Raw genomic sequence first — 57,033 nt, 5'->3', positions numbered from 1 at the left:
TTCCGTTGTCCGGCGGTCGATTTGCCGTGCCGGGCAACCGGTGGGACCTCCTCGACGACCATCCCGGGCTGGCGTCCCGCGTCGCGGTGGTCATCCCGTTCTACGAGCAGCACGACCAGCTCGCCCTGACGCTGGCGGCTCTCGAACAGCAGACCTACCCGCACCACCTGCTCGAGGTCGTCGTCGCCGACGACGGTTCGGCCGAGGCCCCACGTCCGGACTCGACGCTGAACGTCACGGTGGTCAGCCAGGGTCGCGACGGCTTCCGGGCCGCGGCGGCGCGAAACCTCGGAGCGCGGGCGAGCACCGCCCCGATCCTGTGCTTCCTCGACGCCGACACCCACCCCGACCCCGACTACGTGCGCCGAATCGTCCGGCTGCCGTCGGTGCTGCCCGACGCACTGGTGGTCGGCCGTCGCAGGCACGCCGCACTCGACGGGTGGACGCCCGAGCGGTGGCGCACGTGGCAGGCGGGCGGTCCCGGTCCCGACCTGTTCGAGGAACCCCGGTGGCTGCGTGACGAGTACGGCCGGTCGCGGCGGCTGCTGGACGTCGACCACCGGTCCTACCGCTACGTCATCAGCTCGGTGATGTGTTGCAGCCGTGCGGTTTTCGACGACGTCGGCGGCTTCGACGAGTCCTTCACGCGCTACGGCGGGGAGGACTGGGAGCTGGCGCACCGCGCGGTGTGCGGCGGCGCCGTGCTACATCACGAGCCCCTGGCCGTGGCATGGCATTCGGGCCCCGACTGGGCGGGCCGCGACGTCGCGGAGCGGACCGCGGCCAAGAACCACGAAGCCCTCGCGGTGGCCAGGTTGGTCACCGACCCCGACGCCCGCCGCCACGGGCTGCGGTATGCGATTCCCGAGGTGGCCGTCGAGGTCGACACGGCCAACCACACCGCCGGCTCGCTGGTGGCGACCCTGGCCTGCTTCCTGCACCTGGACGTGGGGATGTGGCTCCACGGCCCGTCGGCCGAGCGTCTGCGCGGCGAGATACGCGACGACGACCCCCGCATCCGCGTCGGCACTACGCCGGCCGACGTCGGTTCGCGGTGCCGCGTCGTCGTCTCGACGAGCGGCCGCGCGGTGCTCCCGCAGACCGCGGTGAGCCGCCTCGTCGAGGCGTGCGGTGAGCCGGGCGTCGGCGAGGTGGTCGTCGAGGACGACGGCGTCGCCGTCGTGGGCCGCTCGTCGTGGGCGCTGAACCGGGCCCGGCGCTGGACCGCCGGGCCCCAGCCCGCCGCCGAGCCCGGCGCGGTGCGCGGTCTCTACGAGACCAGGCGGTTCACCGCCGCCGAACTGGGGCTACGGGAGGGCTCGCCGGACACGTCGCTGGCCTGGTGAGGTGCCTCCGGGTCAGTCGGTGGCGCGGCTCAGCAGCTTGGAACCCAGCCCCGCGAGCACCTGCGTCGACCGTTGCTGTTCGCCCTGCTGGGAGCCGAGGACGATGATCGCGCCCGTGAGGACCGGCAGCAGCCACTGCAGATACTTGAGCTGCCGCTGAGCCGCGGCGACGTCGTCCGGGGTCGAGGCCGTCGGCTCGGTGGCTCCCTCGACGGAATGCCCGTCGCCCTGAGCGGTCTTCGCGCCGAGGGCACCGCTGTAGAAGGTGGCGCCCACGGCGGCGCCGGTGAGGATCAGCTTGGTGACGGTGTTCGCGGTGACGCCTTCCTGATGCTTGGCACGGCCCCGGTTCGCCCTGAGGATCCCCGCGCCGCCGATCAGGTGCGCTCCCATGGCGGCGAAGCTCACGGGCGCCCACTTTGCCCATCCGACGGCGGCGATCTTCGCCCGCTCCTGCGGGTCCCGGACGGCTGCCGCGGCGCCGTTGACACCCACCGCGCCCATGAGTGATCCGCCGAACCAGGCGGCGGCTCCGAGGTCGTGGAGTGATCGGACGACGGTATTGCGTGATGACATGTGGTGTTTCCTTCAATAGGGACAGTGCTTTTCGTCGAGTGCTCGGTCGTCGGGGCCTTGAAACCCGTCAGACGCTGACGGTTTCGAGATCGAGCCCACGGGTATCTGCGCATCAGAGAGCGGACGACGCGGGAGGGGAACGAGATGACGGAGCCCGACGAGGGTCGGCGCGAGGAACACCTCGACGCGTCGGAGGACGACGGGTCGGCCGAGTTGCAGCCGGAGGACGGCGGCACGGCGCCGTCCCCGGCCGGTGAGGGCGGCGGTGCGGGAGTGTCAACTCTCATGTAAGGTGAGAGTAGAGTCTGCGGCGCCCCTGACCCCGCACATGAACGGATCGCCTCGTGAAGTCTCAGTCGACCCCGCCCGCCCCGACCGTCGGGGAGGCGGGTGACCGGAACATCTCGGTCATGGCGGCGTTGCGTTCGCCGCGTCGACTCAAGACCGAGGTGCTTGCCGGATTGGTGGTGGCGCTGGCACTGATCCCCGAGGCGATCTCGTTCTCGATCATCGCCGGCGTCGACCCCCGGGTCGGACTCTTCGCGTCCTTCACGATGGCCGTGACCATCGCCGTCACCGGTGGAAGGCCGGCCATGATCTCCGCGGCGACCGGATCGGTCGCCTTGGTCATCGCGCCTCTGGTCCGCGAGCACGGGCTCGACTACCTCATCGTCGCGGTCCTGTTGGGTGGGGTCCTGCAGGTGGTGCTCGCCGCGCTCGGGGTCGCCCGACTCATGCGGTTCGTCCCGCGCAGCGTGATGGTCGGCTTCGTCAACGCCCTGGCCATCCTGATCTTCTTGTCGCAGCTGCCCTATCTCATCGGGGTGCCGGCACTGGTCTACCCCTTCGTCGCCGTCGGCCTGCTGATCATGGTGGTGCTGCCGAGGTGGACCACCGTGATCCCCGCGCCGTTGATCGCGATCGTGGTGCTCACCACGGCGGTGCTGGTGTTCTCGGTGCACATCCCCAACGTGGGCGACGAGGGTGAACTGCCGACGAGCCTGCCGTCGCTCGTGGTCCCGCACGTGCCGTGGACGTGGGAGACGCTGGCGGTCGTCGCGCCCTACGCATTGGCGGTGGCCCTGGTCGGGCTGCTGGAGTCGCTGCTGACGGCCAAGCTCGTCGACGACATCACCGACACCCACAGCAACAAGACCCGGGAGAGCTGGGGCCAAGGCGTCGCCAACGTCGTCACCGGCCTGTTCGGCGGCATGGGCGGCTGCGCGATGATCGGCCAGACCATGATCAACGTCAAGGTGTCCGGGGCCCGCACCCGAATCTCGACCTTCCTCGCAGGACTGTTCCTGCTCGGTCTGGTCGTCGGACTGGGCGACGTCGTCGGCCTGATCCCGATGGCGGCGCTGGTCGCGGTGATGATCATGGTGTCGGTCGGCACGCTGGATTGGCACAGCATCACCCCGTCGACCCTGCGCAGAATGCCGCGCAGCGAGACGTTGGTGATGGTCGCCACCGTGGCCGTGACCGTCGCCACCAGCAACCTCGCCTACGGCGTCATCGTCGGCGCGCTGACGGCGACGGTGCTCTTCGCGCGCCGGGTCGCGCACCTCGTCACCGTCGAAAAGGTCAGCGGCGCAGACGAACCCGACGACACGGTGGTCTACCGCGTGACCGGGGAGTTGTTCTTCGCCTCCAGCAACGACCTGGTCTACCAGTTCGACTACGCCGACGATCCCGCCAACGTCGTCGTCGACCTGTCCGAGTCGCACATCTGGGACGCCTCCACCGTCGCCGCTCTCGACGCGGTGACCACGAAGTACCGTGCGAAGGGCAAGCACGTCGAGATCATCGGTCTCGACGACGACTCCGCCGACCGGCACGACCGACTCTCCGGGAACCTGGGCGCCGGACACTAGGCGACGAGGTGCAGATGCAGATCGGGCAGGTGGCCGCCAAGACGGAGTTGTCGATCGCCACGGTGCGGCACTACGACGAGGTCGGGCTGGTCACGCCGTCGGCGCGGTCGGTGGGCGGCTTCCGGCTGTACACCGACGCCGACGTCGAACGACTCCTGGTGATCCGTCGGATGAAGCCGCTGGGCTTCAGCCTGGCGCAGATGCGGGACCTGCTCGAGGCGGTCGACGTGCTCGCCGAGGGCGACGCCTCCGACGAGCGGCGGCGTGGGGCGGCCGAGAAGTTGCGGGAGTGCCACGCCGCCGCCGAGGAGAGCGCGGTCAAGCTGCGCAAGCACCTCGCCTACGCCGACGAGCTACGCGGGCTGCTCGCCGGCCTGGTCGACGAGTCCGGGTAGCGGTCTCGGCCAACGATTCGGTCGAATGCGGCCGAAACACCTGGCGCCCCCGGCAGGGATCGAACCTGCGACCAACCGCTTAGAAGGCGGTTGCTCTATCCACTGAGCTACGGAGGCAGCGCACACACTTTAGCGGAATTGCCGCGATTCACTCGCCGCACGACTCCCTACGCTCGGAGGCATGGGCGACGTACCGGTCCGCCCGCGCCGGAGCCGTCAAGGTTCAGTTTCGCTCGACGTGGGCGGATCGACACGGTACCCATACGACGCCGATGGACAAGGATGTCGTCGACTTCGTGTCCATCTACTGTCCCGAAACGGACCGGTGCTACTACGTCCGCCCCGGCGCCCACGGCACGTCGGTCACCCTCCGGATCACCCCGAGCAGGAACGGACAGCAGGCGGGGGTGCTGTTCGCCGATTCGTACCGCGAACTCCCGATTCAGCCGTTGGTCGGCAGCTGAGCACGGCGCTGGCAACCGCCTCGCAACACCGGTATTGCGACCCGCGGTACCGGGTGGCGGACTAGCGTGGACCCCGCACTCGGGGAGACGGCGGCAGGAGATCGAACAGACGATGAGCGACGTGCCGGACAACGCCGCGAGCGGGCTTCCCGAGGAGCTGAGCGCGGTCGACCAGTTGTTGCACCGCGGTGAGGCGAACCCTCGCACGCGGTCGGGTCTGATGGGCGTCGAGCTGCTCGACACGACGCCCGACTGGGAGCGCTTCCGGGAGCGCTTCGAGAACGCCTCCCGAAAGGTGTTGCGCCTGCGTCAAAAGGTCGTCATGCCAACCCTGCCCACGGCGGCGGCGCGGTGGGTGGTCGACCCCGACTTCAACTTGGACTTCCACGTGCGACGGGTCCGCGTTCCCGCGCCGGGGACGCTGCGCGAGGTGATGGATCTGGCCGAGGTCGCCCTGCAGTCGCCGATGGACATCTCGCGACCGCTCTGGACGGCGACCCTGGTGGAAGGTCTCGCCGACGGCACGGCGGCGACGATGCTGCACCTGAGCCACGCGGTCACCGACGGCGTCGGCGCCATCGAGATGTTCGCCAACATCTACGACGTCGAGCGCGACCCGCCACCGGCCAAGGTTGCGCCGCTGCCGATCCCCGAGGACCTCTCGCCCAACGACCTCATGCGGGAGGGCATCGCCAGACTTCCCGGCTCGATCGCCGGCGGCATCGTCGGCGCCATCGGGGGAGCCGCGTCGCTGTTCGGCCGGGTGGTCCGCGATCCGGTGTCCACGGTCGGCGGCGTCGTCAACTACGCCCGATCCAGCGCGCGCGTGATGGGTCCGGTGGCGGATCCGTCGCCCCTGCTGCGGCGCCGCAGCATGTCCTCGCGCACCGAGGCGATCGACATCAAGTTCAGCGACTTGCACAAGGCGTCGAAGGCGGCGGGCGGCTCGATCAACGACGCGTACCTGGCCGGCCTGTGCGGCGCGCTGCGGCTCTACCACGAAGCCAAGGGCATCCCCATCCGGTCGCTGCCCATGGCGGTGCCGGTCAACTTGCGCTCCGACGACGACCCCGCGGGCGGAAACCGGTTCGCCGGAGTCAATCTCGCGGCCCCGGTCGGTGTCGTCGACCCGGCGAAGCGCATCGCGAAGGTACGCGCCCAGATGATGCGCAAGCGCGAGGAACGGGCCATCGACATGGTCGGGGCCATGGCACCGCTGATCAGCCTGCTGCCCGACGCCATCCTCGAATCCGTGGCCGGCTCGGTGGTCAACTCCGACGTGCAAGCCAGCAACGTGCCCATCTACCCGGGCGACACCTTCATCGCGGGCGCGAAGATATTGCGGCACTACGGCATTGGTCCATTGCCCGGGGTGGCCATGATGGTGGTGCTGGTGTCCCGTGCGGGCTACTGCACCATCACCACCCGCTACGACCGCGCCGCCGTCGCCGACGAGGCGTTGTGGGCCAGATGTCTGCTGGCCGGCTTCGACGAGGTGTTGGCGCTCGGCGGTGAGGGTCGGTCGACGCCCGCGTCCTTCACCCCCGACCCACCCGCGTCCGTGTCCACCACGTCCGCCACGTCCGTCTCCACCTCGGCCAATGGGAGTGCCCCGCAATGACTTCGCAAAACGGACAGCCCGAACGCCAGGGCGACAACGTGATCCTTCGGCTGCCCGGCTCGGTCGCCGAGATCGAGGCCAGCCCGGAGGGACCCGAGGTCGGTGCCTTCTTCGACCTCGACGGCACGCTGGTCGCGGGCTTCACCGGGGTGATGATGACCCAGGATCGACTGCGGCGCGGCCAGATGAGCGTCGGCGAGTTCATCGGGATGGTGCAGGCCGGGCTCAACCACCAACTGGGCCGCTCGGAGTTCGAGGACCTGATCGGCAAGGGCGCGCGGACGTTGCACGGCAACTCCATCAGCGACCTCGACGAGCTCGGCGAGCGACTGTTCGTCCAACACGTGCAGGGGCGCATCTATCCGGAGATGCGCGCGCTGGTGCGCGCTCACCAGGCCCGCGGCCACACCGTCGTCCTCAGCTCGTCGGCGCTGACCGTGCAGGTCGAACCGGTCGCCCGGTTCCTTGGCATCGACAACGTCCTGAGCAACCAATTCGAGACCGACGACGACGGCCTGATCACCGGTGAGGTGCGCACGCCCATCATCTGGGGTCCGGGCAAGGCCCGTGCGGTGCAGGCGTTCTCGGCCAAGAACGGCGTCGACCTCACCAAGAGCTACTTCTACGCCGACGGCGACGAAGACGTCGCACTGATGTACCTGGTCGGCAACCCGCGACCGACCAATCCCGCGGGAAAGTTGCAGGCGGTGGCCGTCAAGCGGGGCTGGCCGATCCTCAAGTTCACCAGCCGCAGCGGCAGCAGCCCCGTCGCGCAGTTGCGGACCGTGGCCGGGATCGCCTCACTGCTGCCCGCGGCCGCCGGCGGCCTCGGGCTCGGTCTGCTCACGCGCAACCGCCGCACCGGGGTCAACTTCTTCACCGCGGCGTGGACCCGGCTGCTGATGACCTCGATCGGCATCGACCTCAACGTGCTCGGCGAGGAAAACCTGACGGCCAAGCGGCCCGCGGTGTTCCTGTTCAACCACCGCAACCAGGCCGACCCGTTCATCGCGGGCCGGCTGATCAGCGACAACTTCACCTCCGTCGGCAAGAAGGAGCTCGAGAAGGATCCCCTGATGGGCACGGTCGGCCGGGTGCTGGACGCCGCCTTCATCGACCGCGACGATCCGAAGGCCGCCGTGGAGAGCCTGGCGAAGATCGAAGAGCTTGCGCGCAAGGGCATTTCGGTGCTCATCGCACCCGAGGGCACGCGGTTGGACACCACCGAGGTGGGGGAATTCAAGAAGGGGCCGTTCCGAATCGCGATGGCGGCCGGCGTGCCGCTGGTACCGATCGTCATCCGCAACGCGGAGGTCATCGCCGAGCGCAACTCGAGCACGTTCAACGCCGGCAAGGTCGACGTCGCGGTGTTCCCGCCGATCTCCGTCGACGACTGGACCACCGAGAACCTCTCGGAGCGCATCGCCGAGGTCCGGCAACTCTACCTCGACACGCTCAAGGACTGGCCCGTGGACGTCTTGCCCAGCGCGCCGCTCTACGAACGCACCGCCGCTCCGCCCAAGAAGGCGCCTGCGAAGAAGGCACCCGCGAAGGAGGCTGCAGCCAAGAAGGTGCCAGCCAAGAAGGCGCCCGCGAAGAAGGCTGCTGCCAAGGCGGTTCCGGCGAAGAAGGGGCGACCGTGAAGGTAAGCGCTGACGCCCTGCACAGCTTCACCCCGACCGACGACGCGCTGGTGCTCGCGGCGGTGGACACCCCCGCCGAGGTCGAGATGCTCGACGCGTGGCTGGCCGAGCAGCGCAGGGCGCACCCCGAAGCCCGCATCGAGGTGCTGCAACTCCCGGCCGACGGCGACCCGCCACCGGCCACCCTCGCCCGCCTCGTCGAACTGCTCGACGTCGACGAGGACCGGTCGGTGTTCCCCGTGCGCGTGTTCTGGATTCCCGGTGGTCTGCCCACCCGGTCCAAGGTGGTCGCGTTGATCAGCGGTCGGGACACCTACCGTCCACCGAAGTTGTTGCAGCGCAGCATCCTTCACAAGGATCCGGCGCGGGCCCGGGTGGTGGCAGGCGAACCCGCCAAGGTGTCGGAGCTACGCCAGCACTGGAGTGACACCACCGTCGCCGAGAACCCGCGCGACTTCGCGCACTTCGTGATGCGGCGCGCGGAGTTGGCGATCGACCGCGTCGAATTGCGGCTCCTCGGTCCCGAGTACAAGTCACCCCGGCTGATCAAGCCGGAGATGTTGGCGTCGTCGCGCTTTCGCGAAGGGCTGGCGAAGATCCCCGGCGCGACGCTGGAGTCGGCGGGCGACATGCTCGACGAACTCTCGACGGGCTGGAGCAGGTTCTCCGTCGACCTCATCCCCACCCTTGGCAGGGCGATCTTCAGCCGGGGTTTCGACCCGAACATCGACTACGACCGCGCCGAGATCGAGTCGATGCGGGTGGCGCTGGAGACCCATCCTGCGGTGCTGCTGTTCTCCCACCGCTCCTACCTCGACGGCGCGATCGTGCCGGTGGCGATGCAGGAGAATCGGTTGCCGCCGGTCTTCACGTTCGCCGGCATCAACCTCTCCTTTGGCCTGATGGGCCCCTTGATGCGCCGCTCGGGGGTCATCTTCATCCGGCGCAAGCTCGACGACCCCACCTACAAGTACGTGCTCAAGGAGTTCGTCGGTTACATCGTCGAGAAGCGGTTCAACCTCAACTGGTCGATCGAGGGCACCCGGTCGAGAACCGGAAAGATGTTGCCGCCCAAGCTCGGTCTGCTCGCCTACGTCGCCGACGCCTACCTCGCCGGCCGCAGCGACGACATCCTGCTCCAGCCCGTGTCGATCAGCTTCGACCAACTTCACGAGACCGCCGAGTACGCCGCCTACGCCCGCGGCGGGGAGAAGACACCCGAAAGCCTGTCCTGGCTGTACAACTTCATCAAGGCGCAGGGCGATCGCAACTACGGCAAGATCTACGTCCGCTTCCCCGAGGCCGTGTCCATGCGCGAGTACCTCGGTGAGCCGCACGGCACGATGACGGAGGACGACGCCGCCAAGAGGCTCGCGATGCAGAAGATGGCGTTCGAGGTGGCCTGGCGGATCCTGCGCGTCACCCCCATCAACGCAACCGGTCTGGTGTCGGCGGTGTTGCTCGCCACCAACGGCGTCGCCCTCACGCTCGGCCAGCTGCACCACACACTGCGCGACTCGTTGGACTACCTCCAGCGCAGCAAGACGCCGATGACCAACAGCGCGTTGCGCTTGCGCACCAACGAGGGCATTCGGGCGGCGGTCGACGCGCTGTCCGGTGGGCATCCGGTGACCCGGATCGACGGGGGCCGGGAGCCGGTCTGGCGCATCGCCCCCGAGGACGAGCACGAGGCCGCCTTCTACCGCAACACGCTCAGCCACGCGTTCCTCGAGACGGCCATCGTCGAACTGGCCCTTGCCTTCTCGGGCCGCGCCGACGGCGATCGCCTCGAGGCGTTCTGGTCCCAGGCGATGCGGCTGAGGGATCTGCTGAAGTTCGAGTTCTACTTCGCCGACTCCGCGGCCTTCCGCGATCACATCGCCGAGGAGATGTCCTGGCACGAGGACTGGGAGCAGCACGTCGCCGTCGGAGGTGAGGAGACCGACGCGATCCTGCGGGCCAAACGGCCCCTGGTCGCCGGCGCGATACTTCGACCCTTCATCGAGGCCTACGAAATCGTCGCCGACGTCCTTCGCGGCACGCCGCCGGAGATCGGCGAGAAGGACCTCACCACCCTCGCCCTCGGCGTCGGCAGTCAGTACATCGCGCAGCACAGGGTCCGCAGCAACGAGTCGGTCTCGGCGTTGCTCTTCGCCACCGCACGACAGGTGATCGCCGACCAGAACCTGCTCAAGCCGGCTGCCGACCTCGAGGAGCGGCGTGCGGCGTTCCTGCGTGAGCTGCGCGACATCCTCGGCGACATGAGCAAGGTCGAGGAGTTCTCCCGCGAGCAGTTCTTCGTCCGCGAGCTGGTCATGCGCAAGGAGAGTGGCTGACGGCCGCGGTTGGAGCGAAGTCGGCATTGCGCCATACGCTGTTGGCATGACCACCACGGAGGCGCGGGCCCAGACTCGTACCAGCGCGGTGTGGCCGATCCTGCTTGGCGTCGGGCTGCTGGCCGGTGCGACCGCCGCCTGCATTGCCGCGTTGTCGCTGGCGGATGCGTTGACCGCGACCGGTCTGCCCAACCCCGGCCCCGTGACCAATTACGGGCTGCCGTTCGTGAGGGCCGCGGGTGAGATCGCCGCCGTCGTCGCGGTGGGGTCGTTCCTGGTCGCCGCGTTCCTGGTGCCGCCGCAGCGCAACGGCGTGCTCGACGCGGCGGGGTACCGAGCATTGCGCACGGGGACCGTGGCGGCGGGTGTGTGGACCGTGTGCGCGGCGCTGCTGGTGCCGCTGACCGTCTCCGACGTCACTGGCCAACCGCTGACCAGCCGCCTCGACCCCACGGCCATCTGGTCGGTGGCCAGCCTGATCGACGTCGCGGGGGCGTGGCGGTGGACCGCGTTGCTCGCCGCGATCGTGACAGTCCTCAGCATTCCGGTGCTGCGCTGGTCGTGGACGCCGCTGCTGTGCGCGGGCGCGCTGGCGACGCTGCTGCCGCTGGCACTGACGGGACACTCGTCGGCGGGCGGGTCCCACGACCTGGGCACCAACAGCCTGTTCATCCACCTGATGGCCGGAGCGCTGTGGGCCGGCGGTCTGATCGCCCTGCTCGTCCACGCCCTGCGCGGCGGCGAGCACGCCGACCTCGCCGCCCGACGGTTCTCCGTCATCGCCCTGTGGTGCTTCGTCGCGATGGCCGTCTCCGGGGTGGTCAACGCGTTGGTGCGCGTCCGCCTCGAGGATCTCTTCACCACCACCTACGGCTGGCTGCTGGTCGGCAAGGCCACGGCGTTGGTCGTGCTCGGCATACTCGGCTGGCAGCAGCGCCGTCGGGGCGTGGCGTCGCTGAACGCCGACCCGGACGCGCGGGGTGCCCTGATCAAGCTGTCGCTGGTCGAGGCCGGGGTGTTCGGCCTGACGTTCGGCATCGCCGTCGCGCTGGGCCGCACGCCGCCACCGCCGCCGGCCATCTTCAACCCGTCGGTGACGGCGGTGGAGATCGGTTACGACCTGTCGGGACCGCCGACCGTCGCGCGGATCCTGTTCGAGTGGCGCTTCGACTTGATCCTCGGCACCGCGGCCCTCGCCTTCGCCGGGTTGTACCTGGCCGGGGTCTGGCGGCTGCGCAAGCGCGGCGACGCCTGGCCGACGGGACGGATCGTCGCCTGGCTGTGCGGCTGCGCGCTGTTGCTGTTCGCCTCGTCGTCGGGGATCGGCCGCTACATGCCCGCGATGTTCAGCATGCACATGGCCGCCCACATGCTGCTGTCGATGCTGGTGCCGGTGCTGTTGGTCCTGGGCGCACCGGTCACCCTGGCGTTGCGCGCGTTGCCCGCGGCAGGCTCCGACGGTCCACCCGGCCCACGGGAGTGGCTGCTGGCGGCGTTGCACAGCCGGGTGTCACGGGTGTTGACCAACCCCATCGTCGCCACCGTGATCTTCGTGTCGGGCTTCTATGGTCTCTACTTCGGCGGGATCTTCGACGTGGCGGTCACCAGCCACGCTGCGCACGTCGCCATGAACGTGCACTTCCTGGTGACCGGCTACCTGTTCTACTGGGTGGTGATCGGCGTCGACCCGACGCCACGGCCGATACCGCCCATCGCCAAGCTGGCCGTGGTGTTCGCGTCGCTGCCGCTGCACGCGTTCTTCGGCGTCGTGTTGATGGGCACCAAGGCCGTGCTGGCCGGCGACTTCTACAAGTCGCTGCAGCTGCCGTGGCACACCGATCTGCTGGCCGATCAACGCCTGGGCGGCGGAATCGCTTGGTCCGCAGGCGAAGTCCCGTTGGTGCTGGTGCTGATCGCCTTGTTCGTCCAGTGGCGTCGCAGCGATCAGAGGACCGCCGTGCGGCTGGACCGCGCCGCCGATCGCGACGACGACGCCGACCTCGCCGCGTACAACAACATGCTGGCGAAGCTGGCCAAGCTCGAGGAGCGCTAGCGCGTCGTTTGGCGACGGCAGGGTGTCGGACCCCGCTTCTAGAATGGTGGTATGGCTTCGGCGACAACGTCTTTGAGCTCCCAGGAGCGCATGGAGTTGTTGTTCGGGGAGATGGAGGAGTTGGCCGGGCAGCGCAATGCGATCGACAGTCGGTTGGTGGAGATCGCCGCCGAGATCGAGGGAGCGCATGGAGTTGTTGTTCGGGGAGATGGAGGAGTTGGCCGGGCAGCGCAATGCGATCGACAGTCGGTTGGTGGAGATCGCCGCCGAGATCGAGGGCGACAGGATTTGGGGTGCGACCGGGGTGCGGTCGGTGCCGGCGTTGGTGGCCTGGAAACTGGGGATCTCGCCGCACACCGCCGAGACGATGGTGACCGTGGCGCGGCGGCTCGAGGAGTTCCCCCGGTGTGCGGCGATGATGCGCGACGGTCAACTCTCCCTGGATCAGATCGGGGTGATCGCGGAGCCGGAGCGGTCGTTCCGCAGGACGGTCGGGGAGAGGTCCACCACCTACCGGATCACGCTGCCGAAGGTGGAGGCGGCGAAGTTCGAGGCGGGGTTGGCCTCGCATCGCGACGCGTTGATCGCCCAGTGGTGACGCGACCACGGCGACACCGATACCGCCGACTCCGACACCGATGTCGATGACTACGTCGGCGACGTGCACGGCGGTGCCCGGGACGGCGAGACTGCCGAGGAAGCCTCGGTTCGGGTGCCGCCGTTCCCCACCACCGTCGACGCGTTCACCAGCCTGGTCGAGGCCGGGTGGGACGCCGACGTGGCGCGGCGTCCGCATGGTCAGCACACCACCGTGGTGGTGCACCTGGACGTCGAGAAGCGTTTGGCCGGGCTGCATCTGGGTCCGGTGCTCTCCGACGACGAGCGCCGCCTGTTGCTCTGTGACGCCACCTGCGAGCTGTGGGTGGAACGCCACGGCCAGGTCATCGGGTCCGGGCGGGCCACCCGGCAGATCAGCCGCCGCCTGCGCCGGGCGTTGGAGCACCGCGACCGCTGCTGTGTGGTCCCCGGCTGCGGGGCGACCCGCGGCCTGCACGCCCACCACATTCGGCACTGGGAGGACGGCGGGCCGACCGACCTCGACAACCTGGTGCTGCTCTGCCCCTTCCACCACCGCCTGCACCACAGCGGCGGGATCACCATCACCGGCCCCGCCCACCAGCTCGTCGTCACCGACGCCGACGGTGAACCACTGAACCCAGGATCACTGGCCCGCACACCGATCCAACCCCCACCCGCGGTGAAACCGTGCCGCGGCCCGCTCGGGGAACGCGCCCAATGGTGGTGGTACACACCGTTCGAACCCCAACCACCACCCACGACAAGCTAGGTTCTTGAGCCATCGTTTCCGGTCAGTGATCCGGACGCGACCGACGAACGCGTCGTCCTGCTCGATACGGCACCGCCGTTGACGTCGCCGCGACCCCACGGCGTGAAGGTCACGATCTTCGGAACCGTCCGATCGCGGAGCGTCGCCCACACCTGAACGGCGTGGGACATTCCCGACATCCTTGGGACATCCCGGCGTCAGCGCGGCCGCCTTCATCCACAGTCCGCACTTCATCCACAGGGCGCCCCACTACTGGCCCCGATCGGTCCCTTGGTGTCGGCGATCCGACGGTGAATGGTCTCGGGCAGCACGACACGCGCTGCCGAATCGAGAAACCGATGAAGGGAAGCGCAATGTTCGAGACCCCGTTCCACATGGTCGGCACCATCGTCACCGATCCGATCCTCCGCAGGGTCGGCGATCAGCAGGTGTTCAAGTTCCGCGTCGCGAGCAACTCGCGCCGGCGCACGCCCGAGGGCAACTGGGAGTCGGGCAACTCCCTGTTCGTCAACGTCAACTGCTGGGGTCGGGTGGTCGACGGTGTCAGTGGCGTCCTGATCAAGGGCGACCCGGTGGTCGTGGTGGGCACCGTCTACACCAGCGAGTACGACGACAAGGAGGGCAACCGGCGCTCGTCGGTCGAGGTTCGGGCCACCGCCGTCGGCCCGGACCTGACGCGCGCCACCGTGCGCATCGAGCAGCGCAAGCGCACCGAAGACGAGGTGGAGCCCAGCGCCGAGGCGAACTCCGAGGAGGACGCGTCCGACGCCGACGACGCCGAGGTGGAGGAGCGGGGCCTGCCACTGACGGCGTAGCCGTAAGCCGTCGCGCCTAGGATGGTTGGCTGAGCGATACCCGCAGACCGGAAAGGCACTACCCAAAGCATGGCTGAGTTCATCTACACGATGAAGAAGGTCCGCAAGGCGCACGGTGACAAGGTCATCCTGGACGACGTCACGCTGAACTTCCTCCCCGGAGCCAAGATCGGCGTCGTCGGTCCCAACGGCGCCGGCAAGTCGAGTGTCCTGAAGATCATGGCCGGTCTGGACAAGGCGAACAACGGTGACGCGTTCCTCGCCACCGGCGCCTCCGTCGGCATCCTCATGCAGGAGCCGCAGCTCGACGAGTCGAAGACCGTTCGGGAGAACGTCGAGGAGGGCGTGCCGATCAAGGCGAAGCTCGCCCGGTACAACGAGGTGGCCGAGCTGATGGCCACCGACTACACCGACGAGCTCATGGAAGAGATGGGTCAGCTGCAGGAGGAGCTCGACGCGGCCGACGCGTGGGATCTGGACTCCAAGCTCGAGCAGGCGATGGACGCGCTGCGTTGTCCGCCGCCCGACGAGCCGGTCACCCACCTCTCCGGTGGCGAGAAGCGTCGCGTCGCGCTCTGCAAGCTGCTGCTCTCCGAGCCCGACCTGTTGCTCCTCGACGAGCCCACCAACCACCTCGACGCCGAGAGCGTGTTGTGGCTGGAGCGGCACCTCGCGGACTACAAGGGCGCCATCCTCGCCGTCACGCACGACCGCTACTTCCTCGACAACGTGGCGGAGTGGATTCTCGAGCTCGACCGTGGCCGCGCCTACCCCTACGAGGGCAACTACTCGACCTATCTGGAGAAGAAGGCCGAGCGGCTCGCCGTTCAGGGCCGCAAGGACCAGAAGCTGCAGAAGCGGTTGGTCGAGGAGTTGGCGTGGGTGCGCTCCGGCGCCAAGGCCCGCCAGGCCAAGAACAAGGCGCGCCTGAGCCGATACGAGGAGATGGCGGCCGAGGCGGAGAAGACGCGCAAGCTCGACTTCGAGGAGATCCAGATCCCGACGGGCCCGCGGTTGGGCAACATCGTCGTGGAAGTGGACCACCTCGACAAGGGCTTCGACGGACGCATCCTGATCAAGGACCTGTCGTTCACGCTGCCGCGCAACGGCATCGTCGGCGTCATCGGTCCCAACGGCGTCGGCAAGACCACCTTGTTCAAGACCATCGTCGGACTCGAGGAGCCCGACAGCGGCGTCGTCAAGGTTGGCGAGACCGTCAAGCTCAGCTACGTCGACCAGAACCGCGGCGGCATCGACCCCAAGAAGAACGTGTGGGAGGTCGTCTCCGACGGACTCGACTACATCGAGGTCGGGCAGAACGAAGTGCCCTCGCGCGCCTACGTCTCCGCGTTCGGCTTCAAGGGACCGGATCAGCAGAAGCCGGCCGGGGTGCTCTCCGGTGGCGAGCGCAACCGCCTCAATCTCGCGCTGACCCTCAAGGAGGGCGGCAACCTGATCCTGCTCGACGAGCCGACCAACGACCTGGACATCGAGACCCTCAGCTCGCTGGAGAACGCCCTGCAGCAGTTCCCCGGGTGCGCGGTGGTCATCTCGCACGACCGCTGGTTCCTCGACCGCACCTGTACGCACATCCTGGCGTGGGAGGGCGACGACGACAACGAAGCCAAGTGGTTCTGGTTCGAGGGCAACTTCGGCGGCTACGAGGAGAACAAGCTGTCGCGACTGGGCGCGGATGCTGCTCGCCCGCACCGGGTCACACACCGCAGGCTGACCCGCGACTGATCTGACGGGGTTCAACCGCAGCGGCATCGGGGGCCACTAGTGTCACTTCCGCGGGCCACTGAGCCGCTTCGGCGGCGTCATCCAACGGCGGACGGCACGCGCGCAAGGTAGGAGCGATCGGTATGACGACGGTGCCAGGAGGACGGCGCAACGACGAGACCACGGTGATCGACAGGGGGCGGGACGGCGACGTCGAGAATGCCTACCTCGAGACTCACCACGGGCCTCACGGCGACGCACCTGCCGGCGACGCGGCCCTGACGATGCCGGTCGACGCTTCGGGGCGAAGCGTGTCGCCGGCGCTGATCGCCGCCCACCAGACGGTCGGGCAGCAGCGCGCCACCGGCGACACCAAGGTCGCGGTGCACGCGGCCGACGACCCCGGTGGAATCGGCCCCTCGATCCAGATCGTCACCGACCAGAGCGCGATGCTGACCGACACCGTGACGGTGCTCCTGCACCGCCTCGGCGTCGCGTACACCGCGATCATGAACCCGGTGTTCCGCGTCCGGCGCGATCCGGCCGGGGGACTGCTCGACATCCATCCCGTCAACGCGCCCGACGCCCCGAGGGACGGCGCGGACGAGGCCTGGATCCACGTCCAACTCTCGCCGACCGCGGACCCCAAGGCCGTCGCCGAAGCCGTCGCCCTGTTGCCCAACGTGCTCGGCGACGCCCGGCAGGTGGCACTCGACGAAGCGGCTCTCGACGCCGCCCTGGTCGTCCTGGCCAGTCAGCTGGACTCCGACCGCGAGGGGCACTTCCCGTCCTATGACCGCCGTGACGTGGCCGCCCTGTTGCGCTGGCTCGCCGACGGGCACTTCGTGCTGCTGGGCTACCAACGCTGCTCGGTCGAGGACGGCGCGGCCACCGTCGACCCGCCCAGTCGGCTCGGCGTGCTGCGCCTGCGCACCGACGTGTTGCCGCAGCTGACCGAGCAGGACGACCTGCTGGTGCTGGCGCAGGCCACCATGCCGAGCTACCTGCGCTACGGCGCGCACCCCCACATCGTGGTGGTACGCGAGACGCTGCCCGGTCAGAGCGCCGCAATCGAGCATCGGTTCGTCGGGTTGTTCACCGTCGCCGCCTCCAACGCGAACGTCCTCGAGATACCGCTGATTTCGCGTCGGGTTCGCGAAGCACTCGCGCTGTCGCACGGCGACAACAGTCACCCCGGACCGCTGACGCTGGACATCATCCAGACGATCCCGCGTTCGGAGTTGTTCTCGCTGAGCGCCCAGCAGCTCCTCGACATGGCCAACGCGGTGGTCGACCTCGGCTCGCGTCGCCGTGCGCTGCTGTTCCTGCGCACCGACCAGCTCTCGCACTTCGTGTCGTGCCTGGTGTACCTGCCGCGCGACCGGTACACCACCGTGGTCCGCCTCGAGATGCAGGACATCCTGGTCCGCGAGCTGGGCGGCGAGAGCCTCGAATACACCGCGCGGGTCAGCGAATCGCCCTGGGCGGTCGTGCACTTCACCGTTCGGCTGCCCGACGACAGCAAGCCCGAGGACGTCGACACGTCGCTGGAGGCCGAGACCCGGATTCAGACACTGCTGACCGAGGCCGCCCGCACCTGGGGTGACCGGTTGATGGGGGCGGTCCCCACCGGTGCCATCTCCCGTGCCGAGGCCGAGCACTACTCGGTGGCCTTCCCTGAGGTGTACCGGCAGGCGTTCACCCCGCACGACGCCATCGGTGACATCGCGATCATCGAACAGCTGCAAGACAATTCGGTCAAGCTGGTCTTCGCCGACGGCGGCGAGGGTCAGCCGGCCAACCTCACTTGGTACCTCGCCGGGCGGTCGGCTTCGCTGAGCGTGCTGTTGCCGATGCTGCAGTGCATGGGCGTGGTGGTCCTCGAGGAGCGACCGTTCTACGTCACCCGTGCCGACGGCATGCCGGTGTGGATCTACCAGTTCAAGATCTCGCCGCAGAAGTCGATCCGCGAGGAGGACGACGCCGTCGAACGCGAGGCCACCGCCATGCGGTTCGCCGACACGGTCACTGCCATCTGGCACGGCCGGGTGGAGATCGACCGCTTCAACGAACTGGTCATGCGCGCCGGGCTGACGTGGCAGCAGGTCACCGTGCTCCGCAGCTACGCGAAGTACTTGCGGCAGGCCGGTTTTCCCTACAGTCAGTCCCACATCGAGACGGTGGTCAACGACAACCCGGCGACGGCTCGCGCGCTCGTCGAGCTGTTCGAGGCGCTCTTCGATCCGGACGACGCACAGTCGGAGTCGGGGGAGAAGAAGCGCGACGCGTCGGCCGCTGCGGCCGCGGTCGCGGTCGGCATCGACGCCCTGGTCAGCCTCGACACCGACCGGGTGCTGCGGGCGTTCGCCTCGATGATCCAGGCGACGCTGCGCACCAACTACTTCGTCACCAGCCCGGGCTCCGCGCGCAGCCAGGACGTGCTGTCGATCAAGGTGAACCCGGGGCTGATCGACGAATTGCCCTTGCCGCGACCGCGATACGAGATCTTCGTGTACTCACCACGGGTCGAGGGCGTCCATCTGCGATTCGGAAACGTCGCCCGCGGCGGCCTCCGCTGGTCGGACCGCCGCGAGGACTTCCGCACCGAGATCCTCGGTCTGGTCAAGGCGCAGGCCGTCAAGAACGCCGTCATCGTGCCCGTCGGCGCCAAGGGCGGCTTCGTGGTGAAGAACCCGGCGCCGCCCACCGGTGACGCCGCCGCCGACCGCGACACCTTCCGCAACGAGGGCGTCGCCTGCTACCGGCTGTTCATCTCCGGCCTGCTCGACGTCACCGACAACGTCGACACGGCCACCGGTGCCGTCACCACGCCCGAGGGCGTGGTCCGGCGCGACGGCGACGACGCCTACCTGGTCGTCGCCGCCGACAAGGGCACCGCCACGTTCTCCGACATCGCCAACGACGTCGCCAAGTCCTACGGATTCTGGCTCGGCGACGCCTTCGCCTCCGGCGGGTCGGTGGGCTACGACCACAAGGCGATGGGCATCACGGCCAAGGGCGCGTGGGAGTCGGTGAAGCGGCACTTCCGCGAGATGGGCGTCGACACCCAGACCGAGGACTTCACGGTCGTCGGGGTCGGCGACATGAGCGGTGACGTGTTCGGCAACGGCATGTTGCTGTCCAAGCACATTCGACTGATCGCCGCGTTTGACCACCGCCACGTGTTCCTCGACCCGAACCCCGACGCGGCGACGTCGTGGGCCGAACGGGAGCGGATGTTCGCGTTGCCCCGCTCCAGTTGGGACGACTACGACCACGGCCTGATCAGCGAGGGCGGTGGCGTGTACAGCAGGGAACACAAGTCGATCCCGATCAGCCCGCAGGTCCGCACGGCGCTGGGCCTGGACGACGGCGTCGAGGAGATGACGCCGCCCGCGTTGATGAAGGCCATTCTGCAGGCGCCGGTCGACCTGTTTTGGAACGGCGGCATCGGCACCTACGTCAAGGCCGAGTCCGAGTCCGACGCCGACGTCGGCGACCGAGCCAACGACGCCGTCCGCGTGAACGCAAACCAGATGCGCGCCAAGGTGATCGGCGAAGGCGGCAACCTCGGTGTGACGCAGCGCGGTCGCATCGAATTCGAGCTCAACGGCGGGCACGTCAACACCGACGCTCTCGACAACTCCGCCGGGGTGGACTGCTCGGACCACGAGGTCAACATCAAGATCCTCGTCGACTCGCTCGTCACCGGCGGCCAGGTCAGCGCGGAGGAGCGGACCCCGCTGCTGATGTCGATGACCGACGAGGTCGGTGCACTCGTGTTGCAGGACAACGCCGCTCAGAACGATTTGATGGGCACCAGCCGGGCCAACGCGGCGGGTCTGCTCAACGTGCACGCCCGCCAGATCAAGGCCCTGGTCGCCGAGCGGGGCCTCAATCGCGAGTTGGAGGCGCTGCCGACGGACAAGGAGGTCCGCAGGCGCGTCGAGGCGGGACTGGGTCTGACCTCGCCCGAGCTGTCCACGCTGATGGCCTACGTGAAGTTGGCACTCAAGGACGAACTGCTCGCCAGCGAGCTGCCCGACCAGGAGGTCTTCGCGGCCCGGTTGCCCGAGTACTTCCCGCATCAGCTTCGGGACAGGTTCGGCTCCGAGATCCGCACCCATCAACTCCGTCGGGAGATCGTCACGACGATGCTCGTCAACGACCTCGTCGACACCGCCGGGATCAGCTACGCCTACCGCGTCGCCGAGGACGTCGGTGTCGGACCGGTCGACGCGGTGCGCGCGTACGTGGCGACCGACGAGATCTTCCAGGTGGGCCAGGTGTGGCGACAGATCAGGGCGGCGGGGGAGGCCGGCGTGCCGGTGGCCGTCACCGACCGGATGACCCTCGACCTGCGGCGCTTGATCGACCGCGCCGGCCGGTGGCTGTTGAATTACCGGCCGCAGCCGCTGGCGGTCGGCGCGGAGGTGAACCGGTTCGCGGCCAAGGTGGCGGACCTGACACCGCGGATGTCGGAGTGGCTGCGGGGCGACGATCGCGCCATCGTGGCCAAGGACTCCGGGGACTTCATGGCACAGGGCGTGTCCGAGGAACTGGCCTTGATGGTCGCGACCGGGCTGTACCAGTACAGCTTGCTCGACGTCATCGACATCTCCGACATCGTCGAGCGGGATGCCGTCGAGGTGGCCGACACGTACTTCACGTTGATGGACCACCTGGGCATCGACCCCCTGCTCACGGCCATCTCGCGGCTGTCTCGCGACGATCGCTGGCATTCCTTGGCGCGCTTGGCGATTCGCGACGACATCTACGGCTCGCTCCGGTCGCTGACCTTCGACGTCCTCGCCGTCGGTGAGCCCGACGAGACGGGCGAGCAGAAGATCGAGGAGTGGGAGCTGTCCAACAGCTCACGGCTGGCGCGCGCGCGGCGCACGCTCACCGAGATCAAGGAAGACGGCGAGAAGGACTTGGCGACTTTGTCGGTGGCGGCTCGTCAGCTCCGAAGCATGACCAGGACGAGCGGAACGGGATCGACCGGGTGACCGAAAGATGGGTTTCTTCAGTGCCCGTGCGCTGGAGTGACATCGACATGTACCAGCACGTCAACCACGGCACCATGGTGACGATCCTCGAAGAGGCTCGCGTGCCCTTCCTCACCGAGCCGTTCGCCAACGACTTCGACACCATCGGCTTGCTCATCGCCGAGGTGCGCGTGGTCTACAAGGGGCAGCTGCGACTCGCGGATTCTCCACTGCAAGTGACCATTTGGGTCAACCGCCTGCGGGCGGTCGACTTCACCCTCGGTTACGAGGTGCGGTCGGCGCTGGCCGATCCGGACTCCAAGCCGGCGGTGATCGGCGAATCCCAGCTGGCCGCGTTCCACATCGCAGACCAGCGACTGGTCCGACTGGCGCCGCATCACCGGGATTATCTCCAGCGTTACCAGCGATGAGCGGCAGTGAACGCGGGCTGTGGCTCGACGACGCCGCCCACCGAGAGGACCTGGCAACGTTCGTCGACCGGGCCATCCGGCTCGACGACACCAGCGTCATCCGGCTGCGCCAGCGGGGCGACGCACAGGTCGTCGCTTGGCTGGCAACGGGTTTCGACGTCCTGGCCAGTCGCGTCGTGGGCGGTCGGGTCAACCCCGCCGACTTGTCCGTCGGCGCGGACGCCCTCGCCTCGGCGCTTCCGTCGATGGATCGGTCGGGGTTCGTCGACCCCGGTTTCGCGATGGACTCGGCCTGGCGCGGGATGCTGCCGCCGGAGTCGGGATTCGTCCACCTGGACGACGTTCCGGCCCGGGTGGTGCTCGACCTCGCCCAGCGTGGGGTGGCCTTGGCCAAGGAGTACGGCAGTGCCCACGGTCCGCCGGCGTCGTTGCTGGACCAGGAAGTCGTGGCGGTCAGCTCCGGTGACGTCGGAGTCGGCATCCCGATGCGTTGCGTATTCGCCTTGACGGCAATGGGTTTCCTGCCGCAGTCGGCGACCACCGACCAATTCGCCCCCGAGTCCGTGGCGGCCGACGAGGTGGTGCGGGTGCGCGTGCTGCCGACCTGGTTGCGGGTCGACGCTCGCTTCGGCACCGTCTACCGCCGCCGCGGCGATCCGGCCGTGGTGCTGCGTTAGAACGGTGAGTTGACCATCGACTGCGCCGCCATCTCGAGGTAGTTCAGGAGCACCTGGCGGTGTGCGTCGTCGAGGGTGCGTGAGTCGATCTCGGCGACGGCGGTGTGCATGCAGCGCAACCAGGCGTCGCGTTCGAGCGGACCCACCTTGAACGGGGCGTGCCGCATCCGCAACCGAGGGTGCCCCCGAAGGTCGGAGTAGGTCCGGGGGCCGCCCCAGTACTGCTCGAGGAACATCCGCAGCCGCTCTTCGGCGCCGTCGAGGTCGTCCTCCGGGTACAGCGGTCGCAGAATTTCGTCGTCGCGAACCAGTTGGTAGAACGTCGACACGATGGTCTGGAACGTCTCGGCTCCGCCGACTTCGTCGTAGAACGACGTGGGTTGTTCCGTCACGTGCTCCATTGTCCCTTCCCGCGGCCCGGGGACGAGCGACCGGGGGGCCACGGCTGTCGTCACCGGATGTTCATCGGAGTGACCTGCGAACACCGACCAATTTGTCGTGCGATTGACGGCGATCCGTGGTGCACTATGTCTCGGAGGACCCATGTCGCAGCGAAGGAAGAGCCGCGGGCATCTGACCGCAGCGTGTTCATCTGGCGCATCGGTGCTTGCTGCGCAGACTCTGCCCCTTCCCGGCGTCGAGGATCGACCACCCGGTGCCGACGGCAGCGTGTGGGGCCGCCGCAGGGTGCTCCTCCTGAATTCGACCTACGAGCCGCTCGCCGCGCTGCCCGCCCGGCGTGCCGTGGTCATGCTGCTGTGCGGCAAGGCCGACGTCGTCCACGCCGACCCCGGTGGTCCGGTGATCCACTCGGCCACCAGGGCGATCACGGTGCCCTCGGTGATTCGCCTGCGTTCGTTCGTGCGGGTGCCCTACCGGGCGCGCGTGCCGATGACCAGGGCGGCCCTCATGCACCGCGATCGCTTTCGGTGCGCGTACTGCGGGTCCAAGGCCGACACCGTCGACCACGTGGTTCCGCGCAGCCGCGGTGGTGCGCATTCGTGGGAGAACTGCGTGGCCGCGTGCGCTGGGTGCAACCACCGAAAGGCCGACCGTCTGCTCTCCGAACTGGGGTGGGCGCTGCGGTCGACACCCCTTCCGCCGAAGGGGCAGCACTGGCGACTGCTGTCCTCGATCAAGGAACTCGATCCGGCTTGGGTGCGATACCTCGGCGAGGGAGCGGCCTGAGTGGGCATCCCCGATGGGTATTGAGATACGGTTTGCGATGTGAGCACAGCACTTACCCACTCGCTGCTCGGCGGGGTCCCGCTGCTTCTGGCCCTGGTCTTGGCTGCCTTGATCTTCAGGCGCAAGGGCCCGCACCCAGCGACGTACAAGTTGACCGACGAGTGGACCCACGAACCGATCCTCTGGGCCTCCGACGAACCGGCCGATCACGGCCACGGAACGCATCTGACGGTGGGAGGTGGCGCAAGTGGCAAGTGGTAGCGAACATTCGACCGAGATCGCGAAGAAAGAGTCCGAGGTACTGCCCTACGGCTACGCCTACACCGCCAGCGGACGCATCTCCGGTGTCACCGAACCCGGTGAGCTGTCGGTGCATTACCCGTTCCCCGTCAAGGATCTCGTCGTCCTCGACGACGCCCTGAAGTACGGGTCGCGGGCGGCCAAGGCACGCTTCGCCGTCTACGTGGGCGGGCTGGGTGCCGACACCGCGGCCACCGCGCGCGAGATCCTGGCCAGGGTGCCCACGCCGGACAACGCCGTGTTGCTGGCCGTCTCCCCGAACCAGAAGGCCATCGAAGTGGTCTACGGGTCCGAGGTGAAGGGCCGCGGCATCGAAGAGGCCGCACCGCTCGGCGTCTCGGCGGCTGCCGCGTCGTTCCGAGAGGGCAACCTCGTCGACGGGCTCATCAGCGCCGTGCGCGTCCTCAGCGCCGGCGTCTCACCCCGCTAGGACCTTTCACTCCAAAGACGACGAAAGCCGGTGACCCTCGTGGTCACCGGCTTTTGAGTCGTGCGTACGTCAGTTGTCTTCGTCGTGCCGCTGGGCGATGGCCAGCAGCTCTTCGCGCACCGTCGAATCGGGAAGTGCGTTGATTCGTGCGTAGAGGCGGCGGCGGTTCATCGAGCGCGTCAGTTCGGCGCGCAAACGCGGAAATGGCATCCTGGTACTCCTTGATTGTGCCCTGGATCACAGGACGAGGGTTGCTGTCGCGTCGCCAACACGGGGATCATCCCGCTGGCAGACCCTCTAATCGTCCATGTTAAATCGAGGTTAATCAAGCTCTGACGTGTGATGTTGCGCTCACCACCGCCTGGATCGGGACGAGGTGCCGAGGTCCGAGGACGTCAGATTTGTGCGACGTCGACTACGGTCATGTTTGCTGCAGCACTCACGAGCTCACGCCGGATGTGCACGTACCGCTCGAGGAAGGCGCGCTCGTCGAGGCGCTTGCGCCGCAGCCACGCGGTCACTTCGTCGTTGCACTTGCTGGCGTTGCACGCCGCGCAGGCGGGCACCACGTTGTCCAGCGTGTAGCGCCCGCCGCGCGAGATGGCCATGACGCAGTCGCGCTGCAGCGGGCGGTCAGACGCCCCGCAGTAGGCGCACCCGCCCCACAACGCCCTGATCGCCGCCCACTCCTCGGTGGTCAGGTCGTTCTCGGCACTGTCCATCCGTCGCTTGCGCCTGCGGGCCGCGCGCGCTCGGCGACTGTTCGAGGCAACCATGGCGCGAGCGTAGGTGACGAACCGCCGAAACTCGGTGAGGCGGCCCCGGTCAGGACGCGTCGAACGCGCGCGCCCGCAGTGCCCGCTCGACGCCGGCGCGGCCCTCGATCACCAACCGGCGCAGCGCCGGTGGGACCTCTCCGGCCAGGAAGCGGTCGGCCGCGTCAAGGCCGTCTTGGCTGACGTCCGACGACGGGTACAGGCCGATGACGACCGTCTGGGCCACCTCGCTGGAACGTCGCTCCCAGACTCCGAGGATCGCGTCGAAGTACTTCTCGCCGAACGGCTTGAGCAACGCGGCTTGGCCGGGCTGCACGAAGCCCGTCACGATCGCCCTGGTGGTGATGTTGGCCAGGGTGTCGTCCTCGATCACCTGCTGCCACGCCGCCTCCTTGACCGCTGCCTGCGGACGGGCGGCCGAGGCGGCCGCCGCGTTCCGCCGTCCGGCGGCGGTGGGATCGCGCTGCGCCTCGGCGTCGATGAACGGAGTGTCGGTGCCGTTCTCGTCGACGTCGCCGCCGGCGGCCAATGCGGTGACGATGCGCCACCTCAAGTCGGTGTCGACGGTCAGGCCCGGCAACTCCAGGTCGGCGGGATCGGTGTCGAGCAGTGCCGCCAGCACCGCCGTGTGCCGCAGCGACAACGCCGAGGTGCACAGCGCGTTGACGTAGGCCAGCTGGAAGTCCGAGCCCGCCTCGGCCGCGCGGGCCAGCTCCAGGAGCCGATCGGCGAACGCCGGCCAGCCCTGCGAGCACGCCCAGTCCGGATCGGCGTAGGCGTTCAGGGCGGTCTGGGCCTGCAGCAGGAGGCGCTGCGCGACGCCGACCTCGGTCTCGGCGTGCACGCCGCCCTTGACCAGCTCGACGAAGTCGCGGGCCTTCATCTCGGCTTCGCGCGTCATCTCCCAGGCCGCCGACCACGCCAGCGTGCGGGGGAGCGAGTCGGAGATGTCGGCGATGCGGGTCAGCACCGTCTGCAACGACACCGGGTCCAGGCGCAGCGAGCAGTACGTCAGGTCGTCGTCGTTGACCAGGATCAGCTGACCCCGCGACACCCCCTGCAGGGCAGGCACGTCGGTGCTCGAACCCTCCACGTCGAGTTCCTCGCGGTGGGTGCGCACCAGCTTGCCCGAGCCGTCGTCGTCGTAGATGCCGACGGCCAGGCGGTGGACGCGGGTCTCGCCGGCCCCGGGTGCCGCGCCGCTCTGGTCGATCGCGAAGCGGGTGAACGTGCCGTCACCGTCGACGTCGAAGTTGGCCCGCAACGTGTTCAGGCCGGTGGTCTTGAGCCACTGGCGGCCCCAGTGCGACAGGTCGCGGCCGGACGACTTCTCCAGTGCCCCAAGGAGATCGCCGAACGTGGCGTTGGCGAAGGCATGGTCGCGGAAGTAGTCGCGCAGGCCCGCCAGGAACGCCTCGAGGCCCACGTAGGCGACGAGTTGCTTCAGGACGCTGGCGCCCTTGGCGTAGGTGATGCCGTCGAAGTTGACCTCGACGGCATGCAGATCGGGGATGTCCGCGGCGACCGGGTGGGTCGACGGCAACTGGTCCTGCCGGTAGGCCCACGACTTCTCGACGTTGGCGAACGTGGTCCACGCGGCCTTGTATTCCGTTGCCTCGCTTTGGCACAGCACCGAGGCGAAGGTGGCGAAGGACTCGTTGAGCCAGAGGTCGTCCCACCACTGCATGGTGACCAAGTCGCCGAACCACATGTGCGCCATCTCGTGGAGCACCGTCTCGGCGCGCCGTTCGTAGCTGTAACGGGTCACTTTGCTGCGGAAGACGTAGTCCTCCAGGAACGTCACGGCGCCGGCGTTCTCCATGGCACCGGCGTTGAACTCCGGGACGAACAGCTGGTCGTACTTGCCGAAAGCGTATGGCACGCCGAAGTTCTGGTGGTAGAAGCCGAAGCCCTGCTTGGTCTCGGTGAACAATCGCTCGGCGTCCATGTACTCGGCGAGCGAGCCGCGGCAGAAGATGCCGAGCGGGATGTCGCCGTGCTCGTCGGAGTACACGTCGTCCCAGCGGGCGTACGGGCCGGCGATGAGCGCGACGAGGTAGGTGCTCATCTTGGGCGTGGTGACGAACGTGTGGACGCCGTCGTCCACCGATGCCGTGGCGCCGTTGGAGATCACCTGCCAGTGGGCGGGGGCGGTGACGGAGACGTCGAAGGTGGCCTTGAGGTCCGGCTGGTCGAAGCAGGCGAACATCCGCTTGGCGTCGGCCGTCTCGAACTGCGAGTACAGGTACACCTCGTCGTCGACCGGGTCGACGAACCGGTGCAGGCCCTCGCCGGTGTTGGAGTAGCGGCAGTCGGCGTCCACCACGACCACGTTGTGCTCGGCGAGGCCGACGAGCGGGATGCCGGTGGACTCGTCGTAGCCGGTCACGTCGACGTCCACGCCGTTGAGGGTGGCGCTGCGGACGGTGTCGGCGGCCAGGTCGATGACGGTGTCCGCGCCGGCCGTGGCGTCGAACGTGACGGTGGTCGTCGACCGGAAGGTCCGCCCACCGCCCTCGGTCAGATCGAGTGCGATCCGGTAGTTGTCTACTGCGACGAGCGCCGCGCGCTCGGCCGCCTGGTCGCGAGTGAGGTTGGGAAGTGCCACGTCGGCCAAGCCTAGACGTACTTCGGGAACATGGGCGGGGCGTGCATAGTTGAGCTGAACGGAGTTGTGCCCACATCTGACCCGTACGCCCCACGAGAGGATTTGACGATGGCCGAAAAGTCCGCCCAGAGAGATGAAGCCGGTTTTTGGTTCGACCCCCTGTGCCCGTGGTGCTGGATCACCTCACGCTGGATCCTCGAGGTCCAGAAGGTGCGCGACATCGACGTGAAGTTCCAGGTGATGAGTCTTGCGGTGCTCAACGAGGGACGTGACCTCCCCGACGAGTACAAGGAGATGATGAAGAAGGCCTGGGGCCCCGTGCGGGTGGCGATCGCCGCCGAGCAGGCCAAGGGCAACGAGATCCTTGGCCCGCTGTACACCGCGATGGGCACCAAGATCCACAACCAGGGCTACCGCGAGACCGACCCCGACTTCGAGCGGGTCATCGCCGAGTCGCTCGAGGAAGTCGGGCTGCCCGCCGAGCTGGCCGAGGCGGCCACCAGCGACAAGTTCGACGACGCCCTCCGCAAGAGCCACCACGAGGGCATGGACGCGGTCGGCGACGACGTCGGCACGCCAACCATCCACGTCAACGGAGTCGCCTTCTTCGGGCCGGTGCTCTCCCGCATCCCGCGCGGCGAGGAGGCCGGCAAGCTGTGGGACGCGTCGGTGATCTTCGCCGGATATCCGCATTTCTACGAGCTCAAGCGCACCCGCAACGAGTCGCCCCAGTTCGACTGATCCGGGCGGGCGCGTCAGGCGACGGTGAAGATCATCGACTGCCAGCCCGTCGAGCCGTCCGGCACCGGGCCGGGGTTGATCAACCGCAGGCGTTCCTCGCTCTGCATCACGCCGTCGCCGTCGTAGGCGCGTGAGGTGACGGTGTGCTGGCCCGGTGACAGCGTCGTGGTCAGCTTGAACATCCGCCAGGTGTTTCGGTTGACCTCGGCGCCCAGCTCGGCCTGCTGCCATTCGCCGCCGTCGACGCGTAGCTCGACCCGGCTGATGCCGCGGCCCTGCGCCCACGCGGTACCCGCGACGGTGACCTGGGGGCCGGACAGCTGCTGGAAGGCCGTCGGTGCGTCGATGCGCGACGAGATCTTGATCGGCACGACCCCCGGCGGCTGACCGTCCCACCCGCGCTCGACCCAATAGGGCTTCACGTCATAGGTGGTCAGCTCCAGTTCGGTCAGCCACTTCGTCGCCGACACGTATCCGTACAGCCCGGGCACGACGGTCCGCATCGGGAAGCCGTGCTCGGGCAGCAACGCCTCGCGATTCATGCCGATCGCGAGCATCGCTTGCTTGCCGGTGGCGCGCAGCAGATCCAGCGGCGTGCCAAGGGTGAACCCGTCGACCGAATGCCCGACCACCTGCTGGGCGCCGTTCTGAATCCCCGCTCGGTCGAGCAGGTCGAGCAGCGGTACCCCGATGAAGGTGCCGGTCGAGACGTAGGGTCCGCCGACCTCGTTCGACACGCACGTCATCGTGATCGTCTGCTCCGCCAGCGGCATGGCGCGGATCTCGGCGAAGGTGAACTCCAGCGGCTCGTCGACCATGCCGGTGATGCGCAGCGTGGCGTCCTCGGCACGTAGTTGCGGTACCTCCAGGTTGACGTCGATTCGGTAGAAGTCCGCCGCCGGGGTGAGGAACGTCGGAGTACCCAGCTCGGGAAACGCGGCGCCAGGGGGGATCGGCGGCGCCGGTGTGGTCGGCACCAGCTCGCCGACCGCCCGTCGTGACGCGGCGACGTCGACCCGACGCGCCAGGGCGAAGCCACCTGCGCCGGCGACGACGGCGCCCACTGCCGCGGCGACCGAGCTCAGCAGGAAGCGTCGTCGCCCCCACGCGTTCGGCGGCGCGACGCCGGCGGCGCGCGGGTGGGCTCGCCCGTGCAGCCACCAGAACACGCCGACACCGGCGGCCAGTGCGGCGGCGGGCGCCAGCAGACCGAGGGGGCCGGTCGACTGTTCGTGCACCGCCAGTGCCCCGACGACGCCGATGACGACGATGGCCACGAGACCGGGAATCGCGCTGCGGCGTGACGCCAGCCCCACCACCATCCCGAACAGAGCCAAGACGACGGCCATGCCGATCAGCAGTGCCGGCTTGTCGTTGGTACCGAAGTTCTCGACTGCGAAGTTCTTGACCGGCGTGGGCGTCCGGTCGATGGCGGCGTTGCCCACCGCGAAGAAGGGTGACGCCGCCGGCCTCAGCAGCAGTCCCGCGACGAGGTGGCCCGCCCCGAGGGCGGCGGCGACGGCGACGAGCCCGGTTGCCGCGGCGCGTCCGGCGGAGACGGGTGTCGGGGATGTCGCCGGCGAAGTCATGGTGGTGATTCGTTGCCGGTGCGCGCCCGGACGCCGCGGGTCGAGTTGCGGGGACGCGCACGTCGGGCGACGGTGTACGCATGACGGTGCATTCATGACCACGGCCGAGCCCACCACCGACGGCTCCTACCGCAACAAGATCGCTGCGGTGGAGCCCGGCGGCAACGAATTCATCGCCGAGGCCGACCGCCACGGCAAGCCGAGCCAGCTCTTCTGGACGTGGACCTCGCCCAACCTCGAATTCGCGACGATCTTCGTCGGCGTGCTCGCCGTCTCCGTGTACGGCATGAGCTTCTGGCAGGCCGTCCTCGGCATCCTCATCGGCACGGGGCTCGGCGCCCTCGCGCACTACTTCCTCTCTGCGCGCGGCCCGCTGCACGGTGTCCCGCAGATGGTGTTGGGCCGCCTGCCCTTCGGCTTCAAGGGCAACGGTGTGCCGGCGGTTCTGATGTCGGTGACGGCCGGGGTGGGCTGGTTCGCGACCAACAGCGTCAGCGGCGCCTACGCCCTGGCCGCGCTGTTCGGCATCGGACCGCTGGTCGGGTTGATCGTCATCGTGCTCGTCCAGACCGCGTTCGCCTTCTTCGGGCACAACCTGGTGCAGGCGTTCGAACGGTGGTCGTTCCCGGTGCTGGCCGTGATCTTCGCGGTCGCCTCGGTTGCCATTCTCACCAAGTCGAACTTCGGCGCCCCCGCCCTGGAACCCTTCGTCGGCGACGGCTCGATGGGCGGGTTCCTGCTGACCGTCGGCACGGCCTTCGGATACGCCGCGGGATGGACGCCGTATGCGGCGGACTACACCCGTTACCTGCCCTCGACCGTGTCGACCGCGCGGACCGGGTTCTTCGCCTCCGCCGGCCTCTTCCTGTCCTGTGTGCTGCTGGAGATCGTCGGTGCGGCGTCGGTGACCATCGGGCCCGCGCTGTCGGAGAATCCCACCGAGGCGTTCGTGGGGGAACTCGCCTCCCCGATCGCCAAGGCGACGCTGCTGGCCATCGCAATCGGCGCGATCGCCGCCAACTCGATCAACATCTATTCCGGCGCAATGGCATTCGTGACTATCGGCGTCAAGTTGCCTGCCCACATCGCCCGCGCGCTGGTGACGGTGTTCTTCGGGGTGGCAGGTTTCCTGGTGGCCTGGTGGGCGCTGCCCGACGCCGCCGCGAGCTACGAGGCGTTCCTGCTGATCATCGCCTACTGGATTGGGCCGTGGCTCGGGGTGGTGTTCGCCGACCAGTACCTGCGGCGGGGGCAGGCGGTCGCCGGGTTCCTCTACGACCGGTCCTACGCGAACTGGCCCGGCCTCGCGTCGTTCGCGATCGGCCTCGTGGTGTCGGTCCTGCTCTTCTCCAACCAGGAGAAGTTCGTCGGGTTCATCGCCCGGGGAGCGCCCCAGCTCGGCGACATCACGTTCTTCGTCGGCTTCCTGATCGCCGGCGGCGTATATCTGGTGGCCTGCCGATCCAAGATCGCCGCCGAGCGCGTAGCACCGTGACCCCGCAGGACATGCTCGACGTCGCCGTCGACGAGGCTCGAAAGGGATTGTCGGAGGGCGGCATTCCCATCGGGGCAGCCCTGTTCAGCCGCGACGGCGTGCTGCTCGGCAGCGGCCACAACCGCCGGGTGCAGGACGACGACCCGTCGGTGCACGGGGAGACCGACGCGTTCCGCGCCGCCGGCCGCCAACGAAACTACCGGTCGACGATCATGGTCACCACGCTCTCGCCGTGCTGGTACTGCAGCGGGCTGGTGCGGCAATTCAACATCGGCGCGGTCGTCGTCGGCGAGGCCAAGACCTTCAGCGGAGGCCACGACTGGTTGGCCGAGAACGGGGTCGAGGTTACGGTTCTCGAAGACGAGCGGTGCATCCAGATGATGACGGACTTCATCGCCGAGCGCCCGGAACTATGGCTGGAGGACATCGGCGAGTGAGTATTGTTGCCACAGTTGACATTTCGCGCTGGCGTGCCGGCGGATCCGCTGCCGACGCCGTCGCGGCCGAGGTCGACGAGAGCTTGCAGCAGGCGGGCTTCATCCTGGTCACCGGGCACGGCGTCGACCCGGGACTGGCGGCCGCGGTGCGCGCAGCCAGCCGCGACTTCTTCGCCCAACCCCTCGAGGTCAAGCAGCGCTACAGCGTGCCGGTGGGCGGTCACGGGTGGATCGGACCGGGGGCCGAGGCCAACGGCTACGCCGAGGGCACCGAGACGCCGCCGGATCTCAAGGAGAGCTTCAGCCTGGGCGCCGAGACGGCGACGGGCGATCCGGACGTCGACCGAATCTGGTTCGCGCCCAACGTCTGGCCGGGCGAGGCGCCCGGCTGGCAGGCGTTGGTCACGGAGTACACCGACGCGGTGCGTCGGCTCTCCGACGATCTGCTGGCGCTGTTCGCCCACGCGTTGGGACTGCCCGCCAATCCCTGGGCGACGATGTCGGATCGGCCCACCTGGACGATGAACATCAACCACTACCCGCCCGTGAGCGTCGTGGGGGAGCCCGAACCGGGCCAGTTCCGCATCGGTCCCCATACCGACTTCGGCACGGTCACCGTGCTGGATCGCGAGCCGGGAGCCGGTGGGCTGCAGGTGTATTCGGAGGTCGGCGGGTGGGAGGACGCACCCTATGACCCCGACGCGCTGACGGTGAACATCGGCGACCTCCTGGAGTACTGGAGCGGTCGGCGCTGGCCGTCGGGCAGGCACCGCGTCCTGCCGCCGCAGCCCGAGGCGCCGGAGGAGGACCTGGTGTCGCTCATCTACTTCTACGAGGCCAACCACGACGCGCTCGTCACGCCGCTCGCGCCGCCGGTCGGACGAGTCGACGGGCTGGCACCCGTGACGTCGTCGGACTTCATCAAGGAGCGCCTCGACGCCATCACCGTCGGCTAGCTACCCCTGCCTCGTGGGCCGGATCGACAGTTCGCCGATCTCGACCTCCCAGGGTTGGTCGACGACGAATTCCACGGCCCTGGCCACGTCGTCGGGGTCGAGGGCGAAGTCGGCCATGTTGCGGCCGATCTCGGCGCGGATGACGGGATCGGTGACGCTGTCGCCGAACTCGGTCCGCACGTAGCCGGGTGAGATGGCCGTCGTCTTCAGCGTTCCGTCGGTGGATTCCTGACGCAGCCCCTCCAAGACGGTGCGGACGGCGTTCTTCGTGGCGGCGTACACGGCCATCGTCGGCACGATCTTCAGCCCGGCGGTGGAGACGATCGTGACGAGGTGGCCGCGGCCCTGTCGTTCGAAGACGGGCAGGGCGGCATCGACGCCGTGCAGGACGCCCCGCAGGTTGACGTCGATCATCGCGTCCCAGTCCGTCCGGCGTCGAGCCGTCATCGGTGAGATGGGCCCGATGCCGGCGCTGCCGACCAGCACGTCGAGCCGGCCGTAGGTGGAGACGGCGGTCTCGACGAGCAGGTCCAGGTCCTCGGCTCGGGTCACGTCGACGGCCACCCCGACGGCCCGGCCACCGGCAGCGCAGATCTCCGAGGCCAGCGCGTCGAGACGGTCGGCCCGACGGGCGCCGAGCACCACCGTGGCGCCCGCGCGGGCGAGCCGTCGGGCGGTCGCGGCGCCAATGCCGCTGCTCGCGCCGGTGATGGCGACCACCTTGTCCTCGAGTGAGTCCATGGTTAACCTCCTGATTGAAGCGGACGAACTGTCCACTTCAGTTAATCGGACACTTTGTCCGTTTGCAAGGGGGGTCATGGCCGAACGTAGCGATGCGGCGCGCAACCGCGCGATGATCGTCGAGGCGGCGCGCGAACTGCTCGCCGAGCCGGGGGAGCTCAAGCTCAGCCTGGTCGCCCGTCGAGCCGGAGTGGGGCAGGGCACGCTCTACCGCCACTTCGCCACCCGCGACGAGCTGATTCGCGCCCTCTACGACCAGGAGATCGACGACTTGGTCGCGCTCGCGCACGAGCTGCTCGAGCAGTTCGCGCCCGACGTGGCGCTCGCGCGCTGGTTCGAGCAACTCGCGGCCTACGCCCGGGTCAAGCTGGGAGTGATCGCCGCCGTGGAAGCCTCGGTGTGGCAAGACATCTCGGCCCAGACCATGGGCAAGCTCGCCGAAGCTCTCACTGCGCTGCTCGACGCCGGCCGCGAACGGGGCGTGCTCCGCGCCGACGTCGACGCGCGGGACGTCATCCTGCTGTCGTGGTTCCTCGCCCACGTCGAGCACGACGAGTGGGACGACCGAACCCCGCGGCTGCTCAGCGTCCTGCTCGACGGGCTGAGAGTGGGGTAGGCGCGAAACGTAGGCGTGGACGGGCCAGTTATGGTTTTCGCCATGCGCGTCTACCTCGGCTCTGACCACGCCGGATACGAACTCAAGCAGGCCATCGTCGAACACCTCGAGTCCAGTGGCCACGAGCCCGTCGACTGCGGTGCCTTCGCCTACGACGCCGAGGACGACTACCCCGCCTTCTGCATCGCCGCGGCGGAGAAGACCCTCGCCGACCCCGACAGCCTCGGCATCGTCATCGGCGGTTCCGGCAACGGTGAGCAGATGGCGGCGAACAAGGTGCCCGGCATCCGTTGCGCCCTGGCGTGGAGCGTCGAGACGGCGTCGTTGGCGCGTCAGCACAACAACGCCCAGGTGATGAGCATCGGCGGCCGGATGCACACCGTCGCCGACGCGCTGACGTTCGTCGACGCCTTCCTCACCACCGCGTGGTCGGACGCGCCGCGCCACCAGCGCCGCATCGACATCATGTCCGAGTACGAGCAGACGCACGTCGCACCGCCGGTCCCGGGCGCCTAGCTCGTGCCCGAGGGGCACACCCTCCACCGCCTGGCGCGCCTGCACCAGAAGCGGTTTGGCGCGGCACCGGTCATCGTGACCAGCCCGCAGGGCCGCTTCGCCGACGCCGCCGAGGCGGTCAGCGGCCGGGTGCTGCGCACCGCCGACGCGTGGGGGAAGCACCTCTTCCATCACTACGAGGGCGGCGCGATCGTCCACGTCCACCTCGGGTTGTACGGCAAGTTCACCGAGCATCCCCTGCCGCTGCTCGACCCGGTGGGACAGGTGCGGATGCGGATGATCGGCGCCGAATACGGCACCGACCTGAGGGGCCCCACCGTCTGTGAAGTGATCCATCAGGGCGAGGTCGACGACATCGTCGCCCGACTCGGACCCGACCCGCTGCGTCGCGCCGCGGACGCCTCCCGCGCCTGGGTGCGGATCAGCAAGTCGCGCAGGGCGATTGGCGCGCTGCTGATGGACCAGAAGGTGATCGCCGGGGTGGGCAACGTCTACCGCAGCGAACTTCTCTTCCGTCACCGCATCGAGCCGCATCGACCCGGCACCCTGCTCACCGAGGATGAGTTCGACGCCGCGTGGACCGACCTCGTCGCCCTGATGAAGGTCGGCGTGAGCCGCGGGAAGATCATCACCGTCCGACCCGAGGACGACAAGGGGTTGCCCGGCCTCCGCGGCCGGCCGCGCAGCTACGTCTACCGGCGCACGGGGGAGCCGTGCCGAGTGTGCGGGACGCCGATTCGCACCGAGGTCATGGAGGCCCGCAACCTGTTCTGGTGTCCCACCTGCCAGGTGTAGCGGCCGGCGCCGCGCACCGCTGGCGCTTTGACGGGACAATCGGCGGGTGGAACTCATCCTCGTCGTCGTCGGCGCGATCGTCGTCACCGCCATCGCCCACCATCGAGGGCTCGAACCCGCGCTGATCATCGTCGTCATCGGCATCGCGGCGTCGTTCGTCCCGGGATTCGAGGCGCCCGAACTCGATTCGCACATCCTGCTGACGGTGGTGCTGCCGCCGCTGCTCTACTCGGCGTCGCTGACCTTCTCGTTCCCGACGTTCCTGCGCAACATTCGTCCGATCCTGGGTCTGGGCGTCGGCCTGGTCGTCGTCACTGCGTTCACGGTGGCGGCGGTGTCGGCCTGGCTCGTCGTGGTGCCGCTGACGTTTGGCACGGCCCTGATCCTCGGCGCGATCGTCGCCCCGCCCGACGCCGTCACCGCCGTCGCCGTGGGCCGCAAGCTGGGGTTGCCGAAGAAGGTGATGGCGATCCTCACCGGCGAAAGCCTCATCAACGACGCCGCCGCGCTGACGCTGTTCACCATCGCGGTGGCTCAGGTCGCGGGCAGTCACACCTTCATCGAGAACCCGTTCCTGCTGTTCGGGTACAGCGCGGTGCTCGGCCCAATCGTCGGCGCCGCCCTGGGCCTGGTGACGCTGTGGATCCGCAAGCGGCTGGCCAACCCCGGCCTGGAGACGGTGCAGGGTCTGGTGGTGCCCTTCGCGGCGTTCATCGCGGCCGAGGAGTTGCACGCCTCGGGCGTCCTGGCCGTGGTCGTCGCCGGCTTCGTCGTGGGCAACGGAACCCTCGGCGCGGGCTACCAGACGCGGTTGCAGGAGCGCTACGTCTGGAACTCGGTCGACGTGTTGTTGGAGGCCTTCGTCTTTGCCTACATCGGCCTGCACCTGCGGTTCGTGCTGGAGGACCTCCGCGAGGCGCACGAAGCACTCGGCGAGGTCGCGGTCGCCTCGCTGATCGTGCTGCTCATCGTGATGGCGATCCGGCCGCTGTCGGTGTTGATCATGTTCGGCCGGAGCAAGTTGTCGAGCCACGTGGAGAGCAGGCTCAGCGTGCCGGTTCCCGCCTCGGGCGGCCGGGGCGCCCTCGGGACCCGTCGCCGCGCCAAGCCGCCGGGCAAGTGGCGCTCCGTCATCGACCGCCGCTCGCTGAGTTGGCAGGAGAGCGTGGTCGTGTCGTGGACCGGCATGCGCGGGGTGGTGACGTTGGCCGCGGCGGCGGCGATTCCGGTGACGACGGCGGCGGGGGAGCCGTTCCCGGAGCGCGCGACCATTCAGGCCGTGGCGTTCGTCGTCAGCGTCGGCACGCTCCTGATCCAGGGCAGCACGCTGCCGTTCCTGATCAGCAAGCTGCACCTGTCGGAGGACTCGTCCGACTACGAGCGCGAGCAGACCCTGAAGGCCGAGCGCGTGGTGTACGAGGCGGCCGACGGCGTCCTCACCGAGTTCCGGGCGAATCCGCCCGAGGGCCTCGACCCACGGGTGCTGGCCGAGATCCGGAACACCATCGCGCGGCACTCGCAGGACGCCGACGAGATGCCCGACCCGGCGACCCACACCTTGCGTGCCGAGGTGTTCGCCGCGCTGTATCTGCAGGTGCTCCACGCGCAACGCGCCGCCCTGATCACCGAACGCGACGAAGGACGCATCGAAGACGAGGCGGCCCGCGCGATGCTCGAGCGGCTCGACCTCCAGGAGGCGGGAGTGTCGGCGCGGCTCGAAAGTCGCTTCTAATTCGGGCTGTTCGGTGGACGGCATTGCGCTGACCGGTCAGCTCGGCGACCTCGGTCAGCAACATCTCACGCCGATCCTTGGGAATGAGCTCATTCACCAAAGGCGTTGCGGGCGAGGACATGACCCCATCACCAGAAGGGGGTACGACAAAACTCGGCGCCGTCGGGGAGGGCGCCTCGCGCGCTAGCTAGAAGCCGCCGAAGTCCCCGCCGCCGCCGAAGTCGCCGCCCCAACCGCCGGAGTCGCCACCACCCCAGCCGCCGGAGTCGCCGCCGCCCCAACCACCGCCGGAGTCGCCGCCCCAGCCGCCGTCGCCACCACCGGTGTCGCCGTAGTCCTGGCCGCCCTGGTCGCCGCCGCCGTCGAGCTGGCCCTGATCGAGGCCGTCCTGATAGCCGTCGCCGTATCCGTTCTCGAAGCCTTGGGCGTCGTAGCCGACGCCGCCCATGCCGGAGAAGAGGGTGCTGAACAACAACACCGAACCGACGCCCCAGGCGCCCGCGACGAGCGCGGGCTTCCACCACGGCTCGGAGTACCAGCCGGCGGGCACGGGGCGCCCGGCGACGCGGCCGCCCGGGTAGTAGTTCGGGGTGCGCTCCGACGGCGCGGGCGAGGCTTCGATGTCGCGGCCCTCGAATTGCACACGGCGGGCTTCGGTTACGGTGCCTGCCGAGTTCTGCCCGGACAGGCTCTCGAGCTCCGGGCCGGGATCCATGTTCATCGCGACTCGCGCGGCCCGTACGTAGTACAGCCCCTCCATCGCGCTCTCCTTGGCCAGCTGCGCTTGCCGGGCGGTGGTGGCCTGCTCGATCTGCGATCCGGCCGCGGTGAAGCGCTCGGAGGCGTCGGCCAACGCCTGCTTGGAGGCGTCGTCGGTGCCGGTCAGGTTGATCACCTGACCGCCGAGGCGGTCGATCACGCGACGGGCGTCGGCCTTGGCGTCGTCCAGGGATGCGGCGTTGCGCTTGCCGGACGCCTTGGACGAGGCGATGACCCCGAAGGCGATCACGGCGACGAGGACCACGACAAGCAGCAGCAGAAAGCTGTTCATGGCGTTCAGCCTACCTACAGGAAACGGTGTCGAACCGGCCCCGATGAGGGCGTTCTCAGAATGAGCGCAGTCCGGCCTGGGCGCAGGCGGCGTCGTCCTCCGCGCTTGCCCCGCTGACGCCGACACCTCCGACGATGCGCCCGTCCGACACGATCGGCACACCGCCCCCGAAGATGACGAACCGGCCGCCGCCGTTGGCGTGCAAGCCGAACAATTCGCCACCCGGAGCGGCGAGAACGGCGAGTTCGGCGGTCGAGATGCTGTTGGCGACCGCGGTGTAGGCCTTGTCGACCGCCAGGACCGGGCCGGCGATCTCGGCGCCGTCCATCCGGCCGAAGGCCACCAGGTGACCACCCGAGTCGACGACGGCCGCCGACACCAGGATCGATCGTCTGGCGGCTTCGGCGTGCGCGGCGTCGACGATGCGGTGGGCGGTGGCGAGGTCGAGGGTCACCCGGTCATTCTGGCCCGCTCTTGGCGTTCCCGTCGCTCTTGCTCGCCGTGTCGTCGCCCGCGTTGGCGGCCGGCGGCGTCTCGGCCGCCGGAGTGGTCGGTTCCGAGCTGGCATCGTCGGGCTTCGGGCGGGTGGTGTTCTCGACGGCCGCCGGCTCGACCTTGTTGCCGCTCTTGATGACGTCGGCCGCCTCGGTCTTCTCGGCGTCCTTCTCCTTGGAGGTCTTCACGGGTTCGGTGTCGACCTTCAACGTGGACGTGGCGGTAACCTCCGGAGTCTTGCGCTGCGCTGGCCCGGTGGGAGTCGACGAAACGCTTTGAATCGCAGCCAGTTTCGGCGCCGGTTCCGCGACCGTTGCGGTGTGCGGTGGCGCGACCGCCGCGTCCGGGGTAATCGGCGGCAGCTCGTGTAGTGGCGTACCGATCAGCGGACCGCCGCCGAGGATGTGCTGCACCGCCACCACGACGGGGTTCTCGAAGACCCCGTTGACCAGACCGATGACGAGGGCATTGCCCTTGGCGGCGGCGATCAACCGGCGCTGCACGACGGCGATGGGTCCGCCGCGGTAGTCGGTGACCTCGTCGGGAAAGAAGTCGACGATCGCTTGTCTGGCACCGGGGTCGGTCGTCGCGTCGAGCAGCCGGTTCCGCACGACCTGGATGAGACCGCCGGTGACGAAGTCGCTGATGAACTGGTGCTGATCGGGGTCGGTGAACAGTTGCAGGAAGCGGTGGGCCTCGGACTGGTACACCCCGCCCTCGAAGAAGTCGTCGAGGATCTGGGTCTGGTCGGGGCTCTGCAGTCGGGAGGTGGCCTGCTTCTTGAGGACGCCGGCGATGCCGCCGTGGAAGAAGTCGCCGATCACCTCCTGCTGCTGCGGATCCTGGAACGAGAGGAGCAGCTGGCGGTAGATCGCGGTGGAGACGTTCGCCAACACCGGGGTGACGGCCGGGTCGAAGAGGGTGCTGACCGGCGGTGGTTGGACCACCTGCGCGACGTTGGTGACGGCGGCGGTAAGTGCGACTTCCGTGGCGCGGGCGACGCGAACGTCGTTGGGCGCCAACGGCGACGCGACGGCGGTCACCGACGCGACGGTCAGGGATGCGGCGACGAGGCCGACCCACCGTGACGGCGCGGTGCGACGATGGCGGGGTGTGCGTACCTGTGGTGGATGGCTCACGGTGGGCTCCCTCGCCGGCGATGTCAACAGTTGGTGACATGACCGTAGGACACGCCGGCGACGGTGTCAACGCTTGATGACTTGCGTCGGCCGAAGGGACGCCTCAGGTGACCGCGGCGAGGTGCTCGACGACGTCCCCGGCGCGTCGTCACGCCCCATCTCGATCGGCCGGAACGGAACGCTGATCACCGGCAGGGCGACCAACGGCCAGGACGCCAGCGTCCTGATCTTCGCCGAGGGTCCCATGGTGGCGGCAGTCCGTTTCAACGGCGCCGCAGGTGATCCCGTTCCGCTGGACCTGGTTACCGACTACGGCAAACAGCAAGACGCCAACATCCTCGCGGCCCTGGGCGCGTGAGGGTGCGAGACCTCTGGTCCCGTCGCTTGCGGTAGTGCTCGTCTTCGGCGTCCCTTCGACGCCGCCGACGACGGTGCGTGTCGACCCCTACGCGGCGGCGTCCCCGGCTCCGGTGCCGCCACCCGACTCGTTCGTACCAGCCGTGGTGGTCGACCCGGTACTTCCCGTCGTCGTGGTCCCCGGGGTGGTGGTCGTGGTGGTCGTCGTCGTGGTGCCCGTGCCCGTGGCTGGCGACTCCGTGCTGCCGCCGGGCACGGCCTTGTTGCCGTCGGACGTGACGATCGGATGCAAGCCGTCGTCGCTCGGCAGAGGGTGCGAGGTTGTCGTCGGCGGGTTGGACTTCGTGGTCGGGAGAGTGGACGTCGGAGCCGACGGCGACGAGGTGCCCACCGCGACGGTCGAGCTCGGAGTGGAAACGGACGCCGGGGTCGAGGTGGGCTCTGGAGTCGAGGTGGGCTCCGAAGTGGCGGGAGACGTCGGCGCCGTCGACTGGTCGTCGGCCACCAGCGACAGCCGCGCCGGAGAACTCTGAATCTTCGGCGCGGCCGATGGCGCGGGCGACGCGGGCACCAGGTTGCCAAGCGGGTCGGGCAGCGCAGTGGGTGCGGTGCCGCCCGAGAGCAAATTGGTCACGCCCTGACTGATCGCACCGGGCATGCCGAGTAGTGCCGCGATGACGTTCTGCGGGGGGATGATCAGCGAGAACGGCACGGGTGCCGCCGGATTGGCGTTCACCCGATCGGTGTAACCCATGTCGACCAGCAGGCGCAGCACCGGCTCGACGGCGCTGATGAACGGTTCCGTGAAGGGCGTGAGCCCGGTCTGCGTCGACAATTCCCGCAGTGGTCCGAGCAACGGAAGGGCCCGGTAGTAGAGGACGTAGGTGTCGGTCGAGTCGGTCCCGTCGACCGTGTGGTGCACCGTCGTCACGTAGGCGGGTGTAGTCCCAGGGACGTCGGGGTTGTAGGCCTCGTCGGGATGTGAATACCGCAGCGCCAGAACGGTGTTGAGAAGTGACAGCGGATTGAAGTACGCCGGAAAGTCGCCGTAGGGGTCGTACTCGTTGGCGACGTAGGTCGTGTCGTACCGTGTCGCCTGGCCGGCACCCATCGCGTCGACGAGGCCGGGGACGGGGATCCCGGGGAAGCGTTGGAAGATGCCGCCGTTGGGCGCGAAGGGATTTGCGATCTGGACGAAGCTGAGCTGATCGGCCGACGGGGCGTCGGACGGGTCGAGCTGCTGCAGGTTGCGGCGCTCCTGCTCGACGGCCAGCGTCCCGGCCGAATAACCCACGACGATGATCGACGGCTCGGCGCCGTAGGTGTCGACGATCAGCGCGTGCAGCAGCGGAGTGCCCGCATCCCGGCTGGCGGCCAGATTGAGACCGGAGTCGTACTGCAAACCGGCGTACTGGTAGCCCTTGGGCACGACCGTCGCGTTCAGCTTGGGTGGCACCCGAACGCCGGTGTTGTCGCCGAGTCCGCCGACGCCGATCACGGTGTTGGCCAGTTCGACCATGGAACTCATGGCCGTGGTGTTGGTCGCGTGGCCCGCGACCAGCGCGCCGGAGATGCCTGCGGCGGCCACGCCTACCAACGTGGCCTTGCGAGCGCCGTGCGCCTTCGACTTCCGATGCTTTGCCATGAGTCCCCCCCGAAGCGCTAACGGCGCGTCATTGCGTCCGCGTGGGACGGTACCCGGATAGCTGCCATCATGGCTACATTTTGGCGATCGGATCGTCGTCTAGCGCGTCCTTCGCACGTCTCGACGGCGCCAATGTCGGAGCGGGCGACGGGAATCGAACCCGGGTAGCCAGTGTGGACGCCAGGCCTGTGCCGCGCGCCATGTCCTCGCAGGCGCACTCTGCACCCTGAGATCGGGCCTGAGGAGGGGAAGCGGTGCACGTCGTTCATGCCCAATGCTCATGGGCATGAGTAGCACCGACAACGCGCGGCGCGACCGTCTCGACGAACGCTCGTTTCGTCTGGGCGCCGGGTTCAAGGAACGGGAACGCGAGCAGGTCCTCGAAGTGCTGTCCGCGCTGGGTCCACATCTGGCCAGGTGGGACCCGAGCGAGGTCGAAGTCGACGTGTCCGTGCACGAGCGCGGCGGTAAGGAGCAGCGCGTCACGCTCCGCGCGCTTCTGCCGGGCTGCCCGCCGGTCGTAGCCGTTGGATACGACGCGGATCTCGTGCGGGCTCTCGCCGAAGCCAAGAGGGACCTGATCACTCAGATCGATCGCCAGAAGGCGGAGCGAGAACCCAAGCGCAACCGTCAGCTGCGGCGCGACACCATCCGCCGCCCGGGGTCTAGCGCGGGCGCGGGGTCATGAGCGAGCACGGCCGGCCGGCGACGCTGACTCCGGACGAGCTCGCCCTTCTCGAGGCCGAGCTGGAAAGGCTGAAGCGGCAGCGCGAGCGCGTGGCGGGGGACCTCGACAGCATCCGGGATACGGTCGGCGACCTCGTCGACGCCGATGCGGCGGACCAGATTGCCCTCGCCGACGAGCTGACCGAGATCGACGAGCGGATCGCCGAACTCAACTGGCATCTGCATGGAGGGCCACCCGAGTCCGAGGTGCCGGGAGCACTGCCGGACGGCACCGAGGTGACGCTGCGCTTCCCAAATGAGGAGCTCGTCCACCTGCGGGTGGTCGCGATCGTCGGCGACGTGCCGGTCGTGGACGAGCAGGCGATGTCGCCGGACAGCCCGATGGGGCTCGCGCTGGCAGGCCACCAGCCAGGGGACGTCGTGACGTTCGAGACGCCGCACGGAACACAACAGGTGGAGCTGGTGGCGGTCCGGTACCCCGGCTGATTCGGTACCCCGACCAAGGAGTGTCGCGGGACCGCGAGAGCCGCCGAACCGATGTTCGACGGCCTCCGCGCGGGTACCTGTGGAGCGGGCGACGGGAATCGAACCCGCGTAGCTAGTTTGGAAGACTAGGGCTCTACCATTGAGCTACGCCCGCGTTAGCACTGCACGGGAGACTGTACCGGCGACGACGTATTCAAATCCAATTGATGCCCGCGCAAGGCCAGCCCGTAGTATTCCGACCGCAGTGAAGCACGGGGTGTAGCGCAGCTTGGTAGCGCATCCGCTTTGGGAGCGGAAGGCCGCAGGTTCAAATCCTGTCACCCCGACCGGAACGTCGACACCCGTCGAAGAAGACACAGACATGCAAGGAGTAACGCCGTGAAGAGCACCGTCGAGAAGTTGAGCCCGACCAGGGTTCGCATCAACGTGGAGGTGCCGTTCACGGAACTGCAGCCCGACTTCGACCAGGCATTCAAGGAGCTGGCCCGGACCATCCGGATGCCGGGATTCCGCCCGGGCAAGGTTCCGGTGAAGCTGCTGGAGTCAAAGATCGACAAGCAGGCGATGCTTGACCAGGTCGTCGGCGAGGCCGTCCCGGCCCGCTACAGCGAGGCCATCGCGAGCGCCGAGGTGCAGCCCCTGGGGCAGCCCGAGATCGAGGTCACCAGCAAGGAGTACGGCGGCGACCTGACGTTCACCGCCGAGGTTGACGTCCGGCCCGAGATCACGCTGCCCGACCTGTCGGCGTTGGCCTTCACCGTCGACGCCATCGAGGTGTCCGACGACGAGGTCGACACCGAGCTGCAGAACCTGCGCGCCCGCTTCGGCACGCTCACCGGCGTGGACCGTCCCGCCCAGGACGGCGACTTCGTCTCCATCGACCTGTCGGCCACCGTCGACGGCGAGGACGTCGAGGAAGCCAAGACCGAGGGCCTGTCCCACGAAATCGGATCGGGCAACCTGATCGAGGGCCTCGACGACGCGATCAAGGGCCTCTCGGCCGGGGAGAGCAAGGTGTTCACCACCAAGCTCGTCGCGGGCACGCACGCCGGCGAAGAGGCCGAGGTGACCGTCAAGGTCGTCTCGATCAAGGAACGCGAGCTTCCCGAGCCCGATGACGAATTCGCCCAGCTGGCAAGCGAATTCGACACCATCGACGAGCTGAAGGCGAGCCTGGTCGACCAGGTCAAGCAGGCCAAGCGCATCGGTCAGGCCGAGCAGATCCGCGACAAGGCGCTGGAGACCCTGCTCGAGCAGGTCGAGGTGCCCCTGCCCGAGGCCATCGTCCAGGCTCAGGTCGACGACACCGTGCACAACGCGATCCACGGGCTCGACCACGACGAGGCGAAGTTCGCCGAGGCGCTGGAGGCCGAGGGCAGCACCCGCGAGGAGTTCGACGCCGACAACCGCTCAAACGCTGAGAAGGCCGTCAAGACCCAGCTGTTGATGGACGCCGTCGCCGACCAGCTCGACATCCAGGTCGGCCAGAACGACCTCACCGAGCGTCTGGTGCTGATGTCGCGGCAGTACGGAATCGAGCCGCAGCAGCTGCTGCAGGTGTTGCAGCAGAACAACCAGCTGCCCACCATGTTCGCCGACGTCCGCCGCGGCCTGACCATCGCCGCCGTCGTGCACGGGGCGTCCGTCACCGACTCCGAGGGCAACGAGGTCGACACGACCGAGTTCTTCGGGCCGACGACCCCGATCGAGGTCGACGCCGCCGACGACGCTGACGAGGCCGAGGACTCTGCCGACGAGGCCGTGGAAGCCGACGAGGCCGACGAGGCCAAGTAACCCCGAAGTGACGCTGTGAGCGAACTCCCCCCTCTCGGGGAGTGCTCACCGCGCAGCTTTGGTTAGTGTCAGTGAACGAGTACGCAAACTCGAGAAAGCAGGTATTCCAGCCGTGACTGACATGCGTTCGGGCGCGTCGGGGCTCAACCTCACCGACTCCGTCTATGAGCGGTTGCTGGCCGAGCGAATCATCTTCCTGGGCACCCAGGTCGACGACGACATCGCCAACCGGCTGTGCGCGCAGATTCTGCTGCTGGCCGCTGAGGACCCCAGCAAGGACATCAACCTCTACATCAACTCACCCGGCGGATCGGTGACCGCGGGCATGGCGATCTACGACACGATGGTGCTCGCACCGTGTGACGTGGCCACCTACGCCATGGGTCTGGCCGCGTCGATGGGCGAGTTCCTGCTCGCCGCGGGCACCAAGGGCAAGCGCTACGCCCTGCCGCACGCGCGGATCATGATGCACCAGCCCAGCGCGGGCATCGGCGGCAGTGCCGCCGACATCGCGATCCAGGCCGAGCAGTTCGCGTTGACGAAGAAGGAAATGAACCGGCTCAACTCCGAGTTCACCGGTCAGACGCTCGAGCGCATCGAGACCGACGCCGACCGCGACCGCTGGTTCACCGCCCCCGAGGCGCTGGAATACGGCTTCGTCGACCACATCATCACCCACGCCAACTTCAACGGGAGTGCCTCATGACGCAGCCCCACGGCGGTGCCGTGAATCCGATCCAGGCGCGCTACATCCTTCCGTCGTTCATCGAGCACTCCAGCTTCGGCGTCAAGGAGTCCAACCCGTACAACAAGCTCTTCGAGGAGCGCATCATCTTCCTCGGCGTGCAGGTCGACGACGCGTCGGCGAACGACATCATGGCGCAGCTGCTGGTGCTGGAGTCGCTCGACCCCGATCGCGACATCACCATGTACATCAACTCACCCGGTGGCTCGTTCACCTCGTTGATGGCGATCTACGACACCATGCAGTACGTGCGCGCCGACATCCAGACGGTGTGCCTCGGCCAGGCGGCGTCGGCCGCGGCCGTGCTGCTCGCCGCGGGCACGCCCGGCAAGCGGATGGCTCTGCCCAACGCACGCATCCTGATCCACCAGCCCGCCGTCGGCGGGGCGATCCAGGGCCAGGTCTCCGACCTGGAGATCCAGGCCGCCGAGATCGAGCGCATGCGCACGCTGATGGACACGACGCTCGCCCGCCACACGGGCAAGGACGCCGCGGTCATCCGCAAGGACACCGACCGCGACAAGATCCTCACTGCTGCCGATGCCAAGGAATACGGCATCATCGACACGGTCCTGGAGTACCGCAAGCTCTCGGCTCAGCCGGCCTGACGCACGCCGTGGTGCGATCCGAAGTCTGCTTCGGATCGCACCGCGGGGGCGCGCGTACCGTGGTTCCGGGACGACCCCTCACCGATTGCGTTGACGACACGCCAACGACGTGAGCGCGTTCCGGGGGACCACAGCACACGGCAGGGGATATGTTCTCCCTCGACACAGATGAATACCAACGGCGCTATTCGGCTTTATCGGTCGCACGGCGCCGGAAGGTACGGGTAGCGTCGGGAGAAACCCCGAGGTGATCTTGCACACCGAGACAAACCGACGGCGATCAGGAAAGTAGGGCCGCAGGGACAATGGCACGCATCGGAGACGGCGGCGATCTGCTGAAGTGCTCGTTCTGTGGAAAGAGCCAAAAGCAAGTCAAGAAGCTCATCGCGGGCCCAGGCGTGTACATCTGCGACGAGTGCATCGACCTCTGCAACGAGATCATCGAAGAAGAACTGGCCGACGCCGACGACGTCAAACTCGACGAGCTGCCCAAGCCGGCCGAGATCCGAGAGTTCCTCGAGGGTTACGTCATCGGGCAGGACACGGCCAAGCGCACCCTCGCGGTCGCGGTCTACAACCACTACAAGCGCATTCAGGCGCAGGAGAAGTCGCGCGACTCGCGTGCCGAGCCGGTCGAGTTGGCCAAGTCCAACATTCTGATGCTCGGTCCCACCGGCTGCGGCAAGACCTACCTGGCGCAGACTCTGGCCAAGATGCTCAACGTGCCGTTCGCGATCGCCGACGCCACCGCGCTGACAGAGGCCGGCTACGTCGGCGAGGACGTCGAGAACATCCTGCTGAAGCTGATCCAGGCCGCCGACTACGACGTCAAACGCGCCGAGACCGGCATCATCTACATCGACGAGGTCGACAAGATCGCCCGCAAGAGCGAGAACCCGTCGATCACCCGCGACGTGTCGGGTGAGGGCGTTCAGCAGGCGCTGCTGAAGATCCTCGAGGGCACGCAGGCGTCGGTGCCCCCGCAGGGTGGCCGCAAGCATCCGCACCAGGAATTCATCCAGATCGACACCACGAACGTGCTGTTCATCGTGGCCGGTGCGTTCGCGGGGCTGGAGCGCATCGTCTCCGACCGCGTGGGCAAGCGCGGTCTGGGCTTCGGTGCCGAGGTGCGCAGCAAGGCCGAGATCGACACCCAGGACCACTTCGCCGAGGTCATGCCCGAGGATCTGATCAAGTTTGGTCTGATCCCCGAGTTCATCGGCCGTCTGCCGGTCGTCGCGTCGGTGACCAACCTGGACAAGGAATCCCTGGTCACCATCCTGTCCGAGCCCAAGAACGCGCTGGTCAAGCAGTACAGCCGGCTGTTCGAGATGGACGGCGTGGAGTTGGAGTTCACCCCCGACGCCCTCGACGCGATCGCCGACCAGGCGATCCATCGCGGCACCGGTGCCCGCGGTCTTCGCGCCATCATGGAGGAAGTCCTGCTGCCGGTGATGTACGACATCCCCAGCCGCGACGACGTCGCCAAGGTGGTCGTCACCAAGGAGACCGTCGAGGACAACGTCCTGCCGACGATCGTGCCGCGCAAGCCGCCGCGCGCGGAACGGCGTGAGAAGAGCGCCTAGCCCCTTCAGACAGCAGTCAGGGTCGTGAATCCGAGTGATTCACGACCCTGACTGCTGTCTGGGGACTACTCGGTGGCCTGATTCCACTCGTAGGACAGGAACTTTCCGTCCAGCGTCACCACCACGCGGTCGCCGCCGGGATGCGGCTTCTTCGCGACGTCGACGCTGAAGTTGATGGCACTCATGATGCCGTCGCCGAACTGCTCGTGGATGAGTTCCTTGATCGCCCCGCCGTACACCGACAGCGCCTCGTAGAACCGGTAGATGGTCGGGTCGGTGGGCACCGCGGTCTCGAATCCGCCGCGCAACGGGACGGCCGCCAGCACGGGGATTGCCGCGTCGTCGAGGTCGAGCAGCGCGGCCAGGACGGTGCCGACCTCGGGCGGGATCGGGTGCTGGCCGAGCAACGCCGCAGTGGTCCACACGACCGGGCGGTCGACCGCGTCGGCGAGTTGCTGCCACGTCAGGCCCTTGGCGAGGCGCGCCGCGATGATCTGCTGGGTGATCTCGTCTCTGGTCATGTGCCCAGGGGATCACAGATGCGACGGGCGCGCAGAGGCTCCGAGGCGACGTTCGGCGACGACCTCGTCGACCAGTTCGGCGATCGAGCTGACGCCGTCCCGACGGGCATAGGCGCACTGCAGGTTTCGCGCGGCATCCCGGTAGGTGTCGTCGCCGACGATCTGGCGCACGGCACGCTTGACCATGGCGGCGGTGGGCACGCCGGTGTGCAGGTTTACCCCGACGCCGAACCACTCGACGCGGGCCGCGACCTCCGGCTTGTCCTCGGTGTTGCCGGCGACGACGAGGGGCACACCGGCCGTCAGCGCGCGTTGCACGGCCCCGTACCCGCCGTTGGTCACCATGACGTCGACCGAGGGAAGAAGGACGTCGTGCGGGATGAACTCTGCGGCAAACGTGTTCGGCGGCAACGGATGCCGGAGCTCGCTGACGGGTCGCCCGCCGGTGGTCACCACGACGGTGACGTCCTCGTCGGCGAGCGCCTCGATGGTGGGCTCGATCAGTCTGCTCAGATCGCCGTTGTCGACGGTGCCCTGGGTGACGTGGACGACGGGCCGCTCGGCGGCCAACTCCCGCCACCAGGCCGGTGCGACGAAGCCGTCGGCCGGCAGCGGATTGACCGCACCGACGAAGCGGACGTGCTCGGGCAGGTCGCTGCGGTGGTATTCGAATTCCGGGACCGTGGGGACGATCACCCGGTCGGCGAGAATGGCCGAATCAAGCACGAAGACCGGCAGTTTCGGGTGTCCAAGCGCCGTGAGCATGGTGTCGGCAGCGCGGTGCGATCGGCGCAGCAGTTGCTTCTGCGCCACCAGGTTGAGGACGCGGTTACGCAGCCGACCCGTGAGTCCAATGTGTGGCGAGATCCCGGTGCCCCCAGGTGCGGTGTCCCGGCTGGAGAGGAACAACGGCGACGTGGAATAGGTCAGCACCGGTGGCCGCGCCGCAGGATCACCGAGCAGCATCGGCAGGATGCCGAGGAAGAAGGCGTCGGCCAGGATCACGTCGAACCGGGTGGCTGCCAGCAGTTCGTCCAACGCCGAAGTCTGAAGCGGCATGGGCCGCACGAAGACGTGTTCGACGTCGAAGTTCAGCCGGGCCGCACCCGAGGTCTCGGCGCGTCCGGGCAGGTCGTCGAGCGAGCCGGCCTGGTCGGCGGCGAAGGGCAGCGCGCGCGCCGCCGCTCCCGTCGCGCGCACCTGGTCGGCGAACCGCCCCGAGGTGAGGAAGGTGACGCTGTGTCCCCGTCTCACCAACCCGCGGGCCACGTTGAGCAGCGGGGACACGTGTCCAACGTGCGGGCATGCGGCGATCAGTACTTCTGCCATGGTGATGGCTCCCTCGTGACGTGTAGTGCGTGCATCGACTGGGTCGATGCTTCACGACGAGGGGCGTCGGAGCTTGAAGCTTGGCTGGAGATCGGGTGGAGATCAGTGCTTGACGCGATCCTGGCGGGTGTAGACGTTCATCGACTGGCCGCGTAAGAACGCGACCAGGGTCAGGCCGGCCTGCGCGGCCAGGTCGACGGCGAGCGAGGACGGTGCCGAGACCGCGGCGAGCACGGGAATGCCTGCCATGACGGCCTTTTGGGTCAGCTCGAACGACGCGCGGCCACTGACCAGCAGGACGGTTCCGGTCAGGGGGATGCGGTGGTTCTCCACCGCCCACCCGATGACCTTGTCGACGGCGTTGTGCCGGCCGACGTCCTCTCGGACGACGAGCATCGTGCCGTCGGCGTCGAACAGTGCCGCACCGTGCAAACCGCCGGTGGTGGCGAAGATGCGCTGTGCACTGCGGAGTTGGGTGGGCATGGCGGACAACGTCTCCGACGCGACGACGGTGGGATCGTCACCGGGGGAGTGCTGACTGATCAGCCGGATGGCGTCGATGGAGCCCTTGCCGCAGACACCGCACGACGACGTGGTGTAGAAGTTGCGGGTCACGTCGAGGCTGGGCGTCGGCACGCCGGCCCCCAGCGTCACGTCGAGCACGTTGTAGGTGTTCATGCCGTCCTCGCCGGCGCCGCGGCAGTACTGGACGGCGAGGATGTCGGCGCGCTTGCCGATCACGCCCTCGGTGAGCAGAAATCCCTGCGCCAGTTCGACGTCGGATCCCGGCGTGCGCATCGTCACGGTGATCGCGGTGCCGTTGACGCGGATCTCCATGGGCTCCTCGACGGCGAGCGTCTCGGGCCGGGCGGTGGCGCCGTCGGCGGTGAGATGGCTGGCCCGGCGGCGGGCGGTGACCCTACCCACGGGCTTCCAGTCGAATCTGTACGGCCTTGGAGACCGGGGTGTTCGAGCGGGCCGCCACGTGGTCCAGCGCGACCAGCGAGTTGGTCTCGGGATAGTAGGCCGCCGCGTTTCCGACCGGTGTCGAGTATCCGACGATCAAGAAGTCCTCGGCCCGGCGCTCCTCGACGTCGCCTGCGGCGGTGGTGAATTCGGACACCAGGTCGACGCGCTCGCCGTCGGTGAAGCCGAGGGACGCGATGTCGGCCGGGTTGACGAACACCACCCGACGGCCGCCCTTCACCCCGCGGTAGCGGTCGTCGAGCCCGTAGATCGTGGTGTTGTACTGGTCGTGGCTGCGCAGGGTCTGCAGGATCAGGCGACCCTCCGGCACGGGTATCCACTCCAGTGGGTTGACCGCGAAGTTGGCCTTGCCCGTCGTGGTGGGGAATTCGCGGGAATCGCGCGGCGGATTGGGCAGCTGAAACCCGTCGGGCTGGCGGACCTGGCGGTTGTAGTCGGCGCAGCCGGGCACCACCGCCGCGATGGCGTCGCGCACCCGGTCGTAGTCGGCCTGGAACGCCTCCCACGGCACCGGGTGATCGGCGCCAAGCACGGCGCGGGCCAGCTGGCTGACGATGGCGACCTCGCTGCGGACGTGCTCGCCGGGGGGTTGCAGGCTGCCGCGGGACAGATGCACCATGGACATCGAATCCTCAACGGAGACTTGCTGTTTGACACCGGACTGCAAGTCCTTGTCGGTGCGGCCCAGCGACGGCAGGATCAGGGCCGTGCGCCCGTGCGTCAGGTGACTGCGGTTGAGCTTCGTCGACACCTGCACCGTCAGCGAGCAACTGCGCAGCGCCGCCTCGGTGACCTCGGTGTCCGGGGTCGCCATCGCGAAGTTGCCGCCCATGCCCATGAACACCGACGCCCGGCCGTCGCGCATGGCGCGGATGGCGTCGACGGTGTCCATGCCGTGCTTGCGGGGGCTGACGATGCCGAACTCGGAATCCAGTGCCTGCAGGAAGGTTTCGGGCATCTTCTCCCAAATGCCCATGGTGCGGTCGCCCTGGACGTTGGAGTGTCCGCGCACCGGGCACACCCCGGCGCCCGGCTTGCCGATCATGCCGCGCATCAGCAGCAGATTGGTGAGTTCGGAGATCATGGACACGGCGTGGCGGTGCTGCGTCAACCCCATTGCCCAGCAGGCGACGGTGCGGTCGGAGGCGATCAACATCTGGGCCACGCGTTCGAGCTGACTGCGGTCGACGCCCGTGGCCTCGAGCACCTCGTCGAGGTCGACGGCGCGGGTCTGCGCCTCGTAGGCCTCGAAGTTGGCGCAGTGTTCGGCGACGAAGGCGCGGTCGACCACCGTGCCCGGCGCCAGATCGTCGGCCTCCAGCAGCAGCCGGCCGAGCCCGGCGAAGAGTGCCATGTCGCCGCCGAGGCGGATCTGGACGAACTCGTCGGCGATGCCGATGCCGTGGCCGATGACCCCGTGCACCGTCTGCGGGTCCTTGAAGCGCATCAGACCCGCCTCGGGCAGCGGGTTGATCGCGATGATCTTGGCGCCGTTCTCCTTGGCCTTCTCCAGCACCGAGAGCATGCGCGGATGGTTGGTGCCGGGATTCTGCCCCGCGATGAGGATGACGTCGGCCTTCTCGAGGTCCTCGACGGTCACCGAGCCCTTGCCGATGCCGATCGACTCGGTCAGCGACGTCCCCGAGGACTCGTGGCACATGTTCGAACAGTCCGGCAGGTTGTTGGTGCCGAAGCTGCGGACCAGCAGTTGGTAGAGGAACGCCGCCTCGTTGCTGGTGCGCCCCGAGGTGTAGAAGACGGCCTCGTCCGGGCTGGCGAGGGCGTTGAGGTGCTGGGCGATCACGTGATACGCGTGGTCCCAGCTGATGGGCCGGTAGTGGTCGTCGCCCTCGCGCAGGATCACCGGGTGGGTGAGTCTGCCCTGCTGGCTCAGCCAGTACTCGGGACGCTCGGACAGGTCGGCCACCGAATGCCGCGCGAAGAAGTCCGGGGTGACGACGCGCTTGGTCGCTTCCTCGGCGACCGCCTTCGCGCCGTTCTCGCAGAACTCGGCGAACTTGCGGCCACCGTGCTCCTCGGGCCACGCGCAACCCGGGCAGTCGAAGCCCTTGCGCTGGTTGAGTCGGACCAGCGCCGCCGCCGTACGCAGCGGACCCATCGACGTGACGCCGCGCTGCAGCGAGACCATCACGGCCTTCACCCCGGCCGCCTCGTGCTCCGCTCCGGTGGTGGTCACGGAGTGTTCGTCGTACTTCACCGCAATGTCGCGGCTCACGTCACGACCCGTCATCCGACGCCGAATACCCATGACTCCAATCTAGGCCGGTGGTTCCACGATCTGTACGAGGCCGCCGGAAACGCCCGCGACGAACAACCGTCCGGTGGTGGCGTCCACGCCGAGGGTGTACGGATTCTGCACCGTCGCAACGCGCGCGACTTCGCGGGGCGTGTCGGTCGCCATGTCGTAGCCGACGACCTCGTTGGTGGCCGACGACGCGACCCACAGCCGGTCACGCGTCGGGTCGTAGGCGATGCCGTAGGGCGCCCCGGCCTGGGGCACGCTGGCCACCTCCTTCGGTTCGGTGCTGAACACGCGCACCGCGTTCCCTCGGGTGTCGGCCGCGACGTACCGACCGTGCTTGTCCGCGACCAGGTGGGTCGGGCCCTCGCCGGCCGGCGTGGAGCCCACGATCGTCAGCTTGTCGGCGTCGTAGACGGTGAGATCGTTCTTGCGGACGTCGAGCATGCCCATCAGGTTGCCGACGGGCGCCATGCCCGCGGGTTGCACGCTGTCGGTGAACACCTTGACGATGTCGTCGCCGCGGATGACGGTCGTCGTCCCGCCGTGCTCGTTGGCGACGAACACGCTGCCGTTCGGTGCCTCGGCGGCGTCGTGGGGAACGGTGCCGGTGATGATCTGCGGTTCGGCGGTGCCACCCGGCAGGTCGACGCGGACCAGGGCGTTGGCGCTCTCCACGGGCACCAGCACGGGGCCGCCGGGTTTGGCCAGCTGGAGGTGTCGCACGGCGCCAGGGAGGGGGACCCTCTTGGTCACCTCGCCGGTGTCGGCGTTCATCAGCACCAACTCGTAGGGGTTGCGCTTGGCGACGGCGACCGTGCGGGTCACCGCGTCGACGACGACTCCTTCGGGGGCGTCGCCGACGGGCACCATCAGACCCGGCGGGGTGGTCGCCGGCACCGGTGCCTGGCCGGGTTCTGCCGGTGGCGGCAGGGCGTCGGCCGGTGGACGGGTGCCCTCGGTCGGGACGCCCGTCGGCAGCAGGCCGGTGGTGGTCGGCGTGGTCTGGCTGGCCGTCGGCGCGGGTGGAGCGCCCCCGCAGCCGGCTAGCAACGCGACAGCCGACACCGACGCCAGGAGCATTCTCATGGAGTCCTGCCTACCCGTCGGTGCCGACCGTGGGCCTCGTGGCGGCCAACGGTAAGAATTCCGCCACCAGACCCGTCGTTGCTGAAACTGGACGACGCCGCCGAAAGGGACCACTCCCGGGTGCCCGCCTTCTGTCGGTGACGCCGGCGTAACAGTCCTGGAACAACGCGTTCCTACTGTGGGCCGGTCAGTCCGCGAACCAGTTGCGGACGCGCGCGGAAGAGGAACTCCATTGAGCGGAAACGCGGTCCGTCTGCAGGCGATCAACAACGTCGAGGCCTACGTGCCTCCTGCGATCAGCTTCGACCCCACCGAGGCGCCCGGTGAGATCTGGGGCGCCAACGTCTTCACCCTGGCCGAGATGCGGTTGCGCCTGCCGAAGGCGGCGTACAAGTCCGTGGTGGCCACCATCGAGAAGGGTGCGAAGCTCGACCCCGCCATCGCCGACTCCGTGGCCTCGGTCATGAAGGACTGGGCGCTGTCGAAGGGGGCCACCCACTACGCCCACGTCTTCTACCCGATGACCGGCCTCACCGCCGAGAAGCACGACAGCTTCCTCGAGCCCGTCGGTGACGGCCAGACGCTGGCCGAGTTCGCCGGCAAGACCCTCATCCAGGGCGAGCCGGACGCGTCGAGCTTCCCGTCGGGTGGCCTGCGCAGCACCTTCGAGGCCCGCGGCTACACCGGGTGGGACGTCACCAGCCCGGCGTACATCCTGGAGAACGCCAACGGCAACACCCTGTGCATCCCGACGGTGTTCGTCTCGATGACCGGTGAGGCGTTGGACTACAAGACGCCTCTGTTGCGTAGCCAGCAGGCGATGGGCACCCAGGCCGAGCGCATCCTGAAGTTGTTCGGCCACGAGGACTTCGACCACATCGTGTCGTTCTGCGGTCCGGAGCAGGAGTACTTCCTCGTCGACCGGCACTTCTTCCTGGCCCGTCCCGACCTGATCAACGCCGGCCGTACCCTGTTCGGCGCCAAGCCGCCCAAGGGCCAGGAGTTCGACGACCACTACTTCGGCGCGATCCCCGACCGCGTGCTCGGCTTCATGATGGACACCGAGCGTGAGCTGTTCAAGCTCGGCATCCCGGCCAAGACCCGCCACAACGAGGTTGCGCCAGGGCAATTCGAGATCGCGCCCATGTTCGAACGGGCCAACATCGCCGCCGACCACCAGCAGCTGCTGATGACGACGTTCAAGTCCATCGCCAAGAAGCACGGCATGGAATGCCTCTTCCACGAGAAGCCGTTCGCCGGTGTCAACGGGTCGGGCAAGCACGTCAACTTCTCGCTCGGCAACGCGCAGTTCGGCAGCCTGCTGGTGCCGGGTGACACGCCGCACGAGAACGCGCAGTTCCTGGTCTTCTGTGCCGCGGTCATCCGCGCGGTGCACAAGTTCGCCGGCCTGCTGCGGGTCTCGGTCGCCTCGGCCACCAACGACCACCGCCTCGGCGCCAACGAGGCGCCGCCCGCGATCATCTCGATCTTCCTCGGTGACCAGCTGGCCGACGTGTTCGATCAGATCGCCAAGGGCGCGGCGACGTCGTCCAAGGGCAAGGGCACCATGATCATCGGCGTGGACACCCTGCCGGTGCTGCCGACCGATCCCGGCGACCGCAACCGCACCAGCCCGTTTGCGTTCACCGGCAACAGGTTCGAGTTCCGCGCGCCGGGTTCGGGTCAGACCATCAACGTGCCGATGATCATCCTGAACACCATCATGGCCGACTCGCTGGACTACATGGCGACGTGGCTGGAGAAGGCCGTCGGCGACGGCGAGGACTTCGACATGGCGGTGCAGAAGCTGCTCACCGAGATCATCACCGAGCACGGCGCCGTGGTGTTCAACGGCGACGGCTACTCCGACAACTGGCAGACCGAGGCTGCGGCACGTGGGTTGCCCAACCTCAAGACGACGCTCGACGCCATCCCCGAGTTGGGCAAGCCGGAGGCGATCGCGGTCTTCGAGAAGTACGGCGTCTTCAACGCGCGCGAGCTGCACAGCCGCGAAGAGGTGCGCTACGAGACCTACGTGCTGACGGTCAACGTCGAGGCGAAGCTGACGCTGGAACTGGGGTCGACGGTGATCTTGCCTGCGGCAGTTCGCTATCAGACCGAGTTGGCGTCCAACGTGGCCACCCTCAAGGCGGCGGGCGTCGAGCCCGACACCACATTGCTGGAGATGGTCTCCACGCCGATCTCGGAGCTGACGGGTGCGTTGGCCGCGCTCAAGACGGCGATGGCCGCCCACGGTGGCGACACCGCCGCCGAGGAGGCCGCACACGCGCAGAGCCTGCTGGGTCTGATGGACGCGGTCCGTGCGGCCGCCGACACGCTGGAAGGCATTGTGGCCGACGATCTTTGGCCGCTGCCGACCTACCAGGAGATGCTCTACATCCTCTGATCGATCCCGACGAAACGGGGCACCTTCTGCGGAAGGTGCCCCGTTTTGCACGAGCCACCGAATCTCAACCATTCGAATGATGTGCCGCGGTCGCGACGGTGCTTGTCTGGCAGGAGTCCAGACGCACACGGAAGGGACGGGACGATGTCAGACGAACAACAGAACGTCGAGCTGGTCAAGAAGGGGTATGACGCCTTCGCGGCCGGCGACGTAGAACAGCTCATGAGCCTGCTCGACGACAACGTCGAATGGGTCCAGCCCGGTGGAAGCACGATCAGCGGGACCTACCACGGCAAGGGTGAACTCGGAGGGCTGCTCGCGCGGATGGCCGAGAAGTCGGCGACGGTGACGCCGACCCGATTCGTCGCCGACGGCGACACCGTGATCGTGATCGGCGACGTCAGCCTCGACGGCGAGACCAGTCAGGGCGTCAACGTGTACACGATCCGCGACGGCAAGACCGTCCAGGTCCATGTATACGGCGACACGGCCATGCTGGAGCGCCACTACGGCAAGAAGCAGGTCTCGACCGGCTAGCTGTTCTTCGCAGGCAGGTTGTGAACGGTGAGGCGTTCTATGGGTGACTTGCCGCCGATGCCGGTGTGGGGTCTGTGGTGATTGTAGAGATGAACCCAGGC

The 57,033-nt window shown here is 68.2% G+C and carries 50 protein-coding genes, 3 tRNA genes and 2 pseudogenes (1 of these 55 only partly in view); 36 read left to right on the top strand and 19 right to left on the bottom strand.

Annotation, left to right across the window (positions count from 1 at the left end):
* Positions 1–1,346 carry the 3' portion of a glycosyltransferase family 2 protein gene (locus H7J06_RS20720; protein ID WP_264040956.1) on the top strand. 25 nt of this gene lie to the left of the window's left edge, so the window shows 1,346 of its 1,371 coding nt (coding positions 26–1,371); the start codon falls outside the window, past its left edge; the stop codon is at positions 1,344–1,346.
* 12 nt (positions 1,347–1,358) lie between these two features.
* Here H7J06_RS20720 and H7J06_RS20715 read toward each other — a convergent pair whose 3' ends face one another.
* Positions 1,359–1,922 (bottom strand): hypothetical protein, encoded by a 564-nt coding sequence (locus H7J06_RS20715; RefSeq protein WP_264040955.1) that lies wholly within the window; start codon positions 1,920–1,922, stop codon positions 1,359–1,361.
* Positions 1,923–2,066: 144 nt separating this feature from the next.
* On the opposite strand from H7J06_RS20715, the gene H7J06_RS20710 reads away from it, so the two are divergent.
* The 3 genes from H7J06_RS20710 (at position 2,067) to H7J06_RS20700 (ending at position 4,191) form a co-directional block, all read left to right on the top strand.
* Positions 2,067–2,213 carry a hypothetical protein gene (locus tag H7J06_RS20710; RefSeq protein WP_264040954.1) on the top strand — a complete coding sequence of 49 codons (147 nt, stop codon included), beginning with the start codon at positions 2,067–2,069 and terminating at the stop codon, positions 2,211–2,213.
* Between the two features lie 119 nt (positions 2,214–2,332).
* Positions 2,333–3,796 carry a SulP family inorganic anion transporter gene (locus tag H7J06_RS20705; RefSeq protein ID WP_264040992.1) on the top strand — a complete coding sequence of 488 codons (1,464 nt, stop codon included), beginning with the start codon at positions 2,333–2,335 and terminating at the stop codon, positions 3,794–3,796.
* Between the two features lie 14 nt (positions 3,797–3,810).
* Positions 3,811–4,191, top strand: a complete 381-nt coding sequence (locus tag H7J06_RS20700; RefSeq protein WP_264040953.1) for a MerR family transcriptional regulator — start codon at positions 3,811–3,813, stop codon at positions 4,189–4,191.
* 41 nt (positions 4,192–4,232) lie between these two features.
* Here the strand turns inward: H7J06_RS20700 and H7J06_RS20695 are convergent.
* Positions 4,233–4,308: transfer RNA gene (locus H7J06_RS20695), tRNA-Arg, on the bottom strand.
* A 20-nt stretch (positions 4,309–4,328) separates the two neighbouring features.
* Here H7J06_RS20695 and H7J06_RS20690 point away from each other — a divergent pair.
* From H7J06_RS20690 to H7J06_RS20640, 11 genes and pseudogenes are all read left to right on the top strand, one after another.
* Positions 4,329–4,655, top strand: a complete 327-nt coding sequence (locus H7J06_RS20690; RefSeq protein WP_308205810.1) for a group I intron-associated PD-(D/E)XK endonuclease — start codon at positions 4,329–4,331, stop codon at positions 4,653–4,655.
* Positions 4,656–4,767: 112 nt separating this feature from the next.
* The gene (locus H7J06_RS20685; protein ID WP_264040952.1) at positions 4,768–6,276 is read left to right on the top strand and encodes a wax ester/triacylglycerol synthase family O-acyltransferase; all 1,509 of its coding nucleotides are present in this window, start codon (positions 4,768–4,770) and stop codon (positions 6,274–6,276) included.
* Entirely contained in the window at positions 6,273–7,919 is a 1,647-nt protein-coding gene (locus H7J06_RS20680) for an HAD-IB family hydrolase/lysophospholipid acyltransferase family protein (RefSeq protein WP_264040950.1), read from the top strand. The genes H7J06_RS20685 and H7J06_RS20680 overlap by 4 nt, the downstream gene beginning before the upstream one ends.
* Complete coding sequence (locus H7J06_RS20675) at positions 7,916–10,255, top strand: glycerol-3-phosphate 1-O-acyltransferase (protein WP_264040949.1); 2,340 nt, start codon at positions 7,916–7,918, stop codon at positions 10,253–10,255. The genes H7J06_RS20680 and H7J06_RS20675 overlap by 4 nt, the downstream gene beginning before the upstream one ends.
* A 46-nt stretch (positions 10,256–10,301) precedes the next feature.
* Positions 10,302–12,308, top strand: coding sequence for a bifunctional copper resistance protein CopD/cytochrome c oxidase assembly protein (locus tag H7J06_RS20670; RefSeq protein WP_264040948.1), 2,007 nt, complete (start codon positions 10,302–10,304; stop codon positions 12,306–12,308).
* Between the two features lie 136 nt (positions 12,309–12,444).
* A pseudogene (locus H7J06_RS20665) lies at positions 12,445–13,656 on the top strand (HNH endonuclease signature motif containing protein).
* Between the two features lie 353 nt (positions 13,657–14,009).
* A complete protein-coding gene (gene ssb, locus H7J06_RS20660; RefSeq protein ID WP_264040990.1) occupies positions 14,010–14,471 on the top strand; it encodes a single-stranded DNA-binding protein in 462 nt (153 codons plus the stop codon).
* A 69-nt stretch (positions 14,472–14,540) separates the two neighbouring features.
* Complete coding sequence (gene ettA, locus H7J06_RS20655; RefSeq protein WP_264040947.1) at positions 14,541–16,214, top strand: energy-dependent translational throttle protein EttA; 1,674 nt, start codon at positions 14,541–14,543, stop codon at positions 16,212–16,214.
* A gap of 122 nt (positions 16,215–16,336) precedes the next feature.
* Entirely contained in the window at positions 16,337–21,202 is a 4,866-nt protein-coding gene (locus H7J06_RS20650; protein WP_264040946.1) for an NAD-glutamate dehydrogenase, read from the top strand.
* Entirely contained in the window at positions 21,199–21,612 is a 414-nt protein-coding gene (locus tag H7J06_RS20645) for an acyl-CoA thioesterase (protein WP_264040945.1), read from the top strand. The genes H7J06_RS20650 and H7J06_RS20645 overlap by 4 nt, the downstream gene beginning before the upstream one ends.
* A complete protein-coding gene (locus tag H7J06_RS20640; RefSeq protein WP_264040943.1) occupies positions 21,609–22,289 on the top strand; it encodes a DUF8010 domain-containing protein in 681 nt (226 codons plus the stop codon). The genes H7J06_RS20645 and H7J06_RS20640 overlap by 4 nt, the downstream gene beginning before the upstream one ends.
* Here the strand turns inward: H7J06_RS20640 and H7J06_RS20635 are convergent.
* Positions 22,286–22,690: a globin gene (locus tag H7J06_RS20635; protein WP_264040942.1), complete on the bottom strand. Its 405-nt coding sequence runs from the start codon at positions 22,688–22,690 to the stop codon at positions 22,286–22,288. The genes H7J06_RS20640 and H7J06_RS20635 overlap by 4 nt on opposite strands.
* Before the next feature lie 142 nt (positions 22,691–22,832).
* Between H7J06_RS20635 and H7J06_RS20630 the strand changes: the two genes are divergently transcribed.
* The 3 genes from H7J06_RS20630 to H7J06_RS20620 are packed head-to-tail and all read left to right on the top strand — an operon-like array spanning position 22,833 to position 24,207.
* Positions 22,833–23,477 (top strand): HNH endonuclease, encoded by a 645-nt coding sequence (locus tag H7J06_RS20630; protein WP_264040941.1) that lies wholly within the window; start codon positions 22,833–22,835, stop codon positions 23,475–23,477.
* Between the two features lie 39 nt (positions 23,478–23,516).
* Positions 23,517–23,738 (top strand): aa3-type cytochrome oxidase subunit CtaJ, encoded by a 222-nt coding sequence (gene ctaJ, locus H7J06_RS20625; protein WP_264040940.1) that lies wholly within the window; start codon positions 23,517–23,519, stop codon positions 23,736–23,738.
* A 16-nt stretch (positions 23,739–23,754) separates the two neighbouring features.
* Positions 23,755–24,207 (top strand): DUF5130 domain-containing protein, encoded by a 453-nt coding sequence (locus H7J06_RS20620; RefSeq protein WP_264040988.1) that lies wholly within the window; start codon positions 23,755–23,757, stop codon positions 24,205–24,207.
* Positions 24,208–24,276: 69 nt separating this feature from the next.
* Here the strand turns inward: H7J06_RS20620 and H7J06_RS20615 are convergent, their stop codons facing one another.
* The 3 genes from H7J06_RS20615 to pepN all read right to left on the bottom strand — a co-directional run bounded on the left by H7J06_RS20615 (position 24,277) and on the right by pepN (position 27,591).
* A complete protein-coding gene (locus H7J06_RS20615; RefSeq protein WP_264040939.1) occupies positions 24,277–24,417 on the bottom strand; it encodes a hypothetical protein in 141 nt (46 codons plus the stop codon).
* 185 nt (positions 24,418–24,602) lie between these two features.
* The gene (locus tag H7J06_RS20610; protein ID WP_264040938.1) at positions 24,603–24,983 is read right to left on the bottom strand and encodes an HNH endonuclease; all 381 of its coding nucleotides are present in this window, start codon (positions 24,981–24,983) and stop codon (positions 24,603–24,605) included.
* 49 nt (positions 24,984–25,032) lie between these two features.
* Complete coding sequence (gene pepN / locus H7J06_RS20605) at positions 25,033–27,591, bottom strand: aminopeptidase N (protein WP_264040937.1); 2,559 nt, start codon at positions 27,589–27,591, stop codon at positions 25,033–25,035.
* A gap of 108 nt (positions 27,592–27,699) precedes the next feature.
* Between pepN and H7J06_RS20600 the strand changes: the two genes are divergently transcribed.
* A complete protein-coding gene (locus H7J06_RS20600; protein WP_264040935.1) occupies positions 27,700–28,332 on the top strand; it encodes a mycothiol-dependent nitroreductase Rv2466c family protein in 633 nt (210 codons plus the stop codon).
* 14 nt (positions 28,333–28,346) lie between these two features.
* On the opposite strand, the gene H7J06_RS20595 is transcribed toward H7J06_RS20600, so the two are convergent.
* On the bottom strand, positions 28,347–29,921 hold the full coding sequence (locus H7J06_RS20595) for a molybdopterin-dependent oxidoreductase (RefSeq protein WP_264040934.1): 1,575 nt from the start codon (positions 29,919–29,921) through the stop codon (positions 28,347–28,349).
* 94 nt (positions 29,922–30,015) lie between these two features.
* On the opposite strand from H7J06_RS20595, the gene H7J06_RS20590 reads away from it, so the two are divergent.
* Genes H7J06_RS20590 through H7J06_RS20580 form a run of 3 tightly spaced genes read left to right on the top strand, consistent with a single transcriptional unit; the run spans position 30,016 to position 32,809 of the window.
* Entirely contained in the window at positions 30,016–31,416 is a 1,401-nt protein-coding gene (locus H7J06_RS20590) for a purine-cytosine permease family protein (protein ID WP_264040933.1), read from the top strand.
* A complete protein-coding gene (locus H7J06_RS20585) occupies positions 31,413–31,853 on the top strand; it encodes a nucleoside deaminase (RefSeq protein WP_264040932.1) in 441 nt (146 codons plus the stop codon). The genes H7J06_RS20590 and H7J06_RS20585 overlap by 4 nt, the downstream gene beginning before the upstream one ends.
* On the top strand, positions 31,850–32,809 hold the full coding sequence (locus H7J06_RS20580) for an isopenicillin N synthase family dioxygenase (RefSeq protein WP_264040931.1): 960 nt from the start codon (positions 31,850–31,852) through the stop codon (positions 32,807–32,809). Before H7J06_RS20585 ends, H7J06_RS20580 begins: the two co-directional genes overlap by 4 nt.
* Here the strand turns inward: H7J06_RS20580 and H7J06_RS20575 are convergent, their stop codons facing one another.
* On the bottom strand, positions 32,810–33,550 hold the full coding sequence (locus H7J06_RS20575) for an SDR family oxidoreductase (protein WP_264040930.1): 741 nt from the start codon (positions 33,548–33,550) through the stop codon (positions 32,810–32,812). It abuts the gene before it with no gap.
* 76 nt (positions 33,551–33,626) lie between these two features.
* On the opposite strand from H7J06_RS20575, the gene H7J06_RS20570 reads away from it, so the two are divergent.
* The 4 genes from H7J06_RS20570 to H7J06_RS20555 are packed head-to-tail and all read left to right on the top strand — an operon-like array spanning position 33,627 to position 37,209.
* Positions 33,627–34,166, top strand: a complete 540-nt coding sequence (locus tag H7J06_RS20570) for a TetR/AcrR family transcriptional regulator (protein WP_264040929.1) — start codon at positions 33,627–33,629, stop codon at positions 34,164–34,166.
* Between the two features lie 42 nt (positions 34,167–34,208).
* Entirely contained in the window at positions 34,209–34,682 is a 474-nt protein-coding gene (locus H7J06_RS20565; protein ID WP_264040927.1) for a ribose-5-phosphate isomerase, read from the top strand.
* A 3-nt stretch (positions 34,683–34,685) separates the two neighbouring features.
* Positions 34,686–35,477, top strand: a complete 792-nt coding sequence (locus tag H7J06_RS20560; RefSeq protein ID WP_264040926.1) for an Fpg/Nei family DNA glycosylase — start codon at positions 34,686–34,688, stop codon at positions 35,475–35,477.
* 46 nt (positions 35,478–35,523) lie between these two features.
* On the top strand, positions 35,524–37,209 hold the full coding sequence (locus H7J06_RS20555; RefSeq protein WP_264040925.1) for a cation:proton antiporter: 1,686 nt from the start codon (positions 35,524–35,526) through the stop codon (positions 37,207–37,209).
* Positions 37,210–37,396: 187 nt separating this feature from the next.
* Here H7J06_RS20555 and H7J06_RS20550 read toward each other — a convergent pair whose 3' ends face one another.
* From H7J06_RS20550 to H7J06_RS20540, 3 genes are read right to left on the bottom strand one after another with little or no spacing between them, the layout of a single operon-like run.
* Positions 37,397–38,260, bottom strand: coding sequence for a DUF1542 domain-containing protein (locus H7J06_RS20550; RefSeq protein ID WP_264040924.1), 864 nt, complete (start codon positions 38,258–38,260; stop codon positions 37,397–37,399).
* A gap of 55 nt (positions 38,261–38,315) precedes the next feature.
* On the bottom strand, positions 38,316–38,714 hold the full coding sequence (locus H7J06_RS20545) for a GlcG/HbpS family heme-binding protein (protein WP_264040923.1): 399 nt from the start codon (positions 38,712–38,714) through the stop codon (positions 38,316–38,318).
* Between the two features lie 4 nt (positions 38,715–38,718).
* A complete protein-coding gene (locus H7J06_RS20540) occupies positions 38,719–39,894 on the bottom strand; it encodes a MotB domain-containing protein (RefSeq protein WP_264040922.1) in 1,176 nt (391 codons plus the stop codon).
* 76 nt (positions 39,895–39,970) lie between these two features.
* Here H7J06_RS20540 and H7J06_RS20535 point away from each other — a divergent pair, with 76 nt between their 5' ends.
* Entirely contained in the window at positions 39,971–40,252 is a 282-nt protein-coding gene (locus tag H7J06_RS20535; protein WP_264040921.1) for a hypothetical protein, read from the top strand.
* A gap of 87 nt (positions 40,253–40,339) precedes the next feature.
* Here the strand turns inward: H7J06_RS20535 and H7J06_RS20530 are convergent, their stop codons facing one another.
* Positions 40,340–41,896, bottom strand: coding sequence for a PE-PPE domain-containing protein (locus H7J06_RS20530; protein ID WP_264040920.1), 1,557 nt, complete (start codon positions 41,894–41,896; stop codon positions 40,340–40,342).
* A 286-nt stretch (positions 41,897–42,182) separates the two neighbouring features.
* Here H7J06_RS20530 and H7J06_RS20525 point away from each other — a divergent pair, with 286 nt between their 5' ends.
* Positions 42,183–42,584, top strand: coding sequence for a hypothetical protein (locus tag H7J06_RS20525; RefSeq protein ID WP_264040918.1), 402 nt, complete (start codon positions 42,183–42,185; stop codon positions 42,582–42,584).
* The gene (locus tag H7J06_RS20520; RefSeq protein WP_264040917.1) at positions 42,581–43,069 is read left to right on the top strand and encodes a GreA/GreB family elongation factor; all 489 of its coding nucleotides are present in this window, start codon (positions 42,581–42,583) and stop codon (positions 43,067–43,069) included. The genes H7J06_RS20525 and H7J06_RS20520 overlap by 4 nt, the downstream gene beginning before the upstream one ends.
* Before the next feature lie 80 nt (positions 43,070–43,149).
* On the opposite strand, the gene H7J06_RS20515 is transcribed toward H7J06_RS20520, so the two are convergent.
* A tRNA-Gly gene (locus tag H7J06_RS20515) sits at positions 43,150–43,223 on the bottom strand.
* A gap of 98 nt (positions 43,224–43,321) precedes the next feature.
* Between H7J06_RS20515 and H7J06_RS20510 the strand changes: the two genes are divergently transcribed.
* The 5 genes from H7J06_RS20510 to clpX all read left to right on the top strand — a co-directional run bounded on the left by H7J06_RS20510 (position 43,322) and on the right by clpX (position 47,802).
* Positions 43,322–43,395: transfer RNA gene (locus tag H7J06_RS20510), tRNA-Pro, on the top strand.
* 52 nt (positions 43,396–43,447) lie between these two features.
* Positions 43,448–44,863 carry a trigger factor gene (tig, locus tag H7J06_RS20505; RefSeq protein WP_264040916.1) on the top strand — a complete coding sequence of 472 codons (1,416 nt, stop codon included), beginning with the start codon at positions 43,448–43,450 and terminating at the stop codon, positions 44,861–44,863.
* A 103-nt stretch (positions 44,864–44,966) separates the two neighbouring features.
* On the top strand, positions 44,967–45,569 hold the full coding sequence (locus H7J06_RS20500; RefSeq protein ID WP_162253289.1) for an ATP-dependent Clp protease proteolytic subunit: 603 nt from the start codon (positions 44,967–44,969) through the stop codon (positions 45,567–45,569).
* A complete protein-coding gene (locus H7J06_RS20495) occupies positions 45,566–46,216 on the top strand; it encodes an ATP-dependent Clp protease proteolytic subunit (protein ID WP_264040915.1) in 651 nt (216 codons plus the stop codon). The genes H7J06_RS20500 and H7J06_RS20495 overlap by 4 nt, the downstream gene beginning before the upstream one ends.
* A 305-nt stretch (positions 46,217–46,521) precedes the next feature.
* Entirely contained in the window at positions 46,522–47,802 is a 1,281-nt protein-coding gene (gene clpX / locus H7J06_RS20490; protein ID WP_264040914.1) for an ATP-dependent Clp protease ATP-binding subunit ClpX, read from the top strand.
* 65 nt (positions 47,803–47,867) lie between these two features.
* Here the strand turns inward: clpX and cynS are convergent, their stop codons facing one another.
* The 5 genes from cynS to H7J06_RS20465 all read right to left on the bottom strand — a co-directional run bounded on the left by cynS (position 47,868) and on the right by H7J06_RS20465 (position 53,988).
* The gene (cynS, locus tag H7J06_RS20485) at positions 47,868–48,323 is read right to left on the bottom strand and encodes a cyanase (protein WP_264040913.1); all 456 of its coding nucleotides are present in this window, start codon (positions 48,321–48,323) and stop codon (positions 47,868–47,870) included.
* Between the two features lie 12 nt (positions 48,324–48,335).
* Positions 48,336–49,652: a glycosyltransferase gene (locus H7J06_RS20480; protein ID WP_264040911.1), complete on the bottom strand. Its 1,317-nt coding sequence runs from the start codon at positions 49,650–49,652 to the stop codon at positions 48,336–48,338.
* 102 nt (positions 49,653–49,754) lie between these two features.
* Positions 49,755–50,579 (bottom strand): formate dehydrogenase accessory sulfurtransferase FdhD, encoded by an 825-nt coding sequence (gene fdhD / locus H7J06_RS20475; RefSeq protein ID WP_264040909.1) that lies wholly within the window; start codon positions 50,577–50,579, stop codon positions 49,755–49,757.
* Positions 50,572–52,908: an FdhF/YdeP family oxidoreductase gene (locus tag H7J06_RS20470; RefSeq protein WP_264040908.1), complete on the bottom strand. Its 2,337-nt coding sequence runs from the start codon at positions 52,906–52,908 to the stop codon at positions 50,572–50,574. Before H7J06_RS20470 ends, fdhD begins: the two co-directional genes overlap by 8 nt.
* Positions 52,909–52,917: 9 nt before the next feature.
* Entirely contained in the window at positions 52,918–53,988 is a 1,071-nt protein-coding gene (locus H7J06_RS20465; protein ID WP_264040907.1) for a YncE family protein, read from the bottom strand.
* 232 nt (positions 53,989–54,220) lie between these two features.
* Between H7J06_RS20465 and H7J06_RS20460 the strand changes: the two genes are divergently transcribed.
* A complete protein-coding gene (locus H7J06_RS20460) occupies positions 54,221–56,395 on the top strand; it encodes a glutamine synthetase III family protein (RefSeq protein ID WP_264040906.1) in 2,175 nt (724 codons plus the stop codon).
* Positions 56,396–56,539: 144 nt separating this feature from the next.
* The gene (locus H7J06_RS20455; RefSeq protein ID WP_264040905.1) at positions 56,540–56,932 is read left to right on the top strand and encodes a nuclear transport factor 2 family protein; all 393 of its coding nucleotides are present in this window, start codon (positions 56,540–56,542) and stop codon (positions 56,930–56,932) included.
* Here the strand turns inward: H7J06_RS20455 and H7J06_RS20450 are convergent.
* A pseudogene (locus H7J06_RS20450) lies at positions 56,929–57,033 on the bottom strand (IS481 family transposase); the annotation flags it as partial. The gene H7J06_RS20455 and the pseudogene H7J06_RS20450 sit on opposite strands and share 4 nt — an antisense overlap.

Origin of the sequence: Mycolicibacterium hodleri, assembly GCF_025822245.1 — a bacterium.
In the GTDB taxonomy this organism is placed as follows: domain Bacteria; phylum Actinomycetota; class Actinomycetes; order Mycobacteriales; family Mycobacteriaceae; genus Mycobacterium; species Mycobacterium hodleri.
The sequence above is the reverse complement of the archived record's forward strand: the minus strand, read 5'-3'. Positions and strand labels throughout refer to the sequence as shown.

What these genes read in the sequence shown, in the direction of transcription:
- H7J06_RS20715 (WP_264040955.1), bottom strand. Translation starts at nt 1,922, where the DNA reads ATGTCATCACGCAATACCGTCGTCCGATCACTCCACGACCTCGGAGCC.
- H7J06_RS20710 (WP_264040954.1), top strand. Translation starts at nt 2,067, where the DNA reads ATGACGGAGCCCGACGAGGGTCGGCGCGAGGAACACCTCGACGCGTCG.
- H7J06_RS20705 (WP_264040992.1), top strand. Translation starts at nt 2,333, where the DNA reads ATGGCGGCGTTGCGTTCGCCGCGTCGACTCAAGACCGAGGTGCTTGCC.
- H7J06_RS20700 (WP_264040953.1), top strand. Translation starts at nt 3,811, where the DNA reads ATGCAGATCGGGCAGGTGGCCGCCAAGACGGAGTTGTCGATCGCCACG.
- H7J06_RS20685 (WP_264040952.1), top strand. Translation starts at nt 4,768, where the DNA reads ATGAGCGACGTGCCGGACAACGCCGCGAGCGGGCTTCCCGAGGAGCTG.
- H7J06_RS20680 (WP_264040950.1), top strand. Translation starts at nt 6,273, where the DNA reads ATGACTTCGCAAAACGGACAGCCCGAACGCCAGGGCGACAACGTGATC.
- H7J06_RS20670 (WP_264040948.1), top strand. Translation starts at nt 10,302, where the DNA reads ATGACCACCACGGAGGCGCGGGCCCAGACTCGTACCAGCGCGGTGTGG.
- ssb (WP_264040990.1), top strand. Translation starts at nt 14,010, where the DNA reads ATGTTCGAGACCCCGTTCCACATGGTCGGCACCATCGTCACCGATCCG.
- ettA (WP_264040947.1), top strand. Translation starts at nt 14,541, where the DNA reads ATGGCTGAGTTCATCTACACGATGAAGAAGGTCCGCAAGGCGCACGGT.
- H7J06_RS20650 (WP_264040946.1), top strand. Translation starts at nt 16,337, where the DNA reads ATGACGACGGTGCCAGGAGGACGGCGCAACGACGAGACCACGGTGATC.
- H7J06_RS20640 (WP_264040943.1), top strand. Translation starts at nt 21,609, where the DNA reads ATGAGCGGCAGTGAACGCGGGCTGTGGCTCGACGACGCCGCCCACCGA.
- H7J06_RS20635 (WP_264040942.1), bottom strand. Translation starts at nt 22,690, where the DNA reads ATGGAGCACGTGACGGAACAACCCACGTCGTTCTACGACGAAGTCGGC.
- H7J06_RS20630 (WP_264040941.1), top strand. Translation starts at nt 22,833, where the DNA reads ATGTCGCAGCGAAGGAAGAGCCGCGGGCATCTGACCGCAGCGTGTTCA.
- H7J06_RS20615 (WP_264040939.1), bottom strand. Translation starts at nt 24,417, where the DNA reads ATGCCATTTCCGCGTTTGCGCGCCGAACTGACGCGCTCGATGAACCGC.
- H7J06_RS20610 (WP_264040938.1), bottom strand. Translation starts at nt 24,983, where the DNA reads ATGGTTGCCTCGAACAGTCGCCGAGCGCGCGCGGCCCGCAGGCGCAAG.
- H7J06_RS20600 (WP_264040935.1), top strand. Translation starts at nt 27,700, where the DNA reads ATGGCCGAAAAGTCCGCCCAGAGAGATGAAGCCGGTTTTTGGTTCGAC.
- H7J06_RS20595 (WP_264040934.1), bottom strand. Translation starts at nt 29,921, where the DNA reads ATGACTTCGCCGGCGACATCCCCGACACCCGTCTCCGCCGGACGCGCC.
- H7J06_RS20590 (WP_264040933.1), top strand. Translation starts at nt 30,016, where the DNA reads ATGACCACGGCCGAGCCCACCACCGACGGCTCCTACCGCAACAAGATC.
- H7J06_RS20575 (WP_264040930.1), bottom strand. Translation starts at nt 33,550, where the DNA reads ATGGACTCACTCGAGGACAAGGTGGTCGCCATCACCGGCGCGAGCAGC.
- H7J06_RS20570 (WP_264040929.1), top strand. Translation starts at nt 33,627, where the DNA reads ATGGCCGAACGTAGCGATGCGGCGCGCAACCGCGCGATGATCGTCGAG.
- H7J06_RS20565 (WP_264040927.1), top strand. Translation starts at nt 34,209, where the DNA reads ATGCGCGTCTACCTCGGCTCTGACCACGCCGGATACGAACTCAAGCAG.
- H7J06_RS20550 (WP_264040924.1), bottom strand. Translation starts at nt 38,260, where the DNA reads ATGAACAGCTTTCTGCTGCTGCTTGTCGTGGTCCTCGTCGCCGTGATC.
- H7J06_RS20535 (WP_264040921.1), top strand. Translation starts at nt 39,971, where the DNA reads ATGACTTGCGTCGGCCGAAGGGACGCCTCAGGTGACCGCGGCGAGGTG.
- H7J06_RS20530 (WP_264040920.1), bottom strand. Translation starts at nt 41,896, where the DNA reads ATGGCAAAGCATCGGAAGTCGAAGGCGCACGGCGCTCGCAAGGCCACG.
- H7J06_RS20525 (WP_264040918.1), top strand. Translation starts at nt 42,183, where the DNA reads ATGAGTAGCACCGACAACGCGCGGCGCGACCGTCTCGACGAACGCTCG.
- H7J06_RS20520 (WP_264040917.1), top strand. Translation starts at nt 42,581, where the DNA reads ATGAGCGAGCACGGCCGGCCGGCGACGCTGACTCCGGACGAGCTCGCC.
- H7J06_RS20495 (WP_264040915.1), top strand. Translation starts at nt 45,566, where the DNA reads ATGACGCAGCCCCACGGCGGTGCCGTGAATCCGATCCAGGCGCGCTAC.
- clpX (WP_264040914.1), top strand. Translation starts at nt 46,522, where the DNA reads ATGGCACGCATCGGAGACGGCGGCGATCTGCTGAAGTGCTCGTTCTGT.
- cynS (WP_264040913.1), bottom strand. Translation starts at nt 48,323, where the DNA reads ATGACCAGAGACGAGATCACCCAGCAGATCATCGCGGCGCGCCTCGCC.
- H7J06_RS20480 (WP_264040911.1), bottom strand. Translation starts at nt 49,652, where the DNA reads ATGGCAGAAGTACTGATCGCCGCATGCCCGCACGTTGGACACGTGTCC.
- H7J06_RS20470 (WP_264040908.1), bottom strand. Translation starts at nt 52,908, where the DNA reads ATGGGTATTCGGCGTCGGATGACGGGTCGTGACGTGAGCCGCGACATT.
- H7J06_RS20465 (WP_264040907.1), bottom strand. Translation starts at nt 53,988, where the DNA reads ATGAGAATGCTCCTGGCGTCGGTGTCGGCTGTCGCGTTGCTAGCCGGC.
- H7J06_RS20455 (WP_264040905.1), top strand. Translation starts at nt 56,540, where the DNA reads ATGTCAGACGAACAACAGAACGTCGAGCTGGTCAAGAAGGGGTATGAC.